Raw genomic sequence first — 55,871 nt, 5'->3', positions numbered from 1 at the left:
TGGGTCGAGATGACGGTCGATTATCCGGAGCCGCTGGGCCAGGATGCAATCGAACAGGTGCTGGATTACGATTTCGTTCGCGAGGGCATCCTGGGATTGGCGGCGGAACGCCGCTTCGCACTGCAGGAGACGTTATGCGAGACGATCGCGGCTTTGTGCCTCGCCGATACGCGCGTTCGTCAGGTGCGGGTGCGGACGATGAAGGCCGATGTGTATCCGGATGCGCGGATCGGGTGCGAGATCTCGCGGAAGCGTTCCTGACCCCTCTCCGATGCAGGAGAGGGATCGAGAAACCCGGTCAGGCCCTGTTCGCTGCGCTCAGCACCGCGCGCACGCTCGCGGTTGCGATGTCGGTATCGAGCCCCACGCCGAATACGATACGTCCCTCTGCCGTGCGGCATTCGACATAGGCCGCGGCCTGCGCATCCGCGCCGTGGCCGATGGCGTGTTCGCTGTAATCGACCACGTCGAGCGCCGGCCCCGTACTGTCGCCCAACGCGGCGATGACGCCGGAGATCAGGCCGTTGCCGCGCCCGGAGATCGAGCGTTCCTCGCCATCGACCGCGACGCGGCCGACGAACAGCCGCTGACCGCTGGCACCGCTTTCCTCATAGTCGCGTAGCGCAAACCGGTCGGCGTCGCGCGCCAGATAAGTACGTTCGAATACCTGCCAGATATCGGCGGCGTTCAGTTCGCGGCTCGTTTCATCGGCATAGGCCTGCACGTAGCGGCTGAAATCGGCCTGCAGGCGCTTGGGCAGCTTAAGGCCCTTGTCCTGTTCCAGCACCCAGGCGACGCCGCCCTTGCCGGACTGCGAATTGACCCGGATCACCGCCTCGTAGCTGCGGCCGAGATCGGCCGGGTCGATCGGCAGATAGGGCACTTCCCACACTTCGTCGTTGCGCTCCGCCTGCGCGGCGAAGCCTTTCTTGATGGCGTCCTGATGGCTGCCCGAAAACGCGGTGAAGACCAGATCGCCGGCATAGGGCGTCCGTGGATGGACGGGGATGTTCGTGCAATAGTTCACGGTGTTGACGATCTCGTCGATGTCGGAGAAATCGAGCTTTGGATCAACACCTTGCGTGTACATGTTGAGCGCGACCGTGACGAGGTCGCAATTTCCGGTGCGCTCGCCGTTGCCGAGCAGGCAGCCCTCCACGCGGTCGGCGCCGGCCATCATGCCGAGTTCCGCCGCCGCGACGCCGGTGCCGCGATCGTTATGGGTGTGCAGCGAGATCACCACGCTGTCGCGGTTGGGAATGTTGCGCCCGAACCATTCGATCTGGTCGGCATAGATGTTGGGCGTGGCGCATTCGACCGTGGCGGGCAGGTTGAAGATGATCGGCCTGTCCGGCGTGGGGGCCAGCACCTCCATGACGCTCGCGCACACCTCGACCGAGAAATCGAGTTCGGCGGTGGAGAAGGTTTCCGGCGAATATTCGAACGTCCAGTCGGTCTCGGGCTGGTCGGCGGCGCAATCGCGCAGGATCTTCGCGCCCTCGATCGCGATCGCGCGAACCTCGTCACGGGTCATGCCGAAGACGATCTTGCGCCACGCCGGGCTGACCGCATTGTAGAGATGGACGATCGCGCGCGGCGCGCCCTTCAGGCTCTCGAAGCTTTTCTCGATCAGGTCGCGGCGCGATTGGGTCAGCACTTGGATCGTCACGTCGTCGGGGATGCGGCCGTGCTGGACGAGGCCGGAGATGAAATCGAATTCGGTCGCGCCGGCGCTCGGGAAGCCGACCTCGATCTCCTTCAATCCGACCTTGCACAGCAGATCGAACATCCGCGTCTTCTTTTCGGCGTCCATCGGGTCGATCAACGCCTGGTTGCCGTCGCGCAGGTCGGTCGAGAGCCAGCGCGGAGGCTGGACGATCGTCCGGGACGGCCATTGCCGGTCGGGCAGATCGATCTGGGGGAAGGGGCGGTATTTTACGGAAGGATCACGCAGCATCGGGTGTCTCGCAGAACTTCGGGTCGTCGTTCGGGGCGGGTCGGTCCCTTAGGCGGGTCGCTGCGCCGCGCCTCAGGGCGCGCACGGCGAGGTATCGCGCCTAAGGGCGCGTAAGTCGAAGCAGCGAAAGGAGCAGGCCTTGCGTCATTGCCGCGTGCCTAGCTCGGCGAGGTGCGTGCTGTCCAGCGTGGATTGCGGCTTGATCGATCTCAATGCCCGCGATGGCGATCGATATTAGGAGGGCGCGATGGATACCGATCACACGCCGCTGCGCCAGCTTCTTTATGTGAGTTCAAGCACTCCGTCCGTCGTGATCGACGTGCCACGGATCGTCGCGCAATCGCGACAGAACAATGCTTTGGACGGCGTGACCGGCCTGCTGTGGAGCGACGGTAAGCGCTTTCTGCAAGTGCTGGAAGGGCCGGCCGACAGCGTCTCGGCGACGTTCGCGCGGATCCGGCGCGATCCGCGCCACCGCGCGATCGTGATCCTGCACGATCGCGAGATCGAGACCAGGCAGTTCGGAAGCTGGACGATGGCGCAACGTGGGGCAGGGGACAGCGGCGATGCGTTCGATGCGCAGATGCGACGCCTGCTCGACAACGCATCGGACAGCGTGCGCGGCAGTTTTCTCGGCCTGATCGCGGCGCGGGCCTGAGGACGGCGTGTTGTCCAGCCCCTCCCTTTTGGAGGGAGGGGCTGGAGCCATGCGCTTATTTCTGGAACGCCGCGGCGATCTTCAGCTTTACCGCGTCGGACACCATCGGGATGCCCATGTCGACGCCGAAGTCGCTACGCATCAGCGTGGTGGTCGCTTCGAAGCCGACATTCTCCTTGCCGCCCATCTGTGCCGGCATCTTGCCCGCGCCGTAGAAGGTGACGGCCAACGTCACCGGCTTGGTGATGCCGTTGAGCGTGAGATTGCCGACGACGGTCGCCTTGTCCCTGCCCAGCGGCTTGACCGAGGTGGAGACGAACTTGGCGTCGGCGGGGGCGGGGCCGAAGAAGTCGGGCTTGCCGCCGTCCTTGCCGGCGCGGAGCATATGCGCGGTCAGACCGGCGCTGGCGGTCGTCACCTTGGACACCGGGATCGTGATATCGACCTTGGACGCGGCGGGATTCTTGGGATCGAGGGTCAGGGTGCCGCTGATGTCGCCGAACAGGCCGAAATAGGGCGTGAAGCCGAGATGGTTCACTTCCCAACTGACCAAGGTGTGGTTGGGGTCGGCCGAGTAGGTGCCGCCGGTGATGGCGGCGGTGCTCTTGGTGCCGGGGGCCTGCATGGCCTGCTGGGCGATCAGCGGGGTAGCGATCGCTGCGGTGGCCGCGAGCAGGATGAGGGGGATGCGCATGAAATGTCTCCTGTTGTTGGGTACATGCTGGCCCAGGACCGGGAGAGGGTCAAACCTTTGCAGGGCAACGCATCGTTTCGTGGGCGATACTGTCAATCAAAGGTTGGCGGGAGAAGGGACGGTTGCGACCGGTTGGTATCCGGCGCGTCGATCCAGTCGCGGTCGCGCAGGTTGGCATTCGCCAAGCCGCGTGCGCGAAAGCGACCGGCCAGAAAATCGTAGAAGAACCAGTCCTTCAACGCGAACGGAGTGATGTGGTACAGCAGCCGTTCGAACAGCGTCCAGCGGACATGCGCAGTCCGGCCGCGCCGCGCCGATGGCATGCAGACATGATCGATCCGATACCGCGATCGCCCGACCTTGTGGATACGCTGCATCAATTCATGGTCGTCGAGCACCCACGGCCACGCTTCCGATCGTGGCCCGCCCACTCTGCGCAGCGCATCGGTGCGGAAACACTGACCGAACGTGCCGGTATGCGCCTGACGCGGCATCAACATGCTGGCCAGCCGTTTGTGGTGGCACCTCAACCGCGCGGACAGGCTGGCGGGAGGGGCGGGCAGATCGATCGCCATCGCCGCGACGACGCCCGGTCGGCACAACATCTGCTCGGCGCGTGCGAGATAGTCGTCGGGGTACCAGGTGTCGGCATTCCACAGCGCGACGAGGGGCGTTTCGACATATTCGAATCCGGTCTTCAGCGCGTGGCTGGGGCCGGGGCAGGCCTCGTGCACGAAGAGCACATCGATATGCGGTGCCGTCGATAGAAGCGATCGGCACAACGCCTCCGAACCGTCGGTCGAACCATTATCCACCAGGATGAGACGGAACGACGCGTCACGTTGCGCGACGGCGGCCGCTATCGTCGGGCCGATGAACGCGGTTTCGTTGAAATAGGGCAGCACGATCGACCAGATCGGATTGCAGCCCCCGGTGCGCACGCGACGACCTCCCCAAAACCGCTAACAAGATATATCCTATATATCCTATCGAAAGTTTTGGACAGTCGCTTCATGCCGTCGTCAAACGTAGGCTGGTGCCTTCCCAATGGCCCGCATTTTGCGCGCCTCGGGAAGACACCAGCCTGCGTTGCGAGATATGCGGGGCGGACCGATCAATTCTTGCCCTTGTCCACCAGCGCATTCTTGCCGATCCAGGGCATCATGCCGCGCAGTTCGCTGCCGATCTTCTCGATCGGGTGGGCGAGCGCCTGCTTGCGGGCGGCCTTGAGTTCGGGCTGCCCGGCGCGGTTGTCGAGGATGAAGTTCTTCACGAAGCGGCCGGACTGGATGTCGGCCAAGACGCGCTTCATTTCCTTTTTCGTGTCCTCGGTGATGATGCGCGGACCGGTGGTGATGTCGCCATATTCGGCGGTGTTGCTGATCGAATAGCGCATGTTGGCGATACCGCCTTCATACAGCAGATCGACGATCAGCTTGGTTTCGTGCAGGCATTCGAAATAGGCCATCTCGGGGGCGTAGCCGGCCTCGACCAGCGTTTCGAACCCGGCCTGGATCAGGTGGGTGATACCGCCGCACAAGACGGCCTGTTCGCCGAACAGATCGGTTTCGCATTCCTCGCGGAAGTTGGTCTCGATGATCCCGCTGCGTCCGCCGCCGACGCCCGAGGCATAGGCCAAAGCCACGTCGTGCGCGTTGCCGCTCTTGTCCTGATCGATCGCGATCAGGCAGGGCACGCCGCCGCCACGGACATATTCGCTGCGCACGGTATGGCCCGGACCCTTGGGAGCGATCATGATCACATCGAGATCGGCGCGCGGCTCGATCAGGCCGAAATGCACGTTCAGGCCATGCGCGAAGGCGATCGCCGCGCCCTGCTTCATGTTGTCGTGCAGATCCTCGGCATAGATTGCCGCCTGATGCTCGTCGGGGGCGAGGATCATGACGATGTCGGCCCAGGCGGCGGCTTCCTTGTTGGACTTGACCGCGAAGCCGGCGTCTATCGCCTTCCTGGCGGTGGCGGAGCCTTCGCGAAGCGCGATGGCGACATCCTTGACGCCGCTGTCGCGCAGGTTCTGGGCATGGGCATGGCCCTGCGAGCCATAGCCGACGATGGCGATCTTCTTGTCGGTGATCAGGTTCAGATCGGCGTCGCGATCGTAATAGACACGCATTGGAATTCCCTTTCGAAGATGATCGTCATGCCAGCGCAGGCTGGCATCTCAGGGGGCTTGGGCGGTGCCGGTTGCCACGAGACCCCAACCTTGGCTGGGGTGACGGTGGGTGGGTGGGTGTGAACAGTAAATTCAGGCCGCGTTCTTTCCCCGGGCGATGGCGACGATGCCGGTGCGGGCAACCTCGATCAGGCCAACCTCGCGCATCAATGTGATGAACGTGTCGATCTTCTCGCGCCCGCCGGTCACCTCGAACACGAAGCTGGTCGTCGTCGCATCGACCACGCGGGCGCGGTAGACGTCGGCGAGGCGGAGCGCCTCGATCCGGTGATCGCCGGTCCCGGCGACCTTCACCAACGCCAGTTCGCGTTCGACGTGCGGGCCGAGCGCCGTGAGGTCCGTCACCGAATGCACCGGGATCAGCCGGTCAAGCTGGGCGAGGATCTGTTCCATCGTCTGGTCGGAGGCCGTGGTGACGATGGTGAGGCGGCTGACGGCATGGTCGGCGGTGACGTCCGACACGGTCAGGCTCTCGATATTGTAGCCGCGCGCGGTGAACAGACCGGCGATCCGGGCGAGGATGCCCGGTTCGTTGTCGACCATCACCGCCAGGGTATGGCGGGACGAGGTTTCGGTTTTGATGTGCATCAGACCAGCGCCTTCGCTTCGTCGTCCATCTCGCCGGAAACTTCCTCCGCCTGCAGGAGCATGTCGGTATGCGCCGCGCCGCTGGGGATCATCGGGAAGCAGTTGGTCAGTTGCGAGACCATGCAGTCGACCATCACCGGGCCGTCATGCGCGAGCATCGCGGCGATGCCGGCGTCGAGATCGTCCGGACTCTCGATGCGGATGCCTTTCCAGCCGTAAGCCTCGGCGAGCTTCACGAAATCGGGCAGGGCATCCGAATAGCTTTCCGAATAGCGGCTCGAATAGGTCAGTTCCTGCCACTGGCGGACCATGCCCATATATTGGTTGTTGAGGATGAAGACCTTCACCGGCAGGCGATATTGCGTCGCGGTGCCGAGTTCCTGAATGTTCATCTGGATCGAGGCTTCGCCGGCGATATCGATGCACAAGGCGTTGGGGTTGCCGAGCTGCGCGCCGATCGCGGCGGGAAGGCCGTAGCCCATGGTGCCGAGGCCACCGCTGGTCAGCCACTTGTTCGGGCCTTCGAAGCCGAAATGCTGCGCGGCCCACATCTGGTGCTGGCCGACTTCGGTGCTGACGATCGGTGCGCGTTTGTGCGTTGCCTCCCACAAGGCCCGGATCGCGCGCTGTGGCATGATCTCGGTCGGATGATCGGCGAAATCCAGGCTGCCGCGCGCGCGCCAGCCGTCGATGCGAGTCCACCATTCCGACAGATCGGGCTTGGGATGGCGGCGCGACTTGTAGACGCGGACCATGTCTTCGAGCGCGTGGCCGACATCCGCGATGATGGGCAGGTCCACGCGCACGTTCTTGTTCACGCTGGAACGGTCGATATCGATGTGGATCTTGGCGGAATGCGGGCTGAACGCGTCCAGCCTCCCGGTGACGCGATCGTCGAAGCGCGCGCCGAGGCAGACGATCAAATCGGCCTTGTTCATCGCCATATTGGCTTCGTAGGTGCCGTGCATGCCGAGCATGCCGAGCCACGCCTCGCCACTCGCCGGATAGGCACCGAGGCCCATCAGCGTCGAGGTGACGGGCGCGCCAGTGATGCGGGCGAGTTCGCGCAGCAATTGCGATGCGGCCGGCCCGGAATTGATGATCCCGCCGCCGGTATAGAAGATCGGGCGTTCGGCGGCGGCGAGCATGTCCACGGCCTGTTCGATCAACGTCGGATCGGCCCTGATCTGCGGACGATAGGTCTTGTGCTTGATCGGGCCGGGCTTGGTGTAGCGCGCGGTCGCGACCTGCACGTCCTTGGGCACGTCCACGACGACCGGGCCGGGGCGGCCGGAGGTGGCGATGTGAAATGCTTCATGGATGATGCCGCCGAGCGTGGCGGGATCCTTGACGAGATAATTGTGCTTCGAACAATGCCGCGTGATGCCGACCGTGTCCGCCTCCTGAAAAGCGTCGGTGCCGATCAGGGCGGTAGGCACCTGACCGGTGATCACCACCATCGGAATCGAATCCATCAACGCGTCGGTGATGCCCGTGACCGCGTTGGTCGCGCCCGGACCGGATGTGACGAGCACCACGCCGGGCTTGCCGGTCGAGCGGGCGTAGCCCTCCGCCGCATGCGTGGCCGCCTGTTCGTGACGGACGAGGATGTGCTTGATGCGGCCCGAGCGGAACATCGCGTCGTAGATCGGCAGCACGGCACCGCCGGGATAGCCGAACACGACGTCCACGCCGAGATCGCACAGCGCCTCGACCAGGATATCGGCTCCATTCTTTTCCGCGTTCATCGTCACAATCCTTCTATGCCGCGCTGCAATAGCGGCTTGGCGGGGGTGCGGCTACCCGTATGATTCGTACGCGTCAAGCGTTATTATTGTAATAATCTATCGTATTGAGCAATATAATTGGAAATTTCTGACGCTAATATTCGGGGCCAATCGGCTGGCGGCTGATTGCGGAACCAGGTGAACTGCCGCTTGGCGTATTGGCGTGTGGCCAGGCGAAGTGCCTCAAGTGCTTGTTCGCGTGTTGTTTTACCCGTCAGCCAGTCGGCAATCTCGGCCACGCCGATCGCGCGACGTACGGAGAGGTTGGGTGCGATATCGTCGCGTGCGAGCAAGGCCGCGACTTCGGCGACCGCGCCGTCCTCCAGCATCGCTTCGGCGCGGATGTCGCAACGGGTGAGCAGCCAGTCCCGATCGGGCAAAAGGATGGTGGGGATTAGGTGAACCTGCCCGGCGATGCCGCCCGCGCGGTGCGCCTGCCACTCGGCGAGCGTGCGGCCGGTGGAGCGGGCGACCTCCAGGGCGCGGGCGACGCGGGTGGTGTCGGCGGGGGCCAGGCGGGCGGCGGCCTGCGCGTCGGCATGCCGGAGTTGCGCGTGCGCCTCGGCGACGGGCAGGGCACGGACCTGCTCGCGGATCGCCGGATCGATCTCCGGCACCGGCGCGATGCCGTCGAGCAGGGTGCGGATGTAGAGCCCGGTGCCGCCGACGAGGATCGGCAGTTTGCCCAGCCCGTGCGTCTCCGTGATGGCGGCGCGGGCATCGTCGGCCCAGCGCGCGGCGGAGCAGCTTTCCGCGCCGTCGATATAGCCGAACAACCGGTGCGGGACGCGGGCCTCGTCCGCGATGCTCGGGCGGGCGGAGAGGATGCGCAGGTTGGCGTAGACCTGCGCGCTGTCGGCATTGATGACGACGCCATCGTGCCTTTCCGCCAATTCCATCGCCAGCGCGGACTTGCCGCTGGCGGTCGGCCCTGCGATGAGCGCCAGCTTCGGGAGGGTTGCGATGTTCATTGCCACGTTGATAGCACCGGGGACGCTTTCCGGGGGCGATATTTCCTCGTGTCGCGACCGGCTGGCCGAAGCCGGCTGCGCGCCGGGCGAGGTGGCGTGGATCGACGACGGCTTCGCGGCGGACCTGAGTTTCGCCGAACTTCCCGAAGCTGCGCGCACCGCGCTGGAAGGCGCGGTCCCCGGGGGCGACGTGGTGGTGCAGGCGGCGGGCCGCGAGAAGAAGCTGCTCGTCGCGGACATGGATTCGACGATGATCACGGTCGAATGCATCGATGAACTGGCAGATTATGCCGGCATCAAGCCGCAAATCGCCGAGATCACCGAACGCGCGATGCGCGGCGAACTGGATTTCGAGGCGGCGCTGGATGCGCGCGTGGCGCTGCTGGAGAATCTCGACGAGGCGGCGATCGAGGCGTGTTTGAAGGAGCGCGTGGTGATCATGCCCGGTGCCGCCGCTCTGGTGCGGACGATGCAGGCGCGGGGCGCGTTGACCGTGCTGGTATCGGGCGGCTTCACCCGCTTCGCCGAGCCGGTGGCGGCAACGATCGGGTTCGATCGGGCGATCGCCAACCGGCTGCTAATCGAGGGCGGCGTGCTGACGGGCAAGGTCGCCAAGCCGATCGTCGGATCGCACACCAAGTTGGAAACGCTGCTGGCCGCGACCGCCGAGCGCGGGCTGTCGGCCATGGCGACGCTGGCGGTGGGCGACGGGGCGAACGATCTGGCGATGATCGAGCGCGCCGGGCTTGGGGTGGCGTACCGGGCCAAGCCGATCGTGGCGCAGGCGGCGGCGGCGCGGGTGGATCACAACGATCTGACGGCGTTGCTGTATGCGCAGGGGATCAAGCGGGCGGATTGGGTTTTGGGGTGAACCGACCACCCATTCGTCGTCCCAGCGAAGGGTGGGATCTCGTGGCAATCGGCGCGTGTTTGCCGCTTGAGGCCCCAGCCGTCGCTGGGGTGACGAGGAAGGCAGCTATCTGGAAAGCCACATCCACACTTCCCGTCCGTGCTGAGCTTGTCGAAGCACTCTCCTGCTTCTCGACGGTTGACAAGAAAGACAGTCCTTCGACAAGCTCAGGACAGACGGTGTGATGGGCTGGGCTGGGCTCAGCCTCCGGTCGGTACGCAGGGTTTGATCGCGGCGCAGGCGCGCGCTGCTTCGGCATTCGTCGCATAGGGGCCGACGAGCAAACGGGTGAGGGCACCCGATTTGACGTAATAAGGTGTGCGACCGGCAAACTTGCCGTCGACCTGCGTCCACAATTTGCGCGCGTTCGCGGGGTCGCCGAAAGCGCCCAGCTGGACGCGCCAGTTGCCGCTTGGCGCGGGAGGTGCGGAAGCGACGCGAGCCGTCGCGACCGGGCGTGGCGGCGCGGCGCGCGGGGCGGGTTGGCGATTGCTCACCTCGTAACTGGATGCCGGAAGTTCGGTCGCACGCATTGCATTGTCATTGCCCTGACCGGCGATTTCCGGCGCCGGCAGATCGGTGCGTTGCGCGTTCGCTTCGTATTGGCGGGCGAGGATCATGCCTTGCTGTCGGTCGGCGAGTGGGACGTATTGGTCCATCTGCGCGAGCACTTTCGAGGCGGAGGGGACGTTCGCGGCGGACGAGCGGACCATCAGCGCGTAAGCGCGGGGATAGTCGCGCGACACGCCGTCGCCGTTGAAGAGCATCGTGCCGAGCACGAGTTGCGCGCGCGGTTCGCCGCGCGCCACCGCCTTTTCCAGCCAGGGCAGCGCACCGGCGCGGTCGCCGCGATCGAACAGCGCCAGACCGTAATTCACCTCGGCCTGCGGCAGGCCTTGCAACGCGGCCTTGCGATACCAGCTTTCGGCCATCGGCATGTCGGTCGGCACGCCACGGCCGAGCTTGTAGGCCTGACCCAGGTTGAACTGTGCCTGCGCATCGCCGGCGATCGCGGCGGTGCGCCATTCCTCCGCCGCCTTGCGATAATCGCCCTGATTCCACAGGTCGATGCCATGTTTGACGTCGGCCAGCGCCGTGCCGGACGTCGTCGTGATCAGGGCGGCGAGACCGAGAGCCAGCAGAGATACGCGCTTGGGCATGAATGTTCCCGCATCCGAAAATTCCGTCATGGCGCTTCCCTATCGGGAGGATGGTAAACGGATCGTTAGCGCAACCCGCCCGCGCCGCCTTCCGTTACGGCGTTAACGTCTTCTTGAGAGGTGCCGTGCGATCTCCCAGGCTCGAATTGGGGAGTTCTTGGGACACATGCGCGTTCTCGCGATGGCATCACAAAAAGGCGGGTCCGGAAAGACCACGCTATCCGGACACCTGGCCGTCCAGGCACAGCTGGCCGGGGCCGGCCCGGTCGTGCTGATCGACATCGATCCGCAGGGGTCGCTGTCCGATTGGTGGAACGAGCGCGGCGCGGAATATCCCGCCTTCGCCCAGACCACCGTCGCGCGGCTTGCCGCCGATCTTGAGGTGCTGCGCCAGCAGGGATTCAAGCTCGCCATGATCGATACGCCCCCGGCGATCACGATGGCGATCCAGAGCGTGATCGCGGTGGCCGAGCTGATCGTGATCCCGACGCGCCCGTCGCCGCACGATCTGCGCGCCGTGGGCGCCACGGTCGACCTGTGCGAGCGCGCCGGCAAGCCGTTGCTGTTCGTCGTCAACGGCGCCACGCCGAAGGCCAAGATCACGTCCGAAGCCGCCGTCGCGCTGTCGCAGCACGGCACGGTCGCGCCGGTGACGATCCACCACCGCACCGATTTCGCCGCCTCGATGATCGATGGGCGCACCGTGATGGAATGCGACCCTAAGAGCCGATCGGCGCAGGAGGTGCAGGCGCTGTGGTCGTACATCTCCGATCGCCTGGAGAAGAATTTCCGCCGCACCGTGTTCTCGGCGCCGGGCGCCAACACTTATGTGCCGCAGCGCACCGCCGCAGGTGGCTTCGGTCGCCGGGTCGTCAGCTGAGGAGCGCGGGCACATGATGAGAACCCAGAAACCGCTCGCTTCGCTGTCCTCCACCCTGCTTGCGCGCAAGGGCACCGCCCGTCCGGCGATGCGCCCGCAAGGTTTCGGCGGCTTCGGTGCGCCGCAGAGCGTGCATGACGATCTCGGCTGGAACGACATGGGCGAAGCCGAGCCGGCACCCGAGCCGGTCGTTGCCGCCGTGCCGCCGGTGCTGCTGCAGCGCGAAGCGTTGCAGGAAGAATTGGCCGCTCCGGCCGTGGAGAAACCGGTCGCCGCCAAGGCTCCGGTGGTTGCGAAGGCTCAGATCGCCATCGAGCCGCCCGCGCCGGTCGAAGAACAGCCGGTGCGGAAATCGGTATCCGTCGCCACCGCGACGCGGATCGGGCGCGAGACGCGCGCGCATCACAAGGGCGCGGCGAAATCTGCCTTCACGCTGCGTCTGGATGCGGAGCGCCACCTGCTGCTGCGGCTGGCCAGTGCGCTCGAGAAGCGCTCGGCGCAGATGCTCGTCACCGAGGCGTTAGACGCTTTCTTAACCACTTTACCCGATGTTGCCGAGCTAGCGAGCCAGGTTCCGAACCGGGCTGGCAAGTGATCGAATAGGGATTTTTCCGATGAAGACCCGCGCACTCCTCGCCTTGGGACTGTCCTCTCTCGCCTTTGCCGGCACGATGACCGCGATCGTCGGTGCGGGCGGCAGCGCCTATGCCGGTGCGTCCGATCCGACCAAGATGGCGCGCAAGCAATTCGATTCCGCCCGCAAGGCGCTGGCCGGTGACGATGCGCTGGCGGCGGTGAAGTTCGGCGAAGCGGCGGTCAGCTACGATCCCGCCGTCGTCGCCTATCGCCTGATCCTGGGCCAGGCCTATCTCAAGGCGGGTCGCTTCACCTCGGCACACGCGGCATTCAGCGATGCGCTGGTGCTGGATCCGACCAACGGCAAGGCTGCGCTGAACCTTGCGCTGGCGGAAATCGCCGAGGGCAATTGGGACGGCGCTCGTCACACGCTCGACGCCAATGCAGCGACGATCCCGGTAAGCGATCGCGGGCTGGCGATGGCGCTGGCCGGCGATCCGGGCGGTGCGGTCGAGTTGCTCGGCCCGGCGGTGCGCGCACCCGACGCCGACGCCAAGACGCGGCAGAATTTCGCGCTGTCGCTCGCGCTTGCCGGTCGCTGGCAGGACGCCAAGACCGTCGCGGCGATGGACGTCGCGCCGGGCGATCTCGACGCGCGCATCCTGCAATGGGCCGCCTTCGCCAATCCGAAATCGGCGTCCGATCAGGTCGCCTCGCTGCTTGGCGTGACGCCGGTGGTCGATCCCGGCCAGCCGGTCGCGCTGGCGCTGAACAGCAACAAGACCGTCGCGGTCGCCGCGGCCGTGCCGGTCGATACCTTCATGCCCAAGGCGCAGCCCGAAGCGACGGCGGTCGCCGCCGCGATGGGCACGCCGGTCGTTGCGCCAGCCGCCGAGCCGGTGCCGGTGATGGCTTCGGTGTCGAGCGTCAGCTTCGCGCCGCGTCGCGAGATCGTCCAGCTTCTGCCGGCCCGCGCGGTGAACACCGTGCCCGCCAAGCGCGAGAGCGCGCCGGGTGCGGCCATCGCCAATGTCTTCGTCGCCAAATCCAGGACGGCGACCAGCGCCTTCGTGGTACCCAAGGCCAAGGCGGCTCCGGTCGGCGCGGCCGTGGGCTCGGCCAAGGGCGGTTATTTCGTCCAGCTCGGCGCGTTCGAGAACGCCGCCGTCGCGAAGGACGCCTGGGGCCGCGCCAGCCGCGTCTCGCACTTCGGTGGCCGTGCGCCGTCGGGTGCGCAGTTCGCGGGCAAGAGCGGGAATTTCTATCGCCTGTCGGTCGGCGGGTTCACCCGCGAAGACGCGGACAAGACCTGCCGCAGCTATCGCGCCAAGGGCGGCCATTGCTTCGTGCGCACCGGCGCCGGGGACAGCACTCCGGCGTGGATCAAGGCTCCGGCGGCGGTGAAGACGGTTGCGGTGGTCAAGGCCCCGACGGCGGCCAAGGCTCCGGTTGCGGTCAAGGCCGCTGCTCCGGCGAAGGTCGCGGCCAAGCCCGTTAAGAAATAAGCAAATTCAACCGTCCGTGCTGAGCTTGTCGAAGCACTGTCCTTCTTTCGACCGTCGAGAAGAAAGGCAGTCCTTCGACAGGCTCAGGACGGACGGTGTTTCGTGATGCGGGCGGTGTAAATCTTTGACAAGCGCGCGGGCTAAATCAGCGCCGTTCCGCCCTTCCACAGGCGCAGCACCTTGCCCTGCACCGGCAGTCCGTCGAACGGCGTGTTGCCGGCCAACGCGACCATCTTGTCGCCGTCGATCAGCCACGGCGCACCGGCATCGAACAGCATCAGATCGGCGGGCATGCCCACTGCCAGCGTGCCGGTTTCGAGACCCATGATGCGCGCCGGCGTGGCCGACAGCATCGTCACCAGCCGTTCCACGGTGATCAGGCCATCGCGGACCATACCCAGCGAAAGCGCGAGCAGAGTCCCCGCGCCGGCCATGCCATTGGCCGAATCCGCGAACGGCAGGCGCTTCTCCTCCGGCCCGCGCGGGTCGTGGCCCGAACACAGCACATCGATCGTTCCGTCGGCCAGGGCGGCGAGGCACGCCTGACGATCGCTTTCGTCGCGCAGCGGCGGCGACACATGCGAGAAGGTGCGGAAGTCGGTCATCGCGATGTCCGACAGCAACAGATGCGCCGGCGTGATGCCGCAGGTGACGTGGACGCCACGCCTTTTGGCCGCGCGGATCAGGTCGAAACCGGCGGCCGTGGTCACCTGGCGGAAATGCAGCTTCGCGCCCGTCTCCTCGGCCAGCATCAGGTCGCGCGCGATGGCCAGCGGCTCGGCGAGGGCGGGGGCGGAGGGCAGGCCCATCCGGGTCGCCGTCTCGCCCGCCGTCGCGACGGCATTGCCCAGGATGCCGGCATCTTCGGCCTGCGCGATCACGGTGAGCCCGAGATCGCCGGCATAGGCCAGCACCTTGCGCATCACGCCCGAGTCCGCGATCCAGCGTTCGCCAGTGCCGACCGCCTTCGCGCCCGCCGCCGCGTTCATCGCCATTTCGGCCAGATCCTTGCCGGCCAGCGCACGGGTCGCCGCCGCGATCGGGTGGATCCACAGGCCCGGCCGGCCGATCAGCGCCGCGCGCTGCACCACGCCCGGTTCGTCGAGCACCGGCGTCTGATCCGGCATCAGCCCGACGCGGACGACGCCGCCGGCGTGGAAGGCGGGAATGTCGATCGTGAATACGCCGAGATCGACGATCGCGGGGGCGAGCGTCTTGCCCTTGCAGTCGATCGTCGCGACGCCGTCGGGCAGTTCGAACACGCCGGTCGCGGCGATGACTCCGTCGAGCACGAGCACGCCGCCCGTGCTGCTCCCGCCGGTGGGGCATACGAGATCGGCGTTGAGCAGGGCGACGTCGCGGATCATGCCCAGCCCTTCACGCCACGCGCGCGGCGGGTCAGCACGTCGAGGCAAGCCATGCGCACCGCGACGCCCATTTCGACCTGTTCGGTGATCGCGGATTGATCGACATGATCGGCGACGGCGCTGTCGATCTCGACGCCGCGGTTCATCGGGCCGGGATGCATCACCAGCGCGCCGGGCCGGGCCTTGGCGAGGCGCTTCAGGGTCAGGCCGTAGCGGAGGTGGAATTCGCGGTTGGAGGGGACGAAGCCGCCGGCCATGCGCTCGTTCTGCAGGCGCAGCATCATCACCACGTCGGCACCCTCCAGCGCGGCGTCGAAATCGGTGAATGGGGTGACGCCCATCCGCTCGATCCCGGCCGGCATCAGCGTGGAGGGCGCGCACACCCGCACCTCGGCGGCAAGCGCGGTGAGCGCGAGAATGTTCGACCGCGCGACGCGGCTGTGCAGCAGATCGCCGCAGATCACCACGCGCTGATTGTGGATGCTGCCGCGACGGCGGCGGATCGTCAGCGCGTCGAGCAAGGCCTGCGTGGGGTGTTCGTGCGCGCCGTCGCCAGCGTTCAACACCGGGCAATCGACCTTGTCGGCGATCAGCCGCACCGCGCCCGACGATCCGTGCCGGATGACGATCACGTCGGCGCGCATCGCGTTCAACGTCATCGCCGTATCGATCAGCGTCTCGCCCTTCTTCACGCTCGACTGGGCGGCGTGCATGTTGACGACGTCGGCGCGCAGCCGCTTGCCGGCGATCTCGAACGACAGCAGCGTGCGGGTGGAATTCTCGAAGAAGGCGTTGATCTGCGTGAGGCCACGCAGGCGCTTGTCGCGCTTCTTGGCGCGGTTGGCCTCGACCCATTGCTCGGCCTCGTCGAGCAGGAAGGTGATCTCGTGCGGCATCAATCCCGCGATGCCGGTCAGATGCCGGTGCGGGAAGACGGCGCTGCCGGGCAGGAGCGTCGCGGGGCTGTGATCCGATGCTGGCATTAAAGGGGTGCGGTAACGGCGCGTGGCGGCGCGCGCAAGGCCTGCGTCAGGCGATCGCCACCAGCGCGTCGATCGCGCCCTGCAGGATGTAGGCGGCGGCCATCTTGTCGACCAGTTCGGCGCGTTTGGCGCGGCTGGCATCCTGTTCGATCAGCGTGCGGGTGACGGCCTGGGTCGACCAGCGTTCGTCCCACAGCAGGATCGGCAGCGCCATGTCCTCCAGATTGCGGGCGAAGGCGCGGGTCGACTGGCTGCGCGGGCTTTCGCTGCCGTCGAGGTGGAGGGGAAGGCCGACGACGATGCCGACCACGCGCTGTTCGGCGATCAGCTGGGCGAGGGCGGTCTTGTCCTTCTGGAATTTGGTGCGGCGGATCAGGACGGCGGGCGAGGCGAAGCTCCAGCCGGCGTCGCACAGCGCGGTGCCGATCGTCTTGGTACCGACGTCGAGGCCGATCAGGCGGCCGGCGCCGGGCAGGGCGGCGTGGAAGGGCAGACGGTCGGTGGTGATCATCCGCGCTTCCCAAATGCCGCCAGTCGCCGCGCGACATCGGCGCGGACGTTCGTCCAGAACAGGCTGTAGTCGTAGACGTGGTAGTTGTTGCCCGGCAGCACGTAATTGCCCATTGCGGGCGGCTCGCCGATCAGCAGGAAGCCGCGCGGATCGCAACGGGCCGGGACGGCGCCAGGCTGAACCTGGGCCGTATCGAGCGCGGCCGACGGGATCAGCGTGCCGAGATTGGCCTGGGCCGGCGCGGTGGCATTCGCGGTGCCGGTGAGCGGGTTGGTGCAGACCATCGGCGTGCCGTTGCGCGGCTTTCCGTCGAAACCGGCCGTCTTGTCGTATTGCTCGAGGATCATCGTCGGGTCGGCCGGTTCGGCGAAGCTCTGCCACGACAGGATGCAGCCGGCCTGATCGGCGCTCATGCATTCCGGCAGGCCGAGCGCCGCCAGATCGGTGGTGCGCGAGATCGGCCAGCCGACGACATACGCCGCGACGATCCGCTTGGCCAACGGCGTGCCGGCGATCTTCTCGCGCAGCAGCCGGGTGAGGTGCAACGCCCCCTGGCTATGTCCCGCGAGGACGATCGGGCGGTCGCCGGCCTCCTTCACGAACTGGTCGAACGCCGCCGAAATGTCTCCGTATGCGAGGTCCAGCGCCTGTTTCGCGGCATTGGCGTCGGTCAGGAACGCGCCGAACGTCGCCTGACGGTAGCGCGGTGCCCAGATCGCGCCGCTGGCGTTGAAGGCCGTCGCCTGGCCCCGCAGGAACAGTTCGGCGCGGGCATTGCTTTCGGCATCGTCGAGCTTCGCATTCCAGTGCGCGGTGCCGAGGAACGAGGTGGGGTGGACGTAGAATACCGCCGCCGGCGCATTCGCGACCGGCTTATAGCCCGGTGGCGTCCAGCGCGCGGCATCGTCGCGCCGGCCGGGATGGGCCAGCCACATCTTGGCGTCGGCATAGGCATTGGCCGCAACCGGGTCCTGCGCCTCGAATCGAGCCGAGGGCACCGCCCACCAGCGGATGATCTCCACCCCCCACAGCCGATAGGCGAAGGCGGCGCCGACCGTCAGCACGATGAGACAGGCAAAGGCATAGAGGAACTTCCGGGCCAAGCGTCGAACTCCGTTGTGCGCTGCAACATAGCGCTCCGAGCGGCAAATGTTGATTCCGTGCAGCATCGATGCAGCGCTTGCAATCGCGATCGGACGGGGGTTGTCTTGGCGTGGACGGGGAGAGCGATGCGATGGGCGATTTCGACACGCGAGACGCGGAGGCCGCGGAGAGCTGGCGCGCGCGGCCGTTCATCCTGGCGGGGATCGGGATCGTGGCGGCGGTACTGGTCCAGCAATTGATCCACCGGGCCGACGGATATTTCTGGTCGCCGGTGACCCTGCCGGCGTGGCGCGTCGCGCTGGCGATCGGCATTGCGGGGTCGGCGGCCGCGATCGGCTTCTCGCTCGAACGGGTGCGGATCAGCTGGGCGATCGGCTTCGCCGCCGCGATCGGGCTGGTCGCCGGACTGGTGTTCTACTGGAATGGCGAGCCGGGCTGGGGGTTCTTCTCCGACTGGCGCAGCGCCAGCCTGGTGTTGGCGCTGGCGATCCTCGTGCCGCTGTTCCAGACTGCGCGGGACGAGGGTGCGGCGCGATTTCCCTATGTCGAGGTTCACGGCCACGCCTGGACGAACGTCGTCTTGTGGTGCGCGTGCTGGGCCTTCACGGGCGTCGTCTTCGCGCTGACGCTGTTGCTGGCCGCCTTGTTCGATCTGATCGGACTGCATTTCCTGCGCGACCTGCTGCGGCACTATTGGTTCGATGCCGCCTTGTTCGGCGCGGCGTTCGGCGGGGCGCTGGGCCTGTTCCGCGAGCGCGACCGGGTGGTGCGGCTGTTGCAGCGGGTGGTGACGGCGGTGCTGGGCGTGCTGGCGCCGGTGCTGGGGGTGGGGCTGCTGGTGTTCCTGGTCTCGCTTCCGTTCACCGGGCTCGGCACGCTGTGGGAAGCGACGCGGGCGACGACGCCGATCCTGCTGGGGTGCGTGATCGGCGCGCTGATCCTCGCCAATGCCGTGATCGGCAACGGCGCGGACGAGGAATTGCACAACCCGGTGTTGCGCTGGGGTGCGATGACGCTGGCGCTGGCGATTCTGCCCTTGGCGACAATCGCCGCGATCGCGACCGGGTTGCGCATCGGACAATATGGCCTGACGCCCGATCGGCTTTGGGCGCTGACCTTCGTGATTTTGGCCTGCGCTTACGGACTGGCCTATTTCGTGTCGCTCCTGCTCGGGCGAGCGCGTTGGGCGGACCGTGCACGCCCGGCCAATTTGCGTCTGGCCTTCGTCGTGGCGGGGCTGGCCTTGTTCCTCGCGACGCCGCTGCTGAGCTTCAACGCGCTATCGACCCGCGATCAGGTCGCGCGACTGGAGAGCGGGCGGATCGCGCCGGACAAGTTCGACTGGGCGGCACTGGCGTTCGATTTCGGCGATGCCGGCAAGCTCGCGCTCAAGCGGCTGACGGCATCGAGCAACGCGGCGATCAAGGCGCGGGCGGTGGCGGCCTCGACCAAGACCAATCGCTACGAACTCTTCGACGTCGGCGCGCAGATCAGAAGTGCGGACCAACTCACGAAACGGCTCCGCGTCTTGCCACGCGCGGTGCCGGTTCCGGAGGACCTGCGCAAACTGCTGACCGACTGGACTGCCTGCACGGCCAACGACAAGAACCGGTGCACTCTGCTGTATGCATCCGGCAGTGCGGAAGCGATCGCATTGCGCGACACCTGCATCGACGAATTGCGGTCGCAGGACGGCAAGGCCAAGGCTCCGGTCATCAGGATCGATCGCTGTGGTCCGGCGCACTTCATCCTGCGCGACGGCAAATGGCGCGAATTGCGCGATAACGAAAAGGCTCCGATCGACGAGGCCCAGATCGAGGCCCTCAAGGCGGCGCTGGCGGCGGGCAGGGTGGATGTGCGTCCGGTGACGGTGCGTCAGGTGTTCGTCGGCGGCGTTCCGGTGGGCGAACCGTTCGAATAGGTTGCGCGGGCAACGCGCCCTCTGCTAGCCGCGCCTGCATGTCAGTTGATATCGCAACCGTGAAGAAGATCGCGAGCCTCGCCCGCATCGCGATCACCGATGACGAGGCGGCGCGCATCGCGCCGGAACTCGACAACATCATGGGCTGGATCGAGCAGTTGGGCGAGGTCGACACGAGCGACGTTGCGCCGATGACCGCGGTGATCCCCAACCATCTGCGCCTGCGCGACGATGTCGTGACGGATGGCGGCGTGCGCGATGCGGTGCTGTCGAATGCGCCACAGGCCGAGCATGGCTTCTTCACCGTGCCGAAGGTGATCGAATGATGATCATCGCCAGCCGCCCAATCGTCATCCCGGCGCAGGCCGGGATCGCCGCGTTGGTGTGCACAGCGGGTGCCCAGAATGCAGCGGCCCCGGCCTTCGCCGGGGTGACGGGAGTGTCGTTGTGAGTGAATTGACCGATCTCGGCGTGGCCGCCATTCGGGACGGCGTGCGTGATGGCACGTTTTCGGCGCGCGAAGTGGCCGAGGCATTCAACGCCAATGTCGCCAAGGCGAAGGTGTTGAACGCCTTCCTCGTCGAAACCCCGGACCATGCGCTGGCCGCCGCCGAGGTCGCCGATGCGGCGCGTGCCGCCGGCGAGACGCTAAAGCCATTGGCCGGCGTGCCGATCGGCATGAAGGACCTGTTCTGCACCAAGGGCGTGGCCTCGACCGCCGCCAGCCTGATCCTCGAAGGCTTCACGCCGCCGTACGAATCCACCGTGTCGGGCAAATTGTGGGATGCCGGCGCTGGGATGCTCGGCAAGCTGAACATGGACCAGTTCGCGATGGGATCGTCCAACGAGACCAGCGCGTTCGGCAACGTGATCTCGCCGTGGCGGCGGAGCGACGGCGGCAATGCCGCGCTCGCACCGGGCGGATCTTCGGGTGGGTCTTCGGCGGCGATCGCGGCGCGGTTGTGCCCGGCGGCGACCGGCACCGACACCGGCGGTTCGATCCGCCAGCCGGCCGCGTTCGTCGGTATTTCCGGCATCAAGCCGACCTATGGCCGCTGCTCGCGCTGGGGCGTGGTGGCGTTCGCCTCGTCGCTCGACCAGGCGGGGCCGATGGCGCGGGACGTGCGGGATTGCGCGATCATGCTGGAGGCGATGGCCGGGTTCGATCCCAAGGACGCGACCTCGCTCGACCTGCCCGTGCCGAAGTGGGAAGCGGGTTTGTCCGGCGATCTCAAGGGCAAGCGGATCGGGATTCCGAAGGAATATCGCGTCGACAACATGCCGGCCGAGATCGACGCCTTGTGGCAGCAGGGCATCGCCTGGGCGAAGGATGCCGGCGCGGAGATCGTCGAGGTTTCGCTGCCGCACACCAAATATGCGCTGCCGGCCTATTACATCATCGCGCCGGCCGAGGCGTCCTCGAACCTCGCCCGCTATGACGGCGTGCGGTACGGCCTGCGCGATCTGCCCGAGGGGGCAGGACTTCAGGACATGTATGCCGCAACCCGCGCCGCCGGCTTCGGGCCGGAGGTGAAGCGCCGCATCATGATCGGCACATACGTTTTGTCGGCCGGTTTCTACGATGCGTATTTCACGCAGGCCTCGAAGGTCCGCGCGCTCATCGCTCGCGATTTCGACCGGGCTTGGGAGCATTGCGACCTGCTGCTCACCCCGACCGCGCCCAGCGCCGCGTTCGCGCTGGGCGAGAAGAGCGCCGATCCGATCGCGATGTATCTGAACGACGTGTTCACCGTGCCGTCCTCGCTGGCCGGCCTGCCGGCGATGAGCGTGCCGGGCGGGCTGGATGCCAACGACCTGCCGCTGGGGCTGCAGATCATCGGCAAGGCGCTGGACGAGCAGGGCGTGCTGAACGCGGGTCTGGCATTGGAGGAACGCGCTGGATTTACCGCGCGGGCGGAGGCTTGGTGGTGAGCGCATATACTCTTCGCGGCAACACCGGCGATTGGGAGGTCGTGGTCGGCCTCGAAGTGCACGCGCAGGTGACGTCGAACGCCAAATTGTTCTCGGGCGCGGCGACCGCCTTCGGGGCGGAGCCGAACACGCAGGTGTCGCTGGTCGATGCGGCGATGCCGGGGATGTTGCCGGTGCCGAACCGCGAGTGCATCCGCCAGGCGGTGCGCACCGGCATGGCGATCGACGCCGTGATCAATCCGTGGTCGCGTTTCGACCGCAAGAACTACTTCTATGCCGATCTGCCGCAGGGCTATCAGATCAGCCAGCTGTACCATCCGCTGGTCGGCGAGGGCGCGATCGACATCAGCCTGGACGACAAGAATCCGGACGCGAGCGGCAAGCGGATCGGCGTCGAGCGCATCCATGTCGAGCAGGATGCCGGCAAGCTGATGCACGATCAGCATCCGACGCGATCCTATGTCGATCTCAACCGGTCGGGCGTGGCGCTGATGGAGATCGTGTCGAAGCCGGACCTCGCGTCTCCCGCCGAAGCGGGGGCGTATCTGCGCAAGCTGAGGTCGATCCTGCGCTATGTCGGGTCGTGCGACGGAAATATGGAAGAGGGTTCGATGCGCGCCGACGTCAATGTCAGCGTGCGCAAGGTCGGCGATCCGGAACTCGGCACGCGGACCGAGACGAAGAACGTCAATTCGGTGCGCTTCGTGATGGCGGTGGTCGAGCAGGAGGCCAAGCGCCAGATCGAGGTGATCGAGGACGGCGGCAAGATCGTGCAGGAAACGCGCCTGTACGATCCCGACCGGAACGAGACGCGGTCGATGCGCTCGAAGGAAGATGCGCACGATTACCGCTACTTCCCCGACCCCGATCTGTTGCCGCTGGAACTCGATCAGGCATTTCTCGACGAATGCCGCGCAAGTCTGCCCGAACTGCCCGACGCCAAGCGGGCGCGGTACGAGGCGCTGGGCGTCACGCCGTATCATGCGGCGGTGCTGACGGCCGAGGTGGAGAATGCGCGCTGGTTCGATGCGCTGCTGGATACGGGTACCAAGCCGGTCGCGGCGGCGAACTGGGTGACGTCGGAACTGTTCGGTGCGCTCAACCGGCTGGGCAAGGATATCGGCAGTTCGCCGATCACGCCCGACGGCGCGGCCGAACTGCTCGGCCTCGTCGCGGACGGCACGCTTTCGGGCAGTCTCGCCAAGCAGGTGTTCGAGATCATGCTCGAAACCGGGCAGGGCGCGGGCACCGTGGTCGAGGAACGCGGCCTGAAGCAGACCAGCGACACGGGCGAGATCGAGAAGGTGATCGCCGAGGTGATGGCGGCCAATGCCGACAAGGTCGCCGACTATCGCGGCGGCAAGGACAAGCTGTTCGGCTTCTTCGTCGGCCAGACGATGAAGGCGATGGGCGGCAAGGCCAATCCGGGCGTGGTGAACGACCTGCTGAAGACGGCGCTGGGGTGAACGCCCGGCAGCCGCTCTAAATTCGGTAACGACGTCGTCGATTCGCGAATCGGCGAAGTTCACGCAAGTTCACGCGGTATCGGCGCGGACGACGGTGTCGGCCGCCGAAGTTCACACAAGTTCACACGGTACGCGGCCTGATCGTGTCGGGCCGGGCGGGGCGTGCGGTCAGATTTCTCGGCGATGTCAAAGAGCGACTTCGAGCATAGTGGATCGGCGGCATGTAGGACAGCGTGACGTCCCCAATCGATGAGAAAGCTCTTCTGCTTGCCTGCCGAAGGTGAGCGCCTGGCGATTTTGTTTGAAATCGGGGATTGCTACATCGTCAATCCCGCGAAGGCGGAAATCCATGGTCGCTGCACCTTGTGAGAATTACTTGGACCAGCCAGTATGGATTTCCGCCGTCGCGGGAATGACGAAGATCTTGTTCAACCACACGTCATCAAGTTTAGCGCGGACGGGAAAGGTTATCATGGTTCCGCGCTGGCCGCACTGAACTATGGCTTGCATCGTCCAGAAGGGTGTGGATTAATATCACCGTGGCTGCGGTTCGGGGGTGAAAGCAGCAATGGGGGTTTCGATGTTTCGCGGTCTGCTGGCGCCTATTCTGGCGGTGGTGATGCTTGTTTCGAGCACACATACTGCCCATGCCCAAGAAAAGTCCGGCATCAAGGAAGGCTTCGTCCTCAAGGAGCAGTCCGCTAAGATCTTGTTGATCCGCCCGACGATCAAGGTCGGTGCGCAATCGACCGGGCGGATGTTCGAACCAAACGCCGATTGGACCGCGCAGGCCAAGGAAAATCTCGGCGCGGCGCTGGCCGTTGCTCAAGGCAGACTGGGTAACGAAGTGATCGTTGCCGAAGAGCCGATCGGCGCGGCGGCGGAGAAGATGGCGGATTATCGCGCGTTGTTTTCCGTCCTCGCGGACTCGGTGATCCGCTATCAATTCTTTCCCGGCAATCGTCTGCCGACCAAGAAGCGCAAGGGCGTGTTCGATTGGACGATGGGGCCGGGGGTGGCCGAGATCGGCAAGGGGACGGGCGCGGACTATGCCTTGTTCATCCACAACGAAGATCAATACGGATCGACCGGGCGCAAGATCCTGCAGATCGTCGCGGCGATGGCGTATGTTTCGGTGAAATCCGGCGAACATGCCGGCTATGCGGGTCTGGTCGATCTGCGCACGGGCGATCTTGTCTGGCTCAACGCCGACCGGGCGATGGGCGGTGACGTGCGCACGCCCGAAGGGGCGCAGAAGCGCATCGCGCAATTGCTGGAGGATTTTCCGGGCAGTACGTCGAAGCCGGCACCGGCCATCGCGGCGGCCAAGTAGGTGCGCCGCTTGGGCGGTTGGTGCATGGCGGCGTGCCTAGCCGCGACGCCACCGGCGTTCGCCAAGGGCGACGCGATCCCGGCGCTGCCAACCTATACCGCGGCGTACGAGCCGCAGGGGGTGGACGAGCGCGGGCTGTGGATGCAGATGGACGAAGCCGAGCGCGCGCTGCGCGATTCCAAGGCCGTCATCAACGACCCCGGACTGGTCCAATATGTCCGCGATGTCGTGTGCCGGACGGTGGGCGAGGACCGATGCCGGACGGTACGGGTCTACATCCTGCGCGATGCCAGCTTCAACGCATCGATGGCGCCGAACGGCATGATGCTGGTGCATACCGGCCTGTTGCTGCGGGCGCGTAGCGAAGCCGAGCTGGCGGCGATCCTGGGGCACGAATTCGCGCATTTCGAACTGCGTCACTCCCTGAACGGTTTCAAGCAGCGCCGCACCGCGACCGATATCTTCGAATGGGCCGGTGTCGTGGTGTCGGGGGCGGTCGCCGTCGGTGGGCGCGGGGCGTACCAAGTGGCGCGGGCCGCGCGGTCGGTGCAGATGAGTGCCGTTCGTTCGATCTTTTCCAATTCGCGCGAGCAGGAGCGGCAGGCCGATCGCCTGTCGATGGCCTATCTCAGGACCTCGCCGTACGATCCGCAATGCTTCTCGCAGATCTGGAGCCGCCTGATGGACGAGGCCGATGCCACGGCGCACGGCCGCAGACAGCGCAGCAGGCGGTATGACAAGGTGTCGTTCTTCGCCACGCACCCGACCGACCTCGAACGCGCGACGTATCTGCGCGAGATCGCCGATGGGATGAACAAGTCCGGCGCGGACGCGGCCGAGCGCTATCGCACGGCGCTGACCGCGTGGCATCCGCAATTGCTGGCCGACCAGATCAGGCTCAACGACTTCGAGGGCACGGATTATCTGCTGACCGGGTTGGCCCGGGATCGCTGGACCGCGTCGCTGTTGTTCGCCCGCGGCGAATTGTACCGCACGCGCGGCCATCCGCGCGATCTGGTGTCGGCGGTCTCGTTCTACCGCGATGCCATCGCGCAGGATGCGACCAACGCCGAGGCGTATCGCGGTATGGGCCTGGCGCAGTTGCGCAGTCGGGATCCGCAAGCGGCGGAGACGCTGAAAAAGTATCTCGCGATGAAGCCGGATGCTTCGGACAATGCGATGATTTCCACTCTTTTGCAGTGAGTTGAACGATGACTGTGGTGAAGGCGTTCGGCCCGGCTCTGGCGGGTTTCGCGATGATGATCGCGGTGCCGGTCTGGGCGGGCAACAAGCTGATCCCGCAAGGCACAAAGGTCGCGGTCGCGAAATCCGGGCTGACGGTTAACCCGGATCGCGAATGGAACAGGATGGGTGCCCGGCCGGGGCGTAATTCGGAGACCTGGACGATCGATGGCGACGGCCTGAACGACGTGACCTTCTATAGCGGGATCGAGAACGACAAGACGCTGTTTCGCGAAGTGAACAAGCGGGCCAAGCCCTTGCCGAGGTTCGCGTCGAACATGCTGCTCACCGATATCCCGGCGCTGTTCGAGAACAGCTACAGCATCGCGCTCGACACCCAGGTGATGAAGATCGATTCGGTCCAGTCGACGACGTTTCTGGGGGCAAAGGGAATCAAATTCTCGTTCACGTTTTCGCGGCTGAACGAGGAGGTGCGGCGCAAGGGCGAAGCGTCGGCGGCGATCATCGACGGTCGGCTGTACATGATCACGTTCGAGGCGCCGGACGTCTATTATTTCGAACGGGACGTTCCCGCCTACCGGGCCGTCGTTGCGAGTGCGGCGATCGAGGCTGGGGCGGCCCGGAAGTAATCGATGAGTTTTGCTTTCCCCACAAGTGTATTCGGTACTTTTCCGGCGGAGGCCGGGGCTCAGTCGCGGAAGTCGAAGTTACTCCGCGCAGCGCTCGATCACTCCTGCTTTGCAACTGGGCCCTGGCCTCCGCCGGGGAAGCATGGATCTTTAAGGGGCTTAAGCTTCAAGCCGATCTGCGCCGTTACTGGGCGTCGTCCCCTTGATTCTTCGTCTCTCCGCCGGTGCCGCCGACGCCGTCGGGCAGCCCGGGCGAGGTTAAGGCATCCGGCTCGCGTCCGCCTTCGCCGCGCTCCACCGCATCCTTGCGCGCTTCGACCTCCTGCTGGAGGTCGCTGCGATCATCTTGCTTGCTGTCGTCGGGCATGATCGGTTCCTCAGGCAATGGGGGAGACGGGGGTTTCGTCATAAGGCTGGCCCGGCGCGATGTCGGGGCTGGTGCCGGGCGTCTGATCGGGCACGTCCACGTCCGGCTGCGGAGTCGGAAGCTCGGTCGGGGCGGGATCGGGCTGGGCCGGGGTGTTAGTGTCCGGCTGCGCCGGCTGGCTGGGGAAGGGGGGCAGTTCGGTGGGGGGCTTGCTCGCCATCATCAGTCTCCTCGGCATCTTGAACGCGCCGGGGTCGGGAGGGTTGCCGGACGGGCCAATAAAGCCACTGTCGCGCCTCGTGCGCGATGCGACTTGCCCCCGGCCCACCTGTTGCTATAGACGCCGCCGACCTGCGGTGTCCGAGTGCGGGCGTGGCGGAACTGGTAGACGCGCTTGGTTTAGGTCCAAGTATCGCAAGATGTGGGGGTTCGAGTCCCTTCGCCCGCACCAGTCCTTCGCGTAAGTGCGAGGGGCTGAGCAAAAAATATTCCTGAAAAGGCGTGAGAGTTGAAATGCAGACTGTCGAGACGTTGAACGAAGGCCTGAAGCGCGCCTACACCCTGAAGATCACCGCCAAGGACATCGATTCCAAGGTCGATGCCGAGCTGAAGCGCGTTGCACCGCAGGTGCGCATGCCCGGCTTCCGGCCCGGCAAGGTGCCGGCGAACCTGGTGCGCAAGATGCACGGTCCGTCGCTGATCCAGGATGCGCTCAACAGCTCGATCCAGGAAGGCATCCAGACGCTGATCGCCGAACAGCGCATCCGCCCGGCGATGCAGCCTTCGGTCAGCCTCGAGGGCGACTACGAAGCCGGCAAGGATGCCGAGATCAAGGTCGAGCTGGAAGTCCTGCCGGACGTGCCGACGCCGTCGATCGATGGCCTGAAGCTGGAGCGCCTGACGGTGCCGGCGGACGAAGCCGCGGTGCAGGCACAGCTGCAGAAGTTCGCCGACCAGCAGAAGTCGTGGGACGATGCCGAGCCCGCCTATGCGGCGAAGGCCGGCGATCTCGTGACCGTCGATTTCGTCGGCAAGACCGCCGACGGTGTCGCGTTCGAGGGCGGCACTGGGTCCGACATGGCGGTCGAGATCGGCGCGGGCCGCCTGATCCCCGGGTTCGAGGATCAGGTGATCGGCGTGAAGGCCGGCGACGAGAAGCAGATCAACGTCACCTTCCCGGAGGATTACCAGGCCAAGGATCTGGCCGGTAAGCCCGCCACGTTCGATCTCGTCGTGAAGTCGGTGAAGACCGCCGGCGAGAGCAAGATCGACGAGGATCTGGCCAAGAATCTCGGCCTCGAGAGCCTCGAGCAGCTTTCGGGCCTGCTCAAGGGGCAGATCGAGCAGGAGCTGAACGGCCTGACGCGCACCTACATGAAGCGCAAGCTGCTCGACCAGCTGGCCGAGGGGCATGATTTTCCGGTGCCGCCGTCGATGGTCGAGGCCGAATTCGGCCAGATCTGGTCGCAGCTCGAGCATGAAGCGACGCATGAGGAAGATCCGGCGGCGGCGATCGCCGAGATGGAGTCCGAGCGCGACGATTATCGCAACATCGCCGAGCGCCGCGTGCGCCTCGGCCTGCTGCTGTCCGAGATCGGCCAGGCCAACGGCATCGAGGTTTCCAGCCAAGAGATGAACCGCCTGATCGCGCAGGCCGCGCAGCAATACGGCCCGGAAGATCGCAAGCGCTTCATCGATTACGTCCAGCAGGAGCCGATGGCGGCCGCCCAGCTGCGCGCGCCTCTGTATGAGGACAAGGTGGTCGATTTCCTGTTCGAGAAGGCCGAGATCAGCGATCGCGACGTGACCCGCGAAGAGCTGGAAGCGGCGATCGAATCGGAAGAGGGCTTCTCGTCCGGCACGCACACGCACGATCACGACAATCATAAGCCCAAGGGCAAGGGCAAGAAGGCCGCTGCGAAGGCCGAGCCGGCCGAGGGCGAGGCTGCGGCCGAAGCTCCGGTCGAGGCAAAGCCCGCAAAGAAGGCCGCGGCCAAGAAGGTCAAAGCGGCCGATATCGAGCCGGCAGCCCCGGGCGATGCGTTGGTCGAGGCCGAGCCGGTGAAGAAGGCGGCAACGAAGAAGGCTCCGGCGGCGAAGGCGGAAGCGGCCGATGCTGCTCCGGCGGACGAGGCGGCACCGGCCAAGAAGGCTGCGGCGAAGAAACCGGCGGCGAAGAAGGCGTAACGCACGTCCTCTGACACGTCGTCATCCCAGTGCAGGCTGGGATCTCAAGCGGCTCTTGCGGGACAGGAGCCGCACGAGACCCCAGCCTATGCTGGGGTGACGAGTTGGATAGGTCGGCAGCGGATGAACAGGCAGGGGCAGGCGATGACAACCGAAACCGCTCCAACCATCGCCGTCCTGCTGCCCTGTTACAACGAGGAAGCCGCGATCGCGCAGACGGTGGCGGCGTTCCGCGCCGCGCTGCCCGACGCGACGATCTACGTCTACGACAACAACAGCCGCGATCGCACGATCGAGGTCGCTCGGGCGGCGGGGGCGATCGTGCGGATCGAGCGCATCCAGGGCAAGGGTGCGGTCGTCCGGCGGATGTTCGCCGATGTCGATGCCGACATCTATGTGATGGCCGATGGCGACGCGACCTACGACGCGACCGCCGCGCCGGCGCTGATCGCGCGCATGCTGGACGAACAGCTCGACATGGTCGTCGGATCGCGTGTGACGCAAGAGACGGCGGCGTATCGCCGCGGGCATCAGCTCGGCAACCGCGCGATGACCGGCCTGCTGGCGCAGCTGTTCGGACGCAGCTTCACCGACATCTTCTCCGGCTACCGCGTATTCTCGCGCCGCTTCGTGAAGAGCTTCCCGGTGCTGTCGGCGGGGTTCGAGATCGAGACCGAGATCAGCGTCCACGCGCTGGAACTCAAGATGCCGACCGGCGAGATCGAGACGCCGTATTTCGCGCGGCCCGAAGGATCGGTGTCGAAGCTCAGCACCTATTCGGACGGCTTCCGCATCCTGCGCACGATCGCCACGCTCTACCGGATCGAACGGCCGGTGCTGTTCTTCGGCGTGATCGCGGCATTTTTCGCCGGGCTGGCGGTGATCCTGTCGATCCCGCTGATCCTGACCTATATTGAGATACGGCAGGTGCCACGTTTCCCGACCGCGATCCTGATCACGGGCCTGGGCATCATGGCGGCGCTGAACGTCTTCTGCGGACTGATCCTGGATACGGTGGTGCGCGGACGGCGGGAAATGCGGCGGCTGGCCTATCTGTCGCACCGCGCGCCGGGCGGGCCGGATCGCCGATCCTGACCGGCGGGCGGGCGCGAAGGGCTTGAACTCGTTTCCGCCAGCGACGATGTATAGCCTTCGCCACACTGGCACCTTTGGGGCATAAGGACTGAACTCTTCCATGCATAATCCGTTCGAAACCGGCAATTTCGCTCCTCCGGGGTTCCGCGCCGATCCGATCACCGGCGGCCTCGTGCCGATCGTGATCGAACAGTCGAACCGCGGCGAGCGCAGCTTCGACATCTATTCGCGCCTGCTGCGTGAGCGTATCATCTTCATCACCGGCGGCGTCGAGGACCATATGGCCTCGGTGATCACCGCCCAGCTGCTCTTCCTGGAGTCCGAGAACCCCAAGAAGGACATCTTCATGTACATCAACTCGCCGGGTGGCGTGGTGACCGCCGGCATGGCGATCCACGACACGATGCAGTATATCCGTCCGCGCGTCGGCACGGTGTGCATCGGGCAGGCGGCGTCGATGGGCAGCTTCCTGCTGGCCGCGGGCGAACCGGGCATGCGCGTCGCGCTGACCAACGCGCGCATCATGATCCACCAGCCGTCGGGCGGGGCGCAGGGCATGGCGAGCGACATCCAGATCCAGGCGCAGGAAATCCAGCGCATCAAGAACCGGATGAACTCGCTCTACGCGCAATATACCGGCCGGCCGCTGGAAGAGATCGAGAAGGCGATGGATCGCGACACGTTCCTGGAAGCCAACGAGGCGAAGGCGTTCGGCCTGATCGACGAGGTGTTCGACAAGCGCCCCGCCGTGACCGACGACAGCGGTTCGACGCCGGTGTTGCCGGCTTCTTAAGGCGTTTATTGCTACTTGTACGATCGAAGGCGGGCAGCCTAAGATGGCTGCCCGCGCTAGCGCGCCCCCAAGCGCGAAGGATGGATTGAATGACGAAGTTGAGCGGCGGCGATTCGAAGAGCACGCTTTATTGCTCGTTCTGCGGGAAATCGCAGCACGAGGTGCGCAAGCTGATCGCTGGTCCGACGGTGTTCATCTGCGACGAGTGCGTCGAGCTGTGCAACGACATCATCCGCGAGGAAACCAAGTCCGCGCTCGTCAGCAAGAAGGACGGGGGCGTGCCGACGCCGCAGGAAATCTGCGACGTGCTGGACGATTACGTCATCGGCCAGAAGCGCGCCAAGCGCGTGCTGTCGGTCGCGGTGCACAACCATTACAAGCGACTGAATCACGGCCAGAAGGGCGCGGACGTCGAACTCGCCAAGTCGAACATCCTGCTGGTCGGCCCGACCGGGTGCGGCAAGACGTTGCTGGCCCAGACGCTGGCGCGCATCCTCGACGTGCCGTTCACGATGGCCGATGCGACGACGCTGACCGAGGCCGGCTATGTCGGTGAGGATGTCGAGAACATCATCCTGAAGCTGCTGCAGGCGTCGGATTACAATGTCGAGCGGGCGCAGCGCGGCATCGTGTACATCGACGAGATCGACAAGATTTCGCGCAAGGCCGAGAATCCCTCGATCACGCGCGACGTTTCGGGCGAGGGCGTGCAGCAGGCTTTGCTCAAGCTGATGGAAGGCACCACCGCCAGCGTGCCGCCCCAGGGCGGGCGTAAGCATCCGCAGCAGGAATTCCTGCAGGTCGACACCACGAACATCCTGTTCATCTGCGGCGGTGCTTTCTCCGGCCTCGAAAAGATCATCGGCGATCGTCTGCAGGGCAAGTCGATCGGGTTCGGCGCGTATGTCGCGTCCCCCGAGGAACGCCGCACGGGCGAGACGCTGAAGTCGGTCGAGCCGGAAGATCTGCTGAAGTTCGGGCTGATCCCGGAATTCGTCGGCCGCCTGCCGGTCATCGCCACGCTGGAAGATCTCGACGTGCCGGCGCTGGTGACGATCCTGACCGAGCCGAAGAACGCCCTGGTCAAGCAGTATCAGAAGCTGTTCGACATGGAGGACGTGAAGCTCGGCTTCACCGACGACGCGCTGGTGACGGTCGCCAAGAAGGCGATCGATCGCAAGACCGGCGCGCGTGGGCTGCGGTCGATCCTGGAGGGCATCCTGCTCGATACGATGTTCGATCTGCCGGGGATGGATTCGGTCGACGAGGTGATGATCGACGGCGACGTGATCGAGGGCCGCAAGGAACCGATCCGCGTCTATGCCAAGAAGGAAAAGTCCGGCGCGGCCTGAGGGGCTGGTTTCCGGGAAGTTAGAGGCGGGCGTCGAGCGATCGGCGCCCGTTTTGTTTTGAGGTGGCGAGGCGTCGGCTGGTTTGTTTTGCAGCCTCTCGCGCCCAGTTAGAATGCGCTCACACCAGTGGGGTCGTCACCCCGGATTTGATCCAGGGTCCAACAAGCGGCTTTCGATGAGTGTGAAAGGCAGTGCGGGCGCTCGCGGCACGTCGGATCCCGGATCAGGTCCGGGATGACGGTGCTTTTTTGGCATTGGGTGCGCTCACATATTTAAGAGCGCCTGATCACCCTGCTATCCCAACCTCCACCCGGCCGGCAAGATGACGCGAAATCTTCGCGAACGGGAGCTTTTTCCCGGCTCGAACATTCCGTATGCAGAACGATCCGGGGACCGACGCATGACCGACATCGCCAATCCAGCATCAGCACCGGGGCTGACGACACGGCAGGCGCTGCCGATCTGGACGATGCTGTTCCCGGTGCTGAGCGTGATCGCGGTTCTCGCGGGGCTTGCCAAGCTGGGCGCGCTGGGGACGATCGCCGCGGCGGTAATCCTGATCGGCGCGGTGATCGCCGCCGTGCATCATGCCGAGGTCGTGGCGCACCGGGTGGGCGAGCCGTTCGGCACGCTGGTGCTGGCGGTCGCGGTGACGGTGATCGAGGTGTCGCTGATCGTCTCGTTGATGCTCGCGGAACCGAGCGCTGGCCCGGCCGGCACGCCGGGCGCGGCCTCCAGCCTGGCGCGCGATACGGTGTTCGCGGCGATCATGATCATCCTCAACGGGATCATCGGCCTGTGCCTGCTGGTGGGTGGGCTGCGCCATCACGAACAGAGGTTCACGCTGCGCGGAATGAGCGCGGCGCTGTGCGTGCTGGCGGCGATGGCCGTCCTGTCGCTGGTGCTGCCGAACTATACGTCGAGCGTGGCCGGGCCGGTCTATTCCTCGTCGCAGCTGATCTTCACCGCGATCGTGTCGCTGATCCTCTACGTCACCTTCGTGCTGGTGCAGACGGTGAGCCATCGCGATTACTTCCTGCCCTCGGGGGATGTCGAGGAGAAGGACGGGCATGCGCCTCCGCCAACCGACCCGGCCGCCTGGTCCGCGTTCGGCCTGTTGCTGATCGCGCTGATCGGCGTCGTCCTGCTCGCCAAGGGGCTGTCGCCGACGGTGGAGAAGGCGGTGCTCGACGCGGGATTGCCGCTCACGGTGGTCGGTATCGTCATCGCCGGTCTCGTGCTGGCGCCGGAAAGCCTCGCCGCGTATCGCGCCGCGCGGCGGGATCGACTGCAGACCAGCCTCAACCTCGCTCTGGGGTCGGCGCTGGCGACGATCGGGCTGACCATCCCGGCGGTGGCGATCGTCAGTCTGGTGCTCGGGCTGCCGCTGTCGCTCGGCATCGACCTGAAGAGCATCACGTTGCTGGCATTGTCGCTGTTCGTCGCCACCTTGTCGCTCGGCACGGGGCGGACGACTGTGCTGCAGGGCGCGGTGCATCTGGTGATCTTCGCCGCATATCTGTTCACGACGGTGGTGCCGTAGGCATCGAGCGATTGGCCCATCTCCGTTCGTCCCGAGCCGGTCGAAGGGCGTGTTCGGGGCATGTGCTTCGACAAGCTCAGCACGAACGGAAAGCGGGATAGCCGCTGTAGCGGTGCGCTAGTTGCCGTTCATCACCCCGGCGAGGATCGCGAGGTCGCTGTTGGCGACGGCTATCCCGGTGGCATCCCGATCGGGCGCGGCGGTGCCGTTGTTCGTCGCAGGTGCATCCGGCGAAGAGAAGCCGGCGACGTCCACCGCAGTCCACAGGATACCGGCCGCCCAGATCATGGCGGCCCAGCGGCTGCGGAAAAGCTTGGCGTATGGCATGAGCGGAGCGTGCTCCGGGAGGGGTTAAGGATTGGTGGTCGCGATTGCGTCGACCAACACCCGCCGTCATCCCGGACTTGATCCGGGATCCCGCAGCCTTGCCCCGCACTAGGAAGAAAAGAAGAAGCGGGATCCCGGATCAAGTCCGGGAAGACGAGGGATTAATCGGCGGCGTCGCGTGCCAGCCGCTCCAGCCACGCCTTGGCCTGTTTCGGTTCGCCGACCGCGCTGGCGATGGCCGGGCCGCGTGCCGCCAGGAATTCGGGATGCAGCGCGAAGGGTTCGATGCCGAGCTGATCGCGCATGCGGTCGATCCCGATCGCCAGATCGTCCAGTTCCTGCAGCACCGGCGCCACCCTAGCCGCCATCTGGCGATCCTTGGTATGGCCGAACAGCCCCCAGCGGCCACGCGCGCAATCCTCCAGCGCGGCGATCAGCGTCGTGCGATAGTCCTGTTCGTTTTCCACGCGGCGCAGGTCGAGTTGCTGGAGTCGATCGGCCTTGGCCATTCAGAAGATCCCCGGAACGAAGCGCTTCACGCGCGCGGCATAGGCGTCATAGTCCGTGCCGAACATGTCGCGCAGCAGGCGTTCCTCATGCCCGATGCGCAGCCAGGTGCCGAGCGCGAAGATCGGCACGCCGTACAGCAGTCGATGCGTATGGCCGAAGGCGATCGCGAGCGCGAGCATGAGCAGGAACAGGGCGACGTAGATCGGGTGGCGCACGAAAGCGAACGGCCCGTCGGTGACGAGGCTGTGATCGGACCGGGTGCGGGCGACCAGGCTCCAATTCCTGCCCATCGTGCGCGACGCGGCGAAGAACAGCCCGACCGTCGCGGCCATCAGCAAGGCGACGATCGCCGCCTCGCCCAGCGCGAGCGGGGACGCAGGATCCAGCGCGATGTTCTGCGGGCCGAAGCAGCACAATCCGATGCCGAGGCCTTGCACGACGATGCCGATCCAGGACCGGTTCGCGCGTTTGCCGCCGCCGCCCTCGGGCTTGGGCACGCCGCGCAGCCGGGCGGCGTATAGCGCGGCAAGGAACAGGACGAAGCCGAGGCCCAAAGCGATCAGCCCGGGCCAGCCGACCGGATCGCCGGGCCGCATCACTTGGCACCCTTCGCGGCCTGCGCCGCGCGCCAGGCCTGCGCTTCCTCGATCGCGACCGAGCGGCGCAGCACACGGGCCATAGGATCGATCACGACATGGGCCTGCGGCGCGACCGACAGCGTGTCCTTGCCGCCGGTCATCGCCAAGCGGGTCAGCTTGCCGTTCACCTCGACCTCGATCGGCATCGGGAAGGGCAAATCCTTCGGCGTCTTCCAGCCGAGCGACAGCGTGCCCCCGCTGCGGGTCTCGACCAGATCGGGCAGCGCCGCCTGACGCAGATACACGTCGAAGAACCAGCCGTAATCCTTGCCCGTCACCTGCTTGACGAAGCCCTGATATTCGGTCGAACTGGCGAAACGCGGCGCGAAATTGCCCGGTCTGGGATCGGTGCGGCCATAGACGGCGAGGCGGGTGACGTCGAAAAAGTCCTTGTCGCCGATCAGACCGCGCAGGGTGTGCAGCATCCACGATCCCTTGACGTAGATGTCGCCGCCGGGGCCGCCATTCTCGGTCTTGTAGACGTCTTCCTCGCTGCGCGGCTTGCCGGAGATGATCGGTGCCTTGTTCAGGATCGTTTCGCGCGATTTGGACAGCATCGCGATGTAGCGCGCATCGCCTTCGCGCCACTGGCCGTAGAGCGGCTGCATGTACGAGCCATAGCCCTCGTGCAGCCACATATCATCCCAATCGGCGGCGGTCAGCTGGTTGGCGAACCATTCGTGGGCGAATTCGTGCTGGAACAGCCAGTCGAACCCTTCCGGCGCCTTGGCGTAATCGTTACCGTAGCCATTGATCGTCTGGTGCTCCATGCCCTTGTGCGGGGTCTCGACCACGCCGAGCTTCTGGTCGCCCCAGGGATAGGGGCCGATCATGCTTTCGAAGAAATCGAGCGTAGGGGCGAATTCGGCGAACAGCCCCTCGGCCTGCTTCTTCTCGCCCGGCAGATACCAATAGAACATCGGGATCGTGTTGCCGAAGCGGCTCTTGTAGCTGCCTTCGATCACTTCATACGGCGCGACGTTCAGCGCGATGCCGTAGACCGTCGGGTTCTTCACCCGCCAGTTCCAAGTCGTACGGCCGTCGGCCAGCGTGGTCACGCCCTGCAGCACGCCGTTGGACGGTGCCTTCAGGCCCTTCGGCACGGTGATGTGGATATCCATCGATTTCGGCTCGGCGGTCGGCGTGTCCATGCATGGCCAGAACAGGTCGCAGCCTTCGCCCTGCACGGCGGTGGCGACCCACGGCGCGCCGGACGGCGTCTTCGACCAGACGAAGCCGCCGTCCCAGGGCGCGCGGATCGCGACATGCGGTCGGCCGCCATAGCTGATCCGGGCACTGACCTTTTCGCCAGCGGCGATCCGCCGGGGGAGGGTGATCGTCAGCACGCCTTCGGGATTGCTCCACGCCCTGAACGGCAGGGCGACTCCGTCGATCGCGATCGCGGTGGCGGGCAGGTTGCGGTCGAGATCGATGATCAGCCGCGTGAGCGGTGCCTTGGCGGTGAAGTTCAGCGTGGCGACGCCGTCGATCGTCTCGGTCTGCGGCATCACCTCGATCGCGAGATCGACCGTGTCGAGTTGCTGGCGCATCTGTTCCGGGTTCACCGCGCCGCCGGACTTCTGGGTCTGCGCGGTGATTGCCGGCTTGCCCGGTTCGGCGGATGCGGCTGCGGGCACTGTCAACAGCGCCGTCATGCCCGCAAAGGCGGGGATCCAAACTGGCTTACGTCTCGATCGACTGCCGATGTCGGAGCCGATGGATTCCCGCCTGCGCGGGAGCGACGAATTGGAGCAAAGTATCATATCTGGAACCCACGCCACTGCAAAATCATCCCGAGATTGATGGATCGGCAACCATCACCATATAAGATCGGTGAAGCGCCCCGTTCGGGCGCACCCGGAGTATGCATGACCCAATCCTATCCTGTGCTGCCGTTGCGTGACATCGTCGTCTTCCCGCACATGATCGTGCCGCTGTTCGTCGGCCGCGACAAGTCCGTCGCCGCGCTGGAAGCGGCGATGAATGCCGACAAGGAAATCTTCCTCGTGGCGCAGCTCGATCCCGCCGAGGACGATCCCGCGCGCGACGATCTGTACGATCTCGGCGTGACCGCCACCGTGCTGCAACTGCTGAAGCTGCCCGACGGCACGGTTCGTGTGCTGGTCGAGGGCAAGAAGCGTGCGCGCCTCGATGCCCTGGTCGAGGACGGCGCGTTCCTGACGGCCTCGGTCGAGCTGCTCGAAGGCGAGGACGGCGCAGAAGACCTCGATGCCGCCAACGAGAAAATGAGCAACGAGATCGCCGCGCTGATGCGTTCGGTGGTCGACCAGTTCGAGAATTACGCCAAGCTCAACCGCAAGCTGCCGGCCGAGACGGCGGTGCAGCTGAACGAGATCGAGGACGCCTCGCGCCTCGCCGACGCGGTGGCCGCGAACATTTCGGTGAAGGTCGCCGACAAGCAGGCGTTGCTGGTCGAGATGGATGCCGGTCGTCGGCTCGAGATGGTGTTCGGTTTCATGGAAGGCGAACTCGGCGTCCTGCAGGTCGAGAAGAAGATCAAGAGCCGCGTCAAGCGCCAGATGGAGAAGACGCAGCGCGAATATTATCTCAACGAACAGTTGAAGGCGATCCAGCGCGAGCTCGGCAACGAGGGCGAGGAAGGCGAGGGCGACGAGATCGCCGAGCTGACCCAGAAGATCGCGGCGCTCAAGCTGTCGAAGGAAGCGCGCGGCAAGGCGACCGGCGAACTCAAGAAGTTGAAGACGATGGCGCCGATGAGCGCCGAAGCGACGGTGATCCGCAACTATCTCGACGTGCTGCTCGGGCTGCCCTGGGGCAAGAAGTCGAAGGTCAAGAAGGATATCGCGGCGGCGCAGGCGGTGCTCGACCAGGATCATTATGCGCTGGAAAAGGTCAAGGACCGGATCGTCGAATACCTTGCGGTGCAGGCGCGCACCAACAAGCTGAAGGGGCCGATCCTGTGCCTCGTCGGGCCGCCGGGCGTGGGCAAGACCTCGCTTGGCAAGAGCATCGCCAAGGCAACCGGGCGCGAGTTCATCCGCCAGTCACTGGGCGGCGTGCGCGACGAGGCCGAGATCCGTGGCCATCGTCGCACCTATATCGGCTCGCTGCCGGGCAAGATCGTGACGAACCTGAAAAAGGCCGGCACGTCCAACCCGCTGTTCCTGCTCGACGAGATCGACAAGCTCGGCCAGGATTTCCGCGGCGATCCGGCATCCGCGCTGCTCGAAGTGCTCGATCCGGAGCAGAACGCCAAGTTCCAGGACCATTATCTCGAGGTGGATTACGACCTGTCGGACGTGATGTTCGTGTGCACCGCGAACTCGCTGAACCTGCCGCAGGCGTTGCTCGACCGCATGGAGATCATCCGGCTGGAGGGCTATACCGAGGACGAGAAGGTCGAGATCGCGCAGCGCCATCTGCTCGAAAAGCAGATCGAGGCGCATGGTCTGAAGAAGGGCGAGTTCGAACTGACCACCGAGGGTCTGCGCGCGCTGATCCAGTTCTACACCCGTGAGGCCGGCGTGCGCACGCTGGAGCGCGAGATCGCGCGTCTGGCGCGCAAGGCGCTGCGTCAGATCCTCGAGGGCAAGACCAAGAGCGTGACGATAACGCCGGACAACCTCTCCGAATTCGCCGGCGTGAAGAAATTCCGCCACGAACTGGGCGAGGAGGAGAACCAGATCGGTGCGGTCACCGGCTTGGCCTGGACCGAGGTCGGCGGCGAACTGCTGACGATCGAGAGCGTCACCGTGCCTGGCAAGGGCGCGGCGAAGGTGACCGGCAAGCTCGGCGACGTGATGAAGGAATCGATCGACACGGCGCTGAGCTTCGTCAAGGCGCGCGCGCCGAGCTACGGAATCAAGCCGAGTCTGTTCAATCGCAAGGACATCCACATCCATCTGCCCGAGGGTGCGGTGCCGAAGGATGGTCCGTCGGCGGGGATCGGGATGGTGACGGCGATCGTCTCCACGCTGACCGGAGTCGCGGTGCGGCGCGAGATCGCGATGACGGGCGAAGTGACCCTTCGTGGTCGCGTGCTGCCGATCGGCGGTCTGAAGGAGAAGCTGCTCGCGGCGTTGCGCGGGGGGATCAAGACGGTGCTGATCCCGTTCGACAACGAGAAGGATCTGGCAGAAATCCCGGCCAACATCCTGAACGGACTGAAGATCGTTCCGGTCAAACACGTCGACGAGGTGCTCAAGCTGGCGCTGACCGAACCGTTGACCGCGATCGACTGGACCGATGCCGACGAACTCGCCGCCTTGCCGCCCCCGGGCGTCACCCCGGCCGGCGGCGAACTGCATCATTGATCCATATTTGCGGCGTGTCGGCAACGGCACGCCGCAATTGTGCCGTTTTCCGTAGCGGCAGGCGTGATTTTGCTTTGACAGCCCCGATGCGAGTCGCCTTACTGCGCCACCGGCTGCGCGCCGGGAATCATTTTGTATCCAGTAACCGGGGGCATGTGGGCATGAACAAGCAGGAATTGATCGGATCGGTGGCGGACACGTCCGGCCTGAGCAAGGGCGACGCGAGCAAGGCGGTCGAGGCCGTATTCGATGCGATCTCCGCATCGCTCAAGAAGGGCGACGAAGTGCGCCTGGTCGGCTTCGGCACCTTTTCGGTGAGCAAGCGCAAGGCGTCCACCGGGCGCAACCCGCGCACCGGCGAGCCGATGACGATCAAGGCATCGACCCAGCCCAAGTTCAAGGCCGGCAAGGGTCTGAAGGACGCGGTGAACTGATCGACCCGATGTGCATGGCGGGGCTGGACAAGTCCCGCCGGCGCGCATTAAGGCGACAATAACAGGGCGGCGGCAACGTCGCCCTGTTCCGTTCCCGGCCCGACATGCTGGCATGTCGGCGACGGACGGAGCAACGGATGGGCGCGTAGCTCAGCGGTAGAGCACACCCTTCACACGGGTGGGGTCACAGGTTCAATCCCTGTCGCGCCCACCATCCGACAAAGCCCGCCGGTCGTAGGACCGGCGGGCTTTTGCGTTTTGGGTTGCCCCACGCCGTTTCGACATCGTTAAATTACGACAATCGTGTTTGGCGCTTCCCCGGCGGAGGCCGGGGCCCAGTCGGGAAGCAGACGTGATCGGGCGCTGCGCGTCGTAACATCCACCTTCGCGACTGGACCCCGGCCTCCGCCGGGGAAGCGATATGGATTGGGGCGAGGGGTGAGTAGTCACACATCCGTAACACCCGTCACAAATCCGTCATCGCGCCGTCATGCCGGAGTCTCCGAATCCGCGTCTTGCCGTCACAGGCCACGCCTAGTCGCGTCATGCAGCCGGCGGGGGGATGATCCGAGTCGCGCTGTCGGGCAGCCAGCCCGCAGGTCAACCCGGCGCAAAGCCGGATCGGAGAATTTCATGTCCAGCTACAAGCGCCTCGGCCTCGTCCTGATGACCAGCTGCGCGGCACTCGCGCTCAACGGGTGCAGCGGCGCCAGCGACGTCGCCTCGCCGGGCGCCGGCTCGGTCGTCATCAACGTTCCGGCACCCGCGCCGTCGCCGACCCCGACGCCCACGCCGTCGCCGACCGCGATCACCGCCGCGCAGTTCGCCGCCGTCACCGCCGTCAACGGCATCTCGATCACCGCCGACGAACAGCTCGCTTTGGTCACCGCCGGCAGCAACAACAATGTCAGCGGCACGAACATGCTGAACGGCGTGTACCCGACCGTCGCGACGTCGCTGACTCCGGCGATGGACCCGTCGACGCTCAACAGCTTCTTCACCAGCACCAATTTCGTCGGCGCGCTGAACGGCCCGACCGACACCGCCTTCCAGGGCTGGACCTGCAACTCCACCTCGGCCGAATTCGGCGGCTCGGGCGCGCGCTGCACCGCGGTGCCGGCGGTCGGCACGGGCGGCTCGACCGCGGTCTGCCCGACCGGCACGATCGACGACGGCCTCGTCGCCACCTTCCGCGCGTGCCGCCTGCCGAGCGTCATCACCGGCACACTCAACCTGCCCAAGATCGCCGGCGTTTTCTACCGCCTGCGCGGCCAAACCGAGGTCGGCACCGACGTCGGCACGACCGGCGCGGATTCGGGTGCGGTGCTCAACATCGAGCCGGGCGTCGTGATCGCCGCCGATTCGACCGAGGCGACCAACGACCTGTTGCTGGTCAATCGCGGAGCGAAGATCAACGCCGTCGGCAACGTCGCCAATCCGATCATCTTCACGTCGCAGCAGAACCTCACCGCCAACGGCGTCAGCGATGCGTCGCAGGGGCAATGGGGCGGCGTGATCTTGCTCGGGCGCGCGCCGGTTTCGGTCTGCGCGACGGGCACCGGCCCGAACAACGCCGCCGGGTCCAGCGCGACCTGCCAGCTGGCGATCGAGGGCGTCACGGGCCGCTTCTATGGCGGGCCGACCGCCGCCGACAGCAGCGGCGCGTTTCAATATGTGCAGATCCGCTACAGCGGCATCGCGATCAGCGACGGCAACGAGTTGCAGGGCCTGACGCTCGGCGGCACCGGTTCGGGCACCGCGATCGATCACGTCCAGAGCCACAATTCGGCCGACGACGGGATCGAGATATTCGGCGGCACGACCAACATCAAATATATCGCGATCACCGGCGCGGATGACGACGGCTTCGATATCGACAACGGGTATCGCGGCTACATCCAGTTCATGATCGCCGCGCAGCGTCTGCTCGGCGCGACCGCCGACTCGTTCTCGACCGAGATCGACTCGAACAATGCCGAGGATCTGCTGCCGCGCACGTTCGGCCGCTATGCCAATTTCACCTTCGTCCAGACGGCACTCGCGCCGGCCGCGATCCGCCTGCGCGGCGGCGCGGACATGACCTTCGTCAACGGCGTGGTGAAGACGCCAGCCACCGTCGCGTGCGTGAACATCATCGCCGGCGAACAGACCGCCGGTGGCCGCAGCACGGTCCGTCCCGCCGATGCCGCGCTGCAGGATGTCGGGCCGCCGGTGTTCAACTCGGTCTATTTCAGCTGCCAGGGCCGCTGAGCGGGTACGCCCGACCGACGGGCAGAGATGCCGGGGTGGCCGCCGAGCGCCGCCCCGGCATTCGCCGAACACTCTACATGACGATCGATTCAGGGATTCAGGCCATGCAGAGCCGCCGCGCATTCCATCAGAAAAACCACAACCCCGTTCGTGCCGAGCTTGTCGAAGGACTGCCCTTTCTTCGTGCGATGAGCATCCGGCACGAAGAAAGTCAGCCCTTCGACAGGCTCAGGGCGAACGGGTGGCGCGCGGCGCTCCTGCTCACGACCGTTCTGATCGCACCCGCCGCGCTGGCGCAGAACGTGCCGGCGGCCTCGGCCCCGCCGCCACCTGCCCAAGCCGCGCCGGCCGAAGCACCCGTGGCGGACCGGAATGGCGATCCGCAGCAGCAGGTCGAGGTCTCCAGCCCCGGCTACGACGCCGAGGCTGCGCAAGAGATCGTCGTCGTCGGCCGCAACATTCCCAACGTCGTCCGCGCCACGCCGCAGGTGATCTCGGTCCTGTCCGGCGCGGATATCGCGCGCACGGGCGAGGGCGACATCGCCGGCGCCCTGTCGCGCGTCACCGGGCTCAGCGTCGTGGGCAACGGCTTCGTCTATGTGCGCGGTCTCGGCGATCGCTATTCCTCGTCGATGCTCAACGGCTCGCCCTTGCCGAGCCCGGAGCCGCTGCGCCGCTCGGTGCCGCTCGACATCTTCCCGACCAGCATCGTCGGATCGGCGCTGGTGCAGAAGACCTATTCGGTGAACTATCCCGGCGAATTCGGCGGCGGCGTCATCAACCTGACGACCAAGGCGATTCCGGCCAAGAATTTCATCTCCGCCGGTGCCTCGATCTCGGCCGATACGGTGACGACGGGGGGCCTCGGCTACACCTATCGCGGCAGCAAGAGCGACTGGACCGGCTATGACAGCGGCGTGCGCAAGGTGCCCGATTTCATCAGCAACGCCGCCTCCGGCACCGGCATCATCACCAGCGATCAGGTCGCTCAGCTCAACAATGCCCAGACGACGTTGCTCCAGCGCAACACGAACCTGCCGGCCAACTGGTCGGGCGAATTGAGCGGCGGCGCGGTATTCGATCTGGGTGGCGACCGGCTCGGCCTCATCGCGTCGGTCAGCGCCAGCAACACGTTCCGCACGCGCGAGACGATGCAGCAGGACAGCGTCTCGGCCGACGGCACGCTGCGCAACGATTATCGCACGCTGCTGACCGACAACCGCATCGTCGCCAACGCGCTGCTCGGCATGGGCTATGAATTCGGGCCGAACACGATCCGCGCGACCGGCGTCTATATCCACGACACGCTGAAGCAGGGGCGTGGCTCGGCGGCGATCCTCTACAACAATGCCAGTGGCTTGCGTTTCCAGCAGAATACCAACTGGTTCGAACGCCAGTTGATGGAGGGGCAATTGGTCGGCGAATTGAAGCTGACCGACGCGTTGAAGCTCGACGTGCGCGGCGCCTATGCCAATTCGAAGCGCAACGCGCCGTACGAGCGTCAGTTCGACTATCTCTGCGCGCCCGCGACGACCAACGGCCTGCCGATCACCGTGACGCTGCCCAATGAGACGGTCGGCGGATTCCAGTGCAACGGCGCGTATCAGGTGACGCAGCGTTTCTCGCCCTTCGCCTCAATCATCTTCAGTCGCCTGAACGAGAATCTCTACAGTGCGCAGGGCGATATGACCTACAAGCTGGATGTCGGGCGGCCGATCACGCTGTCGAGCGGCTATTATTTCTCCGATACCAGCCGCACATCGACTCGCTTGCAATTCAACTACCAGACCGCGAACGGCGGCGGCACCGCGCCGGGCTTCCCGTACAATCTGCTGCGCCCGGATTACCTGCTGTCGCTCGATTCGATCGCGATCAACCAGATCCAGTTGCAGTTCAGCACGCCGCTCGGGGCCTATGCCTATGATGCCAAGCTACGCATCCATGCCGGTTACGGCCAGGCCGAGGCGGAACTGCTCGACGGCGTGCGCGCCACGATCGGCGTACGCTACGAGACGGCGGACGAGCGCGTGACGCCGATCGGCACGGCGACGACGCGACTGAACAACGATTATTTCCTGCCCGCGCTGACCGCGACGTGGAATTTCGCGCGCGACATGCAGTTGCGCGCGAGCGGGTCGAAGACGATCTCCCGCCCACAATTCCGCGAACTCGCCCCGCAGCAGTTCCGCGACCCGGAATCGGACCGGCTGTTCTTCGGCAACCCGCGCCTCGTCGATTCGGAACTGTACAATTTCGAGGCGCGCTACGAATGGTTCTTCGCGCGCGATCAGCGCTTCACGCTCGGCGGTTTCTATAAGAACATCAAGAATCCGGTCGAACAGGTCGGCTTCTACACCGGCGCTGACGATCGCCTGCAGACCGGCTTCACCAACCTGCCCAAGGCCAAGCTGTACGGCGGCGAGATCGAGGTGCAGAAATACTTCCCGCTCGATTTCCTCGACAGCGATTTCTTCTCGACGCGCCGGGCGCTGGTGATCGCCAACTACACCTATTCGAAATCGTCGATCACCGCCGATGCGCAATGCGCGCCCAACGTGCTCGGCCAGACGCTGGGCGGTTGCCAGCCCGGCTTCGGCCCGGCCGGCCTGCAATTCCGCGACGGCGCGCCGCTCACCGGCCAGTCGGATCATCTCGTCAATCTGCAACTCGGCATCGAGGACAAGGCGGCGCTGTCGCAGGTCACCCTGCTGTTCAACTATGCCAGCGAGCGGGTGACCAATCGCGGGCCGTCGAACCTCAGCGGCGTCGGGTTCCAGCCGGATGTGATCGAACGCCCCGGCATCCGGGTCGATCTCGTCGCGCGGCAGGGGATCAAGGTCGTCGGCGGGCAGTGGGAGTTGAAGCTGGAGGCGCGCAACCTGACCGGCACGCGCTACGTGGAGGGCCAGACGTTCGAGAATGGCAACCAGGTGTTCACCAACCGCTACAAGCAGGGCCGGATCTTTTCGGTCGGGCTGAGCACGACGTTCTGAGTGGCGGGGGAGGGGCTGACGTCTTCTCCCACGCCTCCGTCATCCTGAACTCATTTCAGGATCCAGGCGCGGTCAGCGGCCAAAAAAGGCTCGGTCCATGAGGTTTCCGACCGCGCCTGAATGCTGAAACACGTTCAGCATGACGGCGGGATATGGACTATGGCGGTGCGGCGCGGTCTCAGAACCCCCAGGGCCGTTCGCGAAACCATTTGGTAATCACGTACTTCACCCCGGCGCGCACCTTCATACCCTGATGGATCGTCGCCGGATTGGGTGTCCCGTCGGCGCGCAGGTTGTTCCACGCCAGCAGCTTGCCCATTTCCGGCGGCACGATCTTGTCGATCGTCTTGAACCGAGTCGCGCCGCCGGCCGCCGGATCGTTGAGATAGATCATTACCGTCCAGGTCCGCTGGCCGGCGACGCTGCAATATTTCGCGAAGTCCGCGCCCTGCGGTTCGAAATAGTCGGTATGCCCCTTGAATTCCTGCCCTACGGCATAACGCTGGCCCTGCATCGGTTCGCCATGCGCGGCATCGAGACCGGTAAAGGCCATGATGCGCCGCTCGACCTCGATCACGGTGGGATCCGCCGGATTCAGGTCGCACGTCTCGCTGGTGCGGAACGCCGCGTCGCCATTGGGATCGGAGATCGTCGAGGGCCGGCGCTGCGCCTCGATCAGCGCCACGATGCCCGCGCACAGCTCCGGCTCCAGAAACCTCTTGCGCAGGAACAGGGTCAGTTTCGGGCTGGGCACGCGCTGCACGCCCGGCTGCGCACGCAGATGCGCGATCATCAGGTCGGACGGGTGGCCGCAGCCGAACAAAGCCATGCCGATGCGAATGCCAAAGACGCGGCGGATTCGCCAGCCCGATCAATCGCATCGATCCGGTCACAACCAGTTCACAACCATGACATCCGACTGTAACACAGGCCACCTAGCAGAGCGGAACTTCCGGGGAATTCCAATGCGCCTCGAACTCGACGCCCGCGCGCGACGCCTGCTCCGGCGGCTGCCGCGCACCAACCTCTATTCGGCGCTCGAGCTGGTGTTGCTCGCCGTGCTGGCGGTGCAATGCGCGCGGCTGGTGTGGACGATTGTCACGCCGGTGACGCCGCTCGGCCATTGGCGCCCGAACCAGCCCGGCGTCGCGGGATCGCCGAGCGACATCCTGCGCGGGTTCGATCCGTTCTTCCGCCTCAGCGCGGGCGACCCCAAGCCGTCGGTCGTCACCTCGCTGCAGCTCACCCTGTATGGCACGCGGATCGACGACGCGACCGGCGGCGGATCGGCGATCGTCGCCGGGCCGGACGGGGTGCAGACGAGCGTCGCGGTCGGCGAGGAGATCAGCCCGGGCGTGAAGCTGAAATCGGTCGCGTTCGATCACGTCACCGTCTCGCGCGGCGGCACGGACGAGGATCTGTTCCTCGACCAGTCTGGGGCGGTCACGCCCGTCGCGCCGCCCGCCGGCGGCCCGCCGGCCATGTCGCTCGCCGGCCCGCCGCCACCCGGCGGCAACGGCATCAAGCTCGCCCAGATCCAGAGCGATATCGGCTTCATCCCGCGCGTCGATGCCGGGCGGGTCAGCGGCCTCGTCGTGCGCTCGCAGGGGTCGGGCGCGGCATTCCGCCAGGCCGGTCTGCGTGTTGGCGACATCGTCACCGCGATCGGCGGACGCCCGGTGACCGGGCAAGGCGATATCGAACGGCTCGCCGCGCAATATGGCAATGGCGGCACGCTGTCGCTGACGGTAGAGCGCGGTACCGACACCCTTCCTCTTGCGATCACGATAGCGGGCCAATGAAAAAACCGATTCTAGTTGCCGCGCTCGCGCTCGCGCTGGCGACCCCCGCATGGGCGCAAACCACGCTGAACGTGCGCGATGCCGACATCCGGGCCTTCATCGCCGATGCCGCCAAGGTCACCGGGCGCACCTTCATCATCGACAGCCGCGTGGCCGGCAAGGTCACGGTGGTGACCGATCATCCGCTTAGCCGGTCCGAATATTTCGAGATCTTCCTTTCCACGCTGCGCGCCAACGGCCTGGTCGCGGTGCCTGCGGCGGGGGGCGCGTTCCGCGTCCAGCCGATCGACAATGCCGCCAGCCAGCCGAGCCGGGTCGGATCGAGCGGCGCGAACCGCAACAGTCTGGTCACCGAGATCGTGCGGCTGCGCTCGGTCGATGCGCAATCGGCGGTGGAGACGGTGCGGTCGCTGGTCAGCGCGCAGGGCTCGGTCAGTGCCAATCGCGGCGGCAACAGCCTGGTCGTGGTCGATTTCGCCGACAATGTCCGCCGCGTGCGCGAAGTGCTGCGCCGGATCGACACCGATACCGCCGCCACGCGCGTGATCGCGCTCAAGAATGCCGGCGCGCGCGAGATCGCCACCGCGCTGACGGCGCTCACCGCCGGCCAGCAGGGCGGGCAGGGCACGGCGACCACCGGCGGGGTCAGCGTCGTCGCGATCACCAGTTCCAATTCGATCGCGCTGCGCGGCGATGCCGCCGCGGTCGCCCGCCTCGCCGCGGTGGCGCAGGATCTCGACGCGCGTGCCAAGAACGGCACCGAGATCAAGGTGCAGTTCCTCGAGAATGCCGATGCAGAGCAATTGCTGCCGGTGCTGCAACAGCTCGTCGGCCAGACGCCGACCCAGCCGACGACCAGCGGCAACACGCTGTCGCGCTCCAATTTCGGCGGCACCAACGCCAATAGTTCCAACAATCAGAACAGTTTCAGCCAGCCGCAGGTGCAACAGCCGGCCGCGCAGGTGTCGAGCGGCGGCACGCCCGGGCAGGCCGCGATCGTCGCGGAAGGCGGGCGCACTGCGTCCGTCGTCACGCGCTTCGCCGGCGCGAACGCGATCGTCATCGCCGCGCCGGCCGAGGTGCAACGGCAATTGTCGGAAGTGATCCGCCAGCTCGATACGCGGCGCGAACAGGTGTTGGTCGAGGCGATCGTGGCGGAAGTGTCCGATGCCACCGCCAGCAAGCTCGGCGTGCAATTCCTCGCCGCCAGCCTGGACGGCGGGGTGCTGGCATCGACCAGCTATTCGAATTCCGCGCCGAACCTGCTGACCATCGCCGGCGCGATCGGCGCGCAGCAGCTCAACACCACGACCACGACGATCAACGGCAGCACCGTCACCACCAGCACCAACAGCACCGTCAGCGATTCGCTGACCACGGCGGCGATCAATTCGCTGCTGGGGACCACCGGCGGGATCGGCGGCTTCGGCACGCAGATCGGCAGCACGGTGTTCGGCGCGATCATCAATGCGCTGAAGAGCGATACGACCTCGAACCTGCTGCAGGCCCCGAGCCTGACGACGCTCGACAATCAGGAGGCGCGTATCCTCGTCGGGCAGGAGATCCCGATCACCACGGGGCAGGCGCTCAGCACCAATTTCGACAACGCCTTCCGCACCGTGCAGCGCGAGAATGTCGGCATCCAGCTGGAGGTGAAGCCGCAGGTCAATTCGTCCGGCGCAATCAAATTGTTCCTGCACCAGCAGGTCAGCAGCATCGCGGGCCCGGTCAGCGGCGACAATAGCGACCTGATCCTCAACAAGCGCGAGGTGGAGACGACGCTGACCGTGGACGACGGGCAGATCGCGGTGATCGGCGGGCTGCTGAGCGACGACGAGCGCCGCACGATCGAGAAGATCCCGCTGCTCGGCGACATCCCGGCGATCGGGCAATTGTTCCGCTCCAAGGCGAAGCAGCGGACCAAGACCAATCTGATGATCTTCATCCGCCCGACGATCCTGCGCACGCCGGAGGACCAGCGCCGCGTGACCGAGCAGCGCTACGGCTATCTGCGCCTGCAACAGGCCGGACAGAACCCGGATGCCGAGCCGAGCATCGACCAGCTGGTCCGCGACTATCTCGGCGCCGCCGCGCCGCTGCCGCCGGCCGGCCGGGACGGCAGCATCGAGGATCCGCGCGTCGCGGTGCCGATCCAGCGCCAGTCCACCCGCATCATCCGGCGGAAAGGCGAGTGATGCAGATCCGCGCAGGCCAGGAGAGCGACAAGTCCCCCTCCCGCTTGCGGGAGAGGTTGGGGGAGGGCCTGTCGTTGGAAAGCGCTTCCCTCGAAACGACCCCTCCCCCGACCCCTCCCGCAAGCGCGAGGGGGGACGTCATGGAAATGCTCGCCATCCCCTATGCCTTCGCCCGCCGCTTCGGCGTCGTGCTGCAACCCGGCGACGGCACGCACACCGCGATCGCGATGCGCGAAGGCTCCGATCCGAAGGTGCTGCTCGAGCTGCGCCGCCATCTGGCGCGCCCTTTCGACGTCGAGTTCGTCGCGGCCGATGCGTTCGATCGTCTGCTCTCCGATCGGTACGCGATGGACGGTCAGGCCGCCGCCGTCGCCGCCGGCACGCTCGGTCTCGGCGACGAACTCGATCTGCTTGCCGGCGACATGCCCACCGCCGACGATCTGCTCGACACCGCCGACGACGCGCCGGCGATCCGCCTGATCAACGGCATCATCGCCGACGCCGCGCGCAATGGCGTGTCGGACATCCACGTCGAGCCCTACGAAACCGGGCTGGTCGTGCGCATGCGCATCGACGGCGTGCTGCGCGAGACGCTGCGCATGCCGCCGCACGTCGCGCCGGTCGTGGTCAGCCGCATCAAGGTCATGGCCCGGCTCGACATCGCCGAGCGCCGCGTGCCGCAGGACGGGCGCATCGGCCTGACGCTCGGCGGGAAGCTGCTCGACGTCCGTGTCTCGACCCTGCCCAGCCGGGCGGGCGAGCGGGTCGTGCTGCGCATCCTCGACAAGGACAATGCCGGCATCGATATGGACGTGCTCGGCATGTCGCCGGCGATCAACACGATGTTGAAGGGCGCGCTCAGCGAACCCAACGGCATCGTGCTGGTCACCGGCCCGACCGGTTCGGGCAAGACGACGACGCTCTATGCCGCGCTGCGCCTGCTCAACGACGGCAGCAGCAATATCCTGACGGTCGAGGATCCGGTCGAATATGCGATGGACGGTGTCGGCCAGACCCAGGTCAATGCGAAGGTCGGTTTGACCTTCGCCGCCGGACTGCGCGCGATCCTGCGTCAGGATCCGGACGTGGTGATGGTCGGCGAGATCCGCGACCGGGAGACCGCCGAGATCGCGGTGCAGGCCTCGCTCACCGGCCATCTCGTCCTCTCCACGGTGCACACCAACGACGCGGTCGGCGCGATCACGCGCATGCGCGACATGAAGATCGAACCGTTCCTGCTCGCCTCCACGCTGCGCGCGGTGATCGCGCAGCGGCTGGTGCGCAAATTGTGCGGCCATTGCCGCCGCCCGGTCCAGGCGACCGGCTCGGTCTCCGCGTTGCTCGGCTTCGATCCCGGCACGGTGGTGTACGAAGCCGTTGGATGCGAGCAATGCGCGCAGACCGGCTTCAAGGGCCGCATCGGCGTGTTCGAGGCGATCCGCATCGACGACACGATCCGCCGCCTGATCAACGATGGCGGCGACGAGGCGATCATCGCGCGGCACGCCTTCCTGCACGCGCCGAACCTCGGATCGGCGGCGCGGCAGTTGGTGCGCGACGGGCTGACCACGCCGGAGGAGGCGGTGCGGGTCTCGCGGCGGGACATGGCGGATATCGAGGCACCGCCGATCACGGCACCTTTGGTCGTGGGCGAGGCTGGTGCTTAAGGCTCCCCTCCCTGGAAGGGAGGGGCTGGGGGTGGGTCGGCCTGAGGCTGGCCCGGTCCTCTCCCCATACCGACCCACCCCCGACCCCTCCCTTCCAGGGAGGGGAGCAGGCGGTAATGGCTGACTTCGACTATCTCGTCATCGATACCGCCGGGCGCGAGCAGCGCGGGCATATCGCCGCCGATACGATCGACGCCGCGCGGATCGCGCTGGATCGGCGCAACATGTATGTCGTGCGGATCGAGCCCAGCTCCGGCGCCCCGCCGCGCGCCAAGCCGCTCGTCACCGGCTTCACGCTGACGCGGCGCAGGATGAGCGTGAAGCAGCTGACGCTGTTCACCCGCCAGCTCGCGACGCTCAACCAGGTGTCGCCACTCGAGGAATCGCTCCGCACCATCACCCGCCAGACCGAGCAGGAGAGCGTGCGCGACATCGTCGCCACCGTGCATGCCGGGGTGATGGAGGGCCGCCGCCTCGCCGAGGCGATGGGCCGCGAACCGAAAAGCTTCCCGCCGCTGTATCGCGCGATGGTCTCGGCCGGCGAGCGCTCGGGTTCGCTGCCGGTGATCCTCGATCGCCTGTCGCTGCTGCTGGAACGGCAGGCGGAGATCAACGGCAAGATCGTCACGACCTTGGCCTATCCCGCGATCCTGTCGGTCGTCGCGATCGGTGTCGTAACCTCGCTGATGGTGTTCGTCGTGCCGCAGGTGGTCGAGCAGTTCGATACGGTCGGGCAGCAATTGCCACTGCTCACGCGCATCGTAATCGGCCTGTCAAGTTTCCTTGTCAATTACTGGTGGATACTGCTGTTGGGCGTAACCTTCGCCACCTTCGGCGCCTGGCAGGCGCTGAAACAGCCGTCGATCCGCCTGTCGTTCGACGCGTGGATCCTGCGCGTGCCGATGATCGGCCGATTGATCCGCGATCTTCACGCCGCGCGCATGGCCCGCACGCTCGCGACGATGGTCGCCAGCCGGCTGCCGCTGCTCGAAGGGCTGACGCTCACCGCCGGCACGATCCACAATCGCCGCCTGCGCGCGGCCTCGGACGAGATCGTCGACGCGATCCGCGGCGGCGGCTCGCTGTCGGCGGCGATGCGCCGCAGCGGCGTCTTTCCGCCTTTGCTCACGTACCTGACGGCGAGCGGCGAGGCGGCGGGACGGCTGGACGAGATGCTCGAACGCGCGGCCGAATATCTCGAACGCGAATTCGATCGCTTCACCGCGACCGCTTTGTCGCTGCTCGAACCGGCGATCATCGTCGTGATGGGCGGCATCGTCGCGACGATCGTGCTGTCGATCCTGCTGCCGATCTTGCAGCTCAACACCCTTGCCGGCCAATGAGGTTTGTCATGATTACCCCCGCCCCGAAACCGATCCTTGAGCGCCGCGAAGAGTCCGGCTTCACGCCCCTGCGGCGTTCCGCCGAACACGGCTTCACGCCCCTGCGGCGTTCCGCCGAACACGGCTTCACGCTCGTGGAACTGATGGTCGTGATCGTGATCCTCGGCCTGCTCGCGACGATCGTCGCGATCAACGTCATTCCGCAGGGCGAGAAGGCCAAGACGGTGCGTGCGAAATCGGACATCGCCACGATCGAGGGCGCGCTCGACATGTACAAGCTGCAGAACGATACCTATCCGACGACGTCTCAGGGCCTCGAAGCGCTCGTCACCGCGCCGGCCGGCTCCGACGCGAGCAAGTACCAGCGCGGCGGCTATATCAAGAAACTGCCGGTCGATCCGTGGAATCGGCCGTATCTCTACGCCTCGCCCGGCACGCACGGCGCAATGGACATCTGGACCTATGGCGCCGACGGCAAGGAGGGCGGCGAGGGCGGCGACGCCGACGTCACCAGCTGGCAATGACGTGACGCGCGCCGCCGAACACGACTTCGTGGCTTCTCGGCGTTACGCCGAACACGGCTTCGTAACTTCTCGGCGTTACGCCGAACACGGCTTCACGCTGGTCGAACTGATGGTCGTCATCGCCATCATCGGCGTCGCGTCGGCGGTGGTGGTATGGGCGCTGCCCGATCCGCGTGGGCGGCTGATGGACGAGGCGACGACCTTCGCCGCCCGCGCCCGCGCCGCGCACGACGCCGCGATCGTCGAGGCGCGGCCGGTGAGCCTGTGGGTGTCGCCCGGCGGCTACGGCTTCGACGAGCGTGCTGGCGGGCAGTGGCAGGCGATCGGCGAGAAGCCCCTGCGCGTGGCGCAATGGGGCAAGGGCGTGCGCCCGTCGCTCACGCTGGCGCGCGATCGCGTGACGTTCGATACGACCGGCCTCGCCGATCGCGCGCTCGATCTGCGCCTGACCCGCGACGACGAGAGCGCGACGGTGCGCATCGGCATGGACGGATCGGTGCGCGTCGGTGGCTGACACCAATCAGCCAATTTCCGTTCGTATCGAGCGTTGCCGCGAAACCGCCGCCAATGTCCGGTACCCGTTTCTCGACTACGCTCGAAACGAACGGAAAGGGGAGGGCGGCTTCACGCTGATCGAGATCATGGTCGCGCTCGCCGTGTTCAGTCTCGCTGCGATGGCGTTGATCCGGCTGGAGAGCGCGACGATCCGGGGGGCAGGGGTGCTCGATTCCACATTGGTCGCGCAGATGGTGGCGCGCAACGTCGCGTTCGAGGCGATGACCGATGCGCGTCCGCCCGCTTTGGGGCAAGCGCAGGGGATCGAACGGAATGGCGGCCGGAGCTGGGCCTGGACTCGGGTGACCAAGCCCACTGGCGACGCGCGCATCCTGCGCATCGATGTCGCGGTCGCGGATGCCGAGGGCAATGTGCAGGGCAGGCTGACGGTGGTGCGGCCGCCGACTCCCGAAGCAGCGACGGCGTCGGCGTCATGAACGCGCGCGAGGCCGGCTTCACGCTGATCGAGGTGATGATCTCGCTGCTGATCTTCGGCATGCTGTCCGCCGCCGGGGTCGCGCTGCTCGCGTTCAGCGTGCGCGCGCAGACGGCGACCGGCGCGAAGCTGGACGATGTCTCGGCGATCGCCCGCGTGTCCGCCGCGATGTCGGCCGATTTCGCGCAGGCACGCGATCGCCGGACTCGCAACGAGGCGGGCGACCTGCTGCCCGCCTTCACCGGTGAGGCGGGATCGGGCTCGGCCCCGATGCTGCGACTGGTGCGGGGCGGGTGGAGCAATCTCGATGCCGCGCCCCGTGCCGGCGAGCAGAAGGTCGAATATCGTCTGACCGACGGTAATCTCGAACGCATCGCCTATCCGATGCTGGACGGGGCGGAGGCGCTGCCGCCCGCCGTCCTGCTCGAGAACGTACGGCAGGTGGCGTTGCGCTACCGCATCGACGGTGCGTGGAGCGATCGCTGGCAGGGCACGCCGCGGACGCCGCTGCCGCAACTCGTCGAATTGCGACTGGTGCGCGGCGACGGGCGGGATTTCCGCCAGCTGTTTCCGGTCGGCACCGGCTATCGCCCGACCGTAGCGGGGACCGCCAATGCGGCGCAGTGACGGCCTCGGCGACCGAACCGGTGAAAGAGGTGCGGCGCTGCTCACGGTCCTGCTGCTGGTCGCGGTAATCGCCGTGCTGGCGGCGACCGCGCTGGAAAAGCTGCGGCTGTCCACCCGGCTCGCCGGCAATGCGGCGGCGGGGGAGCAGGCGCGGGCCTATGGTTATGCCGCCGAGACGCTGGCGCTGTCGCGGGTCAACGACCTGCTCGGTCAGGCGGGGCAGCGCGTGACGCTGGCCGGTGGGTGGAGCAACACGCCGTTCCGCCTGCCGGTGCCGAACGGTCTCGCCACCGCGCGCGTGAAGGATGGGGGCAATTGCTTCAACCTCAACGGTCTTGTCACGGAAAGCGCGCCGGGCGTCTATGCCGAGAACGCGCCGGCCCGCATCCAGTTCGCCCGCCTGATGCGTCTGGTCGGCGTGCCGAGCGGAGTCACCGACGGGATCGCCGCCGCGACCGCCGACTGGATCGACACCGACAACGATCCGTTGCCCGGCGGCGCGGAGGATGGTGCCTATACCGGTGCGGCGACGCCGTATCGTACCTCCGGCACGTTGATGACCGATATCAGCGAGCTTCGCGCGGTCAGCGGCGTGACGGCGGACATTTATGCCAAGCTTCGCCCTTGGCTCTGCACGCTGCCGGTGGCAAAGCCTTCGGTGATCAACGTCAACACGCTCATGCCGGAGCAGGCCCCCTTGTTCGCAATGCTGCTGCCCGACACGCTCGGCGTCGACGCCGCACGGCAGATGCTGCTGAAGCGTCCGTCGCAGGGCTTCGAGAGCGTGAGCGCGTTCTGGGCGCTGCCGGCGCAGGGCGCGATCACCGCCGCGCCCGACGCGCAGGCGCAGACCGGCGTGACAACGAAATGGTTCGCGCTTCAGGTCGATGTCGCGGTGGGCAGTGCCGAACTTCAGCAGCAGTCGATCATCGACGCGACCAAGTTGCCCGCGCGGCTCGTGTCGCGCTCTTGGGGCGAACCGTCATGAGCGACACGCTCGTCCTGTTCCTGCCCGGAGAAGATCATCCGTGGCGTTGGCTGCGCATCGCCGATGATGTCGTGGCGGCGCGCGGCGAAGGCTTTCCCGACTGGTACGACCAGGATGGGCCGCCGCCGGTCGCGGTGGTCCCGGCGGGGGCGGTGACGTTGCATTGGGCGGAGCTGCCCGATCGCTCGGCCGCGCAGGCGGTAACGGCGGCGCGGATGCTGGCGGCGGATGCCAGCGCCTCGCCGATCGGCGACCTTCACGTCGCGGTCGGGCGCGAGGGCGACAATGCCGAGCGCCCGATCGGCGTGGTCTCGGCGCGGCAGATGGCCGGGTGGCTGGCGACGCTCGCCGCGAACGGAGTCGATCCGGGCGCGGTGCTGCCCGCGCCGATGCTGCTGCCGCGCCCGGACGAAGGCTTCCTGCGCGCCGAACTCGGCGGCGAGGGCGTGGTGCGCGGCGTCACCAGCGGTTTCGCGGACGAGGCGAGGCTGACCGAACTCGTCACCGGCGGTACGGCACCGACCGTGCTGGGGCGCGAAGACCTGGAGGCGGCGATCGTCGCGGCGGTGGCCAGCCCGGCGCTCGACCTGCGGCAGGGCGCGTTTGCCCGACGGCGGCGGT

The 55,871-nt window shown here is 66.1% G+C and carries 52 protein-coding genes and 2 tRNA genes (2 of these 54 running past the window's edge); 35 read left to right on the top strand and 19 right to left on the bottom strand.

Annotated elements, in window-relative coordinates:
• On the top strand, positions 1-261 hold the 3' portion of the coding sequence (locus tag ASG11_RS17690; protein ID WP_055783399.1) for a dihydroneopterin aldolase. 93 nt of this gene lie to the left of the window's left edge; the window shows 261 of its 354 coding nt (coding positions 94-354); its start codon lies off the left edge, out of view; its stop codon occupies positions 259-261.
• Positions 262-298: 37 nt separating this feature from the next.
• Here ASG11_RS17690 and leuA read toward each other — a convergent pair whose 3' ends face one another.
• Positions 299-1,957 (bottom strand): 2-isopropylmalate synthase, encoded by a 1,659-nt coding sequence (gene leuA, locus ASG11_RS17685; protein ID WP_055783397.1) that lies wholly within the window; start codon positions 1,955-1,957, stop codon positions 299-301.
• A gap of 247 nt (positions 1,958-2,204) precedes the next feature.
• Here leuA and ASG11_RS17680 point away from each other — a divergent pair, with 247 nt between their 5' ends.
• Positions 2,205-2,615: a BLUF domain-containing protein gene (locus ASG11_RS17680; protein WP_236697585.1), complete on the top strand. Its 411-nt coding sequence runs from the start codon at positions 2,205-2,207 to the stop codon at positions 2,613-2,615.
• 55 nt (positions 2,616-2,670) lie between these two features.
• Here the strand turns inward: ASG11_RS17680 and ASG11_RS17675 are convergent, their stop codons facing one another.
• The 6 genes from ASG11_RS17675 to miaA form a co-directional block, all read right to left on the bottom strand.
• Positions 2,671-3,309, bottom strand: a complete 639-nt coding sequence (locus ASG11_RS17675) for a YceI family protein (RefSeq protein ID WP_055783395.1) — start codon at positions 3,307-3,309, stop codon at positions 2,671-2,673.
• A gap of 92 nt (positions 3,310-3,401) precedes the next feature.
• Positions 3,402-4,250 carry a glycosyltransferase family 2 protein gene (locus ASG11_RS17670; protein ID WP_055783392.1) on the bottom strand — a complete coding sequence of 283 codons (849 nt, stop codon included), beginning with the start codon at positions 4,248-4,250 and terminating at the stop codon, positions 3,402-3,404.
• A 173-nt stretch (positions 4,251-4,423) separates the two neighbouring features.
• Positions 4,424-5,443 (bottom strand): ketol-acid reductoisomerase, encoded by a 1,020-nt coding sequence (gene ilvC / locus ASG11_RS17665; RefSeq protein ID WP_055783389.1) that lies wholly within the window; start codon positions 5,441-5,443, stop codon positions 4,424-4,426.
• 132 nt (positions 5,444-5,575) lie between these two features.
• Positions 5,576-6,091 carry an acetolactate synthase small subunit gene (gene ilvN / locus ASG11_RS17660; RefSeq protein ID WP_055783387.1) on the bottom strand — a complete coding sequence of 172 codons (516 nt, stop codon included), beginning with the start codon at positions 6,089-6,091 and terminating at the stop codon, positions 5,576-5,578.
• Positions 6,091-7,839: an acetolactate synthase 3 large subunit gene (locus ASG11_RS17655; RefSeq protein WP_055783383.1), complete on the bottom strand. Its 1,749-nt coding sequence runs from the start codon at positions 7,837-7,839 to the stop codon at positions 6,091-6,093. Before ASG11_RS17655 ends, ilvN begins: the two co-directional genes overlap by 1 nt.
• 83 nt (positions 7,840-7,922) lie before the next feature.
• A complete protein-coding gene (miaA, locus tag ASG11_RS17650; protein WP_055783379.1) occupies positions 7,923-8,849 on the bottom strand; it encodes a tRNA (adenosine(37)-N6)-dimethylallyltransferase MiaA in 927 nt (308 codons plus the stop codon).
• Here miaA and serB point away from each other — a divergent pair.
• Positions 8,842-9,720: a phosphoserine phosphatase SerB gene (serB, locus tag ASG11_RS17645; protein ID WP_055783376.1), complete on the top strand. Its 879-nt coding sequence runs from the start codon at positions 8,842-8,844 to the stop codon at positions 9,718-9,720. The two genes, miaA and serB, sit on opposite strands and share 8 nt — an antisense overlap.
• Before the next feature lie 239 nt (positions 9,721-9,959).
• Here serB and ASG11_RS17640 read toward each other — a convergent pair whose 3' ends face one another.
• Positions 9,960-10,949, bottom strand: a complete 990-nt coding sequence (locus ASG11_RS17640) for an SPOR domain-containing protein (RefSeq protein WP_236697584.1) — start codon at positions 10,947-10,949, stop codon at positions 9,960-9,962.
• Between the two features lie 136 nt (positions 10,950-11,085).
• Between ASG11_RS17640 and ASG11_RS17635 the strand changes: the two genes are divergently transcribed.
• Genes ASG11_RS17635 through ASG11_RS17625 form a run of 3 tightly spaced genes read left to right on the top strand, consistent with a single transcriptional unit; the run spans position 11,086 to position 13,880 of the window.
• Complete coding sequence (locus tag ASG11_RS17635; protein ID WP_055783373.1) at positions 11,086-11,799, top strand: ParA family protein; 714 nt, start codon at positions 11,086-11,088, stop codon at positions 11,797-11,799.
• Between the two features lie 16 nt (positions 11,800-11,815).
• Entirely contained in the window at positions 11,816-12,394 is a 579-nt protein-coding gene (locus ASG11_RS17630; protein WP_055783643.1) for a hypothetical protein, read from the top strand.
• Positions 12,395-12,413: 19 nt separating this feature from the next.
• Entirely contained in the window at positions 12,414-13,880 is a 1,467-nt protein-coding gene (locus ASG11_RS17625) for an SPOR domain-containing protein (protein WP_082472950.1), read from the top strand.
• Positions 13,881-14,020: 140 nt separating this feature from the next.
• On the opposite strand, the gene ASG11_RS17620 is transcribed toward ASG11_RS17625, so the two are convergent.
• The 4 genes from ASG11_RS17620 to ASG11_RS17605 are packed head-to-tail and all read right to left on the bottom strand — an operon-like array spanning position 14,021 to position 17,844.
• The gene (locus ASG11_RS17620) at positions 14,021-15,247 is read right to left on the bottom strand and encodes a dihydroorotase (protein ID WP_055783371.1); all 1,227 of its coding nucleotides are present in this window, start codon (positions 15,245-15,247) and stop codon (positions 14,021-14,023) included.
• Positions 15,244-16,230: an aspartate carbamoyltransferase catalytic subunit gene (locus ASG11_RS17615; RefSeq protein ID WP_055783367.1), complete on the bottom strand. Its 987-nt coding sequence runs from the start codon at positions 16,228-16,230 to the stop codon at positions 15,244-15,246. The genes ASG11_RS17620 and ASG11_RS17615 overlap by 4 nt, the downstream gene beginning before the upstream one ends.
• A 46-nt stretch (positions 16,231-16,276) precedes the next feature.
• The gene (gene ruvX, locus ASG11_RS17610; RefSeq protein ID WP_055783365.1) at positions 16,277-16,741 is read right to left on the bottom strand and encodes a Holliday junction resolvase RuvX; all 465 of its coding nucleotides are present in this window, start codon (positions 16,739-16,741) and stop codon (positions 16,277-16,279) included.
• Positions 16,738-17,844, bottom strand: coding sequence for a DUF3089 domain-containing protein (locus ASG11_RS17605; RefSeq protein ID WP_055783362.1), 1,107 nt, complete (start codon positions 17,842-17,844; stop codon positions 16,738-16,740). The genes ruvX and ASG11_RS17605 overlap by 4 nt, the downstream gene beginning before the upstream one ends.
• Positions 17,845-17,954: 110 nt before the next feature.
• Between ASG11_RS17605 and ASG11_RS17600 the strand changes: the two genes are divergently transcribed.
• The 8 genes from ASG11_RS17600 to ASG11_RS17570 all read left to right on the top strand — a co-directional run bounded on the left by ASG11_RS17600 (position 17,955) and on the right by ASG11_RS17570 (position 26,329).
• Entirely contained in the window at positions 17,955-19,766 is a 1,812-nt protein-coding gene (locus ASG11_RS17600) for a DUF4153 domain-containing protein (protein ID WP_236697583.1), read from the top strand.
• Between the two features lie 38 nt (positions 19,767-19,804).
• The gene (gene gatC, locus ASG11_RS17595) at positions 19,805-20,092 is read left to right on the top strand and encodes an Asp-tRNA(Asn)/Glu-tRNA(Gln) amidotransferase subunit GatC (RefSeq protein WP_055783359.1); all 288 of its coding nucleotides are present in this window, start codon (positions 19,805-19,807) and stop codon (positions 20,090-20,092) included.
• A complete protein-coding gene (locus ASG11_RS19390) occupies positions 20,089-20,217 on the top strand; it encodes a hypothetical protein (RefSeq protein ID WP_269083408.1) in 129 nt (42 codons plus the stop codon). The genes gatC and ASG11_RS19390 overlap by 4 nt, the downstream gene beginning before the upstream one ends.
• Positions 20,214-21,698: an Asp-tRNA(Asn)/Glu-tRNA(Gln) amidotransferase subunit GatA gene (gene gatA / locus ASG11_RS17590; protein WP_055783356.1), complete on the top strand. Its 1,485-nt coding sequence runs from the start codon at positions 20,214-20,216 to the stop codon at positions 21,696-21,698. Before ASG11_RS19390 ends, gatA begins: the two co-directional genes overlap by 4 nt.
• Complete coding sequence (gatB, locus tag ASG11_RS17585; protein WP_443024501.1) at positions 21,689-23,164, top strand: Asp-tRNA(Asn)/Glu-tRNA(Gln) amidotransferase subunit GatB; 1,476 nt, start codon at positions 21,689-21,691, stop codon at positions 23,162-23,164. The genes gatA and gatB overlap by 10 nt, the downstream gene beginning before the upstream one ends.
• A gap of 619 nt (positions 23,165-23,783) precedes the next feature.
• Complete coding sequence (locus tag ASG11_RS17580) at positions 23,784-24,497, top strand: hypothetical protein (RefSeq protein WP_055783636.1); 714 nt, start codon at positions 23,784-23,786, stop codon at positions 24,495-24,497.
• A gap of 24 nt (positions 24,498-24,521) precedes the next feature.
• Positions 24,522-25,700 (top strand): M48 family metallopeptidase, encoded by a 1,179-nt coding sequence (locus ASG11_RS17575; RefSeq protein ID WP_055783353.1) that lies wholly within the window; start codon positions 24,522-24,524, stop codon positions 25,698-25,700.
• An 8-nt stretch (positions 25,701-25,708) separates the two neighbouring features.
• Positions 25,709-26,329, top strand: coding sequence for a hypothetical protein (locus ASG11_RS17570; RefSeq protein ID WP_055783351.1), 621 nt, complete (start codon positions 25,709-25,711; stop codon positions 26,327-26,329).
• 184 nt (positions 26,330-26,513) lie between these two features.
• Here the strand turns inward: ASG11_RS17570 and ASG11_RS17565 are convergent, their stop codons facing one another.
• The gene (locus ASG11_RS17565; protein ID WP_201781371.1) at positions 26,514-26,696 is read right to left on the bottom strand and encodes a hypothetical protein; all 183 of its coding nucleotides are present in this window, start codon (positions 26,694-26,696) and stop codon (positions 26,514-26,516) included.
• Between the two features lie 10 nt (positions 26,697-26,706).
• Positions 26,707-26,916, bottom strand: a complete 210-nt coding sequence (locus ASG11_RS17560; RefSeq protein ID WP_201781370.1) for a hypothetical protein — start codon at positions 26,914-26,916, stop codon at positions 26,707-26,709.
• A 146-nt stretch (positions 26,917-27,062) separates the two neighbouring features.
• Between ASG11_RS17560 and ASG11_RS17555 the strand changes: the two genes are divergently transcribed.
• From ASG11_RS17555 to ASG11_RS17530, 6 genes are all read left to right on the top strand, one after another.
• A tRNA-Leu gene (locus tag ASG11_RS17555) sits at positions 27,063-27,147 on the top strand.
• Positions 27,148-27,209: 62 nt separating this feature from the next.
• On the top strand, positions 27,210-28,883 hold the full coding sequence (gene tig, locus ASG11_RS17550) for a trigger factor (protein ID WP_055783346.1): 1,674 nt from the start codon (positions 27,210-27,212) through the stop codon (positions 28,881-28,883).
• Positions 28,884-29,027: 144 nt separating this feature from the next.
• The gene (locus ASG11_RS17545) at positions 29,028-29,978 is read left to right on the top strand and encodes a glycosyltransferase family 2 protein (RefSeq protein ID WP_055783632.1); all 951 of its coding nucleotides are present in this window, start codon (positions 29,028-29,030) and stop codon (positions 29,976-29,978) included.
• Between the two features lie 100 nt (positions 29,979-30,078).
• Positions 30,079-30,771: an ATP-dependent Clp protease proteolytic subunit gene (locus ASG11_RS17540; protein WP_055783343.1), complete on the top strand. Its 693-nt coding sequence runs from the start codon at positions 30,079-30,081 to the stop codon at positions 30,769-30,771.
• Positions 30,772-30,860: 89 nt separating this feature from the next.
• Positions 30,861-32,123, top strand: a complete 1,263-nt coding sequence (gene clpX / locus ASG11_RS17535; RefSeq protein WP_055783340.1) for an ATP-dependent Clp protease ATP-binding subunit ClpX — start codon at positions 30,861-30,863, stop codon at positions 32,121-32,123.
• 400 nt (positions 32,124-32,523) lie between these two features.
• Positions 32,524-33,666: a calcium:proton antiporter gene (locus tag ASG11_RS17530; protein ID WP_055783337.1), complete on the top strand. Its 1,143-nt coding sequence runs from the start codon at positions 32,524-32,526 to the stop codon at positions 33,664-33,666.
• Between the two features lie 117 nt (positions 33,667-33,783).
• Here the strand turns inward: ASG11_RS17530 and ASG11_RS17525 are convergent, their stop codons facing one another.
• From ASG11_RS17525 to ASG11_RS17510, 4 genes are all read right to left on the bottom strand, one after another.
• Complete coding sequence (locus ASG11_RS17525; protein WP_055783334.1) at positions 33,784-33,993, bottom strand: hypothetical protein; 210 nt, start codon at positions 33,991-33,993, stop codon at positions 33,784-33,786.
• A gap of 161 nt (positions 33,994-34,154) precedes the next feature.
• Positions 34,155-34,502: a hypothetical protein gene (locus tag ASG11_RS17520; RefSeq protein WP_055783330.1), complete on the bottom strand. Its 348-nt coding sequence runs from the start codon at positions 34,500-34,502 to the stop codon at positions 34,155-34,157.
• Positions 34,503-35,099, bottom strand: a complete 597-nt coding sequence (locus ASG11_RS17515; RefSeq protein WP_055783327.1) for a methyltransferase family protein — start codon at positions 35,097-35,099, stop codon at positions 34,503-34,505.
• Entirely contained in the window at positions 35,099-36,796 is a 1,698-nt protein-coding gene (locus tag ASG11_RS17510; protein WP_055783324.1) for a M1 family metallopeptidase, read from the bottom strand. The genes ASG11_RS17515 and ASG11_RS17510 overlap by 1 nt, the downstream gene beginning before the upstream one ends.
• 213 nt (positions 36,797-37,009) lie before the next feature.
• On the opposite strand from ASG11_RS17510, the gene lon reads away from it, so the two are divergent.
• The 5 genes from lon to ASG11_RS17485 all read left to right on the top strand — a co-directional run bounded on the left by lon (position 37,010) and on the right by ASG11_RS17485 (position 45,113).
• Entirely contained in the window at positions 37,010-39,436 is a 2,427-nt protein-coding gene (lon, locus tag ASG11_RS17505; RefSeq protein ID WP_055783321.1) for an endopeptidase La, read from the top strand.
• Between the two features lie 161 nt (positions 39,437-39,597).
• On the top strand, positions 39,598-39,870 hold the full coding sequence (locus ASG11_RS17500) for an HU family DNA-binding protein (RefSeq protein WP_055783318.1): 273 nt from the start codon (positions 39,598-39,600) through the stop codon (positions 39,868-39,870).
• A gap of 139 nt (positions 39,871-40,009) precedes the next feature.
• A tRNA-Val gene (locus ASG11_RS17495) sits at positions 40,010-40,084 on the top strand.
• A 419-nt stretch (positions 40,085-40,503) separates the two neighbouring features.
• On the top strand, positions 40,504-42,120 hold the full coding sequence (locus tag ASG11_RS17490) for a hypothetical protein (protein WP_055783315.1): 1,617 nt from the start codon (positions 40,504-40,506) through the stop codon (positions 42,118-42,120).
• A 77-nt stretch (positions 42,121-42,197) separates the two neighbouring features.
• Positions 42,198-45,113: a TonB-dependent receptor domain-containing protein gene (locus tag ASG11_RS17485; RefSeq protein WP_236697582.1), complete on the top strand. Its 2,916-nt coding sequence runs from the start codon at positions 42,198-42,200 to the stop codon at positions 45,111-45,113.
• Positions 45,114-45,291: 178 nt separating this feature from the next.
• Here the strand turns inward: ASG11_RS17485 and ASG11_RS17480 are convergent, their stop codons facing one another.
• Positions 45,292-45,942, bottom strand: coding sequence for a prolyl hydroxylase family protein (locus tag ASG11_RS17480; protein WP_055783312.1), 651 nt, complete (start codon positions 45,940-45,942; stop codon positions 45,292-45,294).
• A gap of 136 nt (positions 45,943-46,078) precedes the next feature.
• On the opposite strand from ASG11_RS17480, the gene ASG11_RS17475 reads away from it, so the two are divergent.
• The 10 genes from ASG11_RS17475 to gspL all read left to right on the top strand — a co-directional run.
• Positions 46,079-46,915 (top strand): type II secretion system protein N, encoded by an 837-nt coding sequence (locus tag ASG11_RS17475; RefSeq protein ID WP_055783308.1) that lies wholly within the window; start codon positions 46,079-46,081, stop codon positions 46,913-46,915.
• Positions 46,912-49,110 carry a type II secretion system secretin GspD gene (gene gspD, locus ASG11_RS17470; protein ID WP_055783305.1) on the top strand — a complete coding sequence of 733 codons (2,199 nt, stop codon included), beginning with the start codon at positions 46,912-46,914 and terminating at the stop codon, positions 49,108-49,110. The genes ASG11_RS17475 and gspD overlap by 4 nt, the downstream gene beginning before the upstream one ends.
• 140 nt (positions 49,111-49,250) lie before the next feature.
• Positions 49,251-50,777, top strand: a complete 1,527-nt coding sequence (locus ASG11_RS17465) for a GspE/PulE family protein (protein ID WP_055783301.1) — start codon at positions 49,251-49,253, stop codon at positions 50,775-50,777.
• Positions 50,778-50,893: 116 nt separating this feature from the next.
• Positions 50,894-52,120, top strand: coding sequence for a type II secretion system inner membrane protein GspF (gene gspF / locus ASG11_RS17460; RefSeq protein WP_055783298.1), 1,227 nt, complete (start codon positions 50,894-50,896; stop codon positions 52,118-52,120).
• 8 nt (positions 52,121-52,128) lie between these two features.
• Positions 52,129-52,644, top strand: a complete 516-nt coding sequence (gene gspG / locus ASG11_RS17455) for a type II secretion system major pseudopilin GspG (RefSeq protein ID WP_082472948.1) — start codon at positions 52,129-52,131, stop codon at positions 52,642-52,644.
• Between the two features lies 1 nt (position 52,645).
• Positions 52,646-53,158, top strand: a complete 513-nt coding sequence (locus ASG11_RS17450; protein ID WP_236697581.1) for a GspH/FimT family pseudopilin — start codon at positions 52,646-52,648, stop codon at positions 53,156-53,158.
• Positions 53,151-53,636 carry a type II secretion system minor pseudopilin GspI gene (gspI, locus tag ASG11_RS17445; protein WP_269083407.1) on the top strand — a complete coding sequence of 162 codons (486 nt, stop codon included), beginning with the start codon at positions 53,151-53,153 and terminating at the stop codon, positions 53,634-53,636. The genes ASG11_RS17450 and gspI overlap by 8 nt, the downstream gene beginning before the upstream one ends.
• On the top strand, positions 53,633-54,262 hold the full coding sequence (gspJ, locus tag ASG11_RS17440; RefSeq protein WP_055783297.1) for a type II secretion system minor pseudopilin GspJ: 630 nt from the start codon (positions 53,633-53,635) through the stop codon (positions 54,260-54,262). The genes gspI and gspJ overlap by 4 nt, the downstream gene beginning before the upstream one ends.
• Positions 54,249-55,250 carry a type II secretion system minor pseudopilin GspK gene (gene gspK, locus ASG11_RS17435; RefSeq protein WP_055783294.1) on the top strand — a complete coding sequence of 334 codons (1,002 nt, stop codon included), beginning with the start codon at positions 54,249-54,251 and terminating at the stop codon, positions 55,248-55,250. Before gspJ ends, gspK begins: the two co-directional genes overlap by 14 nt.
• A protein-coding gene (gene gspL, locus ASG11_RS17430) for a type II secretion system protein GspL (RefSeq protein WP_055783291.1) crosses the window boundary here: on the top strand, positions 55,247-55,871 show its 5' portion. It continues 470 nt past the right edge of the window; only the first 625 of its 1,095 coding nucleotides appear in the window; it begins with the start codon at positions 55,247-55,249; its stop codon lies off the right edge, out of view. Before gspK ends, gspL begins: the two co-directional genes overlap by 4 nt.

The organism is Sphingomonas sp. Leaf357 (assembly GCF_001423845.1).
Lineage (GTDB): Bacteria > Pseudomonadota > Alphaproteobacteria > Sphingomonadales > Sphingomonadaceae > Sphingomonas.
The sequence above is the reverse complement of the archived record's forward strand: the minus strand, read 5'-3'. Positions and strand labels throughout refer to the sequence as shown.

What these genes read in the sequence shown, in the direction of transcription:
- ASG11_RS17490 (WP_055783315.1), top strand. Translation starts at nt 40,504, where the DNA reads ATGTCCAGCTACAAGCGCCTCGGCCTCGTCCTGATGACCAGCTGCGCG.
- ASG11_RS17525 (WP_055783334.1), bottom strand. Translation starts at nt 33,993, where the DNA reads ATGCCATACGCCAAGCTTTTCCGCAGCCGCTGGGCCGCCATGATCTGG.
- ASG11_RS17475 (WP_055783308.1), top strand. Translation starts at nt 46,079, where the DNA reads ATGCGCCTCGAACTCGACGCCCGCGCGCGACGCCTGCTCCGGCGGCTG.
- ilvC (WP_055783389.1), bottom strand. Translation starts at nt 5,443, where the DNA reads ATGCGTGTCTATTACGATCGCGACGCCGATCTGAACCTGATCACCGAC.
- ASG11_RS17615 (WP_055783367.1), bottom strand. Translation starts at nt 16,230, where the DNA reads ATGCCAGCATCGGATCACAGCCCCGCGACGCTCCTGCCCGGCAGCGCC.
- ASG11_RS17485 (WP_236697582.1), top strand. Translation starts at nt 42,198, where the DNA reads ATGACGATCGATTCAGGGATTCAGGCCATGCAGAGCCGCCGCGCATTC.
- ASG11_RS17540 (WP_055783343.1), top strand. Translation starts at nt 30,079, where the DNA reads ATGCATAATCCGTTCGAAACCGGCAATTTCGCTCCTCCGGGGTTCCGC.
- ASG11_RS17640 (WP_236697584.1), bottom strand. Translation starts at nt 10,949, where the DNA reads ATGACGGAATTTTCGGATGCGGGAACATTCATGCCCAAGCGCGTATCT.
- tig (WP_055783346.1), top strand. Translation starts at nt 27,210, where the DNA reads ATGCAGACTGTCGAGACGTTGAACGAAGGCCTGAAGCGCGCCTACACC.
- ASG11_RS17570 (WP_055783351.1), top strand. Translation starts at nt 25,709, where the DNA reads ATGACTGTGGTGAAGGCGTTCGGCCCGGCTCTGGCGGGTTTCGCGATG.
- ASG11_RS17635 (WP_055783373.1), top strand. Translation starts at nt 11,086, where the DNA reads ATGCGCGTTCTCGCGATGGCATCACAAAAAGGCGGGTCCGGAAAGACC.
- ilvN (WP_055783387.1), bottom strand. Translation starts at nt 6,091, where the DNA reads ATGCACATCAAAACCGAAACCTCGTCCCGCCATACCCTGGCGGTGATG.
- ASG11_RS17630 (WP_055783643.1), top strand. Translation starts at nt 11,816, where the DNA reads ATGAGAACCCAGAAACCGCTCGCTTCGCTGTCCTCCACCCTGCTTGCG.
- ASG11_RS19390 (WP_269083408.1), top strand. Translation starts at nt 20,089, where the DNA reads ATGATGATCATCGCCAGCCGCCCAATCGTCATCCCGGCGCAGGCCGGG.
- ASG11_RS17480 (WP_055783312.1), bottom strand. Translation starts at nt 45,942, where the DNA reads ATGGCTTTGTTCGGCTGCGGCCACCCGTCCGACCTGATGATCGCGCAT.
- ASG11_RS17575 (WP_055783353.1), top strand. Translation starts at nt 24,522, where the DNA reads ATGGCGGCGTGCCTAGCCGCGACGCCACCGGCGTTCGCCAAGGGCGAC.
- gspF (WP_055783298.1), top strand. Translation starts at nt 50,894, where the DNA reads ATGGCTGACTTCGACTATCTCGTCATCGATACCGCCGGGCGCGAGCAG.
- ASG11_RS17520 (WP_055783330.1), bottom strand. Translation starts at nt 34,502, where the DNA reads ATGGCCAAGGCCGATCGACTCCAGCAACTCGACCTGCGCCGCGTGGAA.
- ASG11_RS17515 (WP_055783327.1), bottom strand. Translation starts at nt 35,099, where the DNA reads ATGCGGCCCGGCGATCCGGTCGGCTGGCCCGGGCTGATCGCTTTGGGC.
- gspG (WP_082472948.1), top strand. Translation starts at nt 52,129, where the DNA reads ATGATTACCCCCGCCCCGAAACCGATCCTTGAGCGCCGCGAAGAGTCC.
- gspJ (WP_055783297.1), top strand. Translation starts at nt 53,633, where the DNA reads ATGAACGCGCGCGAGGCCGGCTTCACGCTGATCGAGGTGATGATCTCG.
- ASG11_RS17545 (WP_055783632.1), top strand. Translation starts at nt 29,028, where the DNA reads ATGACAACCGAAACCGCTCCAACCATCGCCGTCCTGCTGCCCTGTTAC.
- ASG11_RS17680 (WP_236697585.1), top strand. Translation starts at nt 2,205, where the DNA reads ATGGATACCGATCACACGCCGCTGCGCCAGCTTCTTTATGTGAGTTCA.
- ASG11_RS17655 (WP_055783383.1), bottom strand. Translation starts at nt 7,839, where the DNA reads ATGAACGCGGAAAAGAATGGAGCCGATATCCTGGTCGAGGCGCTGTGC.
- gspK (WP_055783294.1), top strand. Translation starts at nt 54,249, where the DNA reads ATGCGGCGCAGTGACGGCCTCGGCGACCGAACCGGTGAAAGAGGTGCG.
- ASG11_RS17675 (WP_055783395.1), bottom strand. Translation starts at nt 3,309, where the DNA reads ATGCGCATCCCCCTCATCCTGCTCGCGGCCACCGCAGCGATCGCTACC.
- ASG11_RS17565 (WP_201781371.1), bottom strand. Translation starts at nt 26,696, where the DNA reads ATGCCCGACGACAGCAAGCAAGATGATCGCAGCGACCTCCAGCAGGAG.
- ASG11_RS17500 (WP_055783318.1), top strand. Translation starts at nt 39,598, where the DNA reads ATGAACAAGCAGGAATTGATCGGATCGGTGGCGGACACGTCCGGCCTG.
- clpX (WP_055783340.1), top strand. Translation starts at nt 30,861, where the DNA reads ATGACGAAGTTGAGCGGCGGCGATTCGAAGAGCACGCTTTATTGCTCG.
- ASG11_RS17620 (WP_055783371.1), bottom strand. Translation starts at nt 15,247, where the DNA reads ATGATCCGCGACGTCGCCCTGCTCAACGCCGATCTCGTATGCCCCACC.
- lon (WP_055783321.1), top strand. Translation starts at nt 37,010, where the DNA reads ATGACCCAATCCTATCCTGTGCTGCCGTTGCGTGACATCGTCGTCTTC.
- leuA (WP_055783397.1), bottom strand. Translation starts at nt 1,957, where the DNA reads ATGCTGCGTGATCCTTCCGTAAAATACCGCCCCTTCCCCCAGATCGAT.
- ASG11_RS17510 (WP_055783324.1), bottom strand. Translation starts at nt 36,796, where the DNA reads ATGACGGCGCTGTTGACAGTGCCCGCAGCCGCATCCGCCGAACCGGGC.
- ASG11_RS17580 (WP_055783636.1), top strand. Translation starts at nt 23,784, where the DNA reads ATGCTTGTTTCGAGCACACATACTGCCCATGCCCAAGAAAAGTCCGGC.
- ruvX (WP_055783365.1), bottom strand. Translation starts at nt 16,741, where the DNA reads ATGATCACCACCGACCGTCTGCCCTTCCACGCCGCCCTGCCCGGCGCC.
- miaA (WP_055783379.1), bottom strand. Translation starts at nt 8,849, where the DNA reads ATGAACATCGCAACCCTCCCGAAGCTGGCGCTCATCGCAGGGCCGACC.
- ASG11_RS17560 (WP_201781370.1), bottom strand. Translation starts at nt 26,916, where the DNA reads ATGGCGAGCAAGCCCCCCACCGAACTGCCCCCCTTCCCCAGCCAGCCG.
- gatC (WP_055783359.1), top strand. Translation starts at nt 19,805, where the DNA reads ATGTCAGTTGATATCGCAACCGTGAAGAAGATCGCGAGCCTCGCCCGC.
- ASG11_RS17530 (WP_055783337.1), top strand. Translation starts at nt 32,524, where the DNA reads ATGACCGACATCGCCAATCCAGCATCAGCACCGGGGCTGACGACACGG.
- gspD (WP_055783305.1), top strand. Translation starts at nt 46,912, where the DNA reads ATGAAAAAACCGATTCTAGTTGCCGCGCTCGCGCTCGCGCTGGCGACC.
- ASG11_RS17465 (WP_055783301.1), top strand. Translation starts at nt 49,251, where the DNA reads ATGGAAATGCTCGCCATCCCCTATGCCTTCGCCCGCCGCTTCGGCGTC.
- serB (WP_055783376.1), top strand. Translation starts at nt 8,842, where the DNA reads ATGTTCATTGCCACGTTGATAGCACCGGGGACGCTTTCCGGGGGCGAT.
- ASG11_RS17625 (WP_082472950.1), top strand. Translation starts at nt 12,414, where the DNA reads ATGAAGACCCGCGCACTCCTCGCCTTGGGACTGTCCTCTCTCGCCTTT.